Annotated in this window: 53 protein-coding genes (1 of these 53 cut by a window edge); 37 read left to right on the forward strand and 16 right to left on the reverse strand. The window is 65.4% G+C overall.

Going from position 1 to position 49,694, the window contains the following annotated elements:
• The 6 genes from U1739_RS16825 to U1739_RS16850 form a co-directional block, all read left to right on the forward strand.
• Nucleotides 1-589, forward strand: the 3' portion of a protein-coding gene (locus tag U1739_RS16825) for a cytochrome c oxidase subunit 3 (RefSeq protein ID WP_332709728.1). Its footprint begins 335 nt before the window's first position; the window shows 589 of its 924 coding nt (coding positions 336-924); its start codon lies beyond the left edge, outside the window; its stop codon occupies nt 587-589.
• Nucleotides 589-987, forward strand: a complete 399-nt coding sequence (locus tag U1739_RS16830) for a DUF983 domain-containing protein (protein ID WP_332709729.1) — start codon at nt 589-591, stop codon at nt 985-987. The genes U1739_RS16825 and U1739_RS16830 overlap by 1 nt, the downstream gene beginning before the upstream one ends.
• Nucleotides 984-1,637, forward strand: coding sequence for an SURF1 family cytochrome oxidase biogenesis protein (locus tag U1739_RS16835; protein ID WP_332709730.1), 654 nt, complete (start codon nt 984-986; stop codon nt 1,635-1,637). Before U1739_RS16830 ends, U1739_RS16835 begins: the two co-directional genes overlap by 4 nt.
• An 11-nt stretch (nt 1,638-1,648) precedes the next feature.
• A complete protein-coding gene (gene thrC / locus U1739_RS16840; RefSeq protein WP_332709731.1) occupies nt 1,649-3,049 on the forward strand; it encodes a threonine synthase in 1,401 nt (466 codons plus the stop codon).
• Nucleotides 3,050-3,057: 8 nt separating this feature from the next.
• A complete protein-coding gene (locus tag U1739_RS16845; RefSeq protein WP_332709732.1) occupies nt 3,058-3,927 on the forward strand; it encodes a class I SAM-dependent methyltransferase in 870 nt (289 codons plus the stop codon).
• A gap of 66 nt (nt 3,928-3,993) precedes the next feature.
• On the forward strand, nt 3,994-5,190 hold the full coding sequence (locus U1739_RS16850) for an acetyl-CoA C-acyltransferase (RefSeq protein WP_332709733.1): 1,197 nt from the start codon (nt 3,994-3,996) through the stop codon (nt 5,188-5,190).
• A 106-nt stretch (nt 5,191-5,296) separates the two neighbouring features.
• Here the strand turns inward: U1739_RS16850 and U1739_RS16855 are convergent, their stop codons facing one another.
• From U1739_RS16855 to U1739_RS16880, 6 genes are all read right to left on the reverse strand, one after another.
• Entirely contained in the window at nt 5,297-5,818 is a 522-nt protein-coding gene (locus U1739_RS16855) for an SRPBCC family protein (protein ID WP_332709734.1), read from the reverse strand.
• Entirely contained in the window at nt 5,815-6,144 is a 330-nt protein-coding gene (locus tag U1739_RS16860) for an ArsR/SmtB family transcription factor (RefSeq protein ID WP_332709735.1), read from the reverse strand. Before U1739_RS16860 ends, U1739_RS16855 begins: the two co-directional genes overlap by 4 nt.
• 50 nt (nt 6,145-6,194) lie before the next feature.
• Complete coding sequence (locus U1739_RS16865) at nt 6,195-7,568, reverse strand: dihydrolipoamide acetyltransferase family protein (RefSeq protein WP_332709736.1); 1,374 nt, start codon at nt 7,566-7,568, stop codon at nt 6,195-6,197.
• Nucleotides 7,568-8,572: an alpha-ketoacid dehydrogenase subunit beta gene (locus U1739_RS16870; RefSeq protein ID WP_332709794.1), complete on the reverse strand. Its 1,005-nt coding sequence runs from the start codon at nt 8,570-8,572 to the stop codon at nt 7,568-7,570. Before U1739_RS16870 ends, U1739_RS16865 begins: the two co-directional genes overlap by 1 nt.
• A gap of 53 nt (nt 8,573-8,625) precedes the next feature.
• Nucleotides 8,626-9,927: a 3-methyl-2-oxobutanoate dehydrogenase (2-methylpropanoyl-transferring) subunit alpha gene (locus tag U1739_RS16875; protein ID WP_332709737.1), complete on the reverse strand. Its 1,302-nt coding sequence runs from the start codon at nt 9,925-9,927 to the stop codon at nt 8,626-8,628.
• A gap of 209 nt (nt 9,928-10,136) precedes the next feature.
• Nucleotides 10,137-11,141 (reverse strand): fumarylacetoacetate hydrolase family protein, encoded by a 1,005-nt coding sequence (locus tag U1739_RS16880; RefSeq protein ID WP_332709738.1) that lies wholly within the window; start codon nt 11,139-11,141, stop codon nt 10,137-10,139.
• A gap of 132 nt (nt 11,142-11,273) precedes the next feature.
• Between U1739_RS16880 and U1739_RS16885 the strand changes: the two genes are divergently transcribed.
• From U1739_RS16885 to U1739_RS16905, 5 genes are all read left to right on the forward strand, one after another.
• Nucleotides 11,274-12,428, forward strand: coding sequence for an acyl-CoA dehydrogenase family protein (locus U1739_RS16885; RefSeq protein WP_332709739.1), 1,155 nt, complete (start codon nt 11,274-11,276; stop codon nt 12,426-12,428).
• A gap of 256 nt (nt 12,429-12,684) precedes the next feature.
• Nucleotides 12,685-13,524: a CDP-alcohol phosphatidyltransferase family protein gene (locus tag U1739_RS16890; RefSeq protein WP_332709740.1), complete on the forward strand. Its 840-nt coding sequence runs from the start codon at nt 12,685-12,687 to the stop codon at nt 13,522-13,524.
• Nucleotides 13,525-13,584: 60 nt separating this feature from the next.
• Entirely contained in the window at nt 13,585-14,679 is a 1,095-nt protein-coding gene (locus U1739_RS16895; protein WP_332709741.1) for an inositol-3-phosphate synthase, read from the forward strand.
• 7 nt (nt 14,680-14,686) lie between these two features.
• Entirely contained in the window at nt 14,687-15,397 is a 711-nt protein-coding gene (locus U1739_RS16900; RefSeq protein WP_332709742.1) for a phosphocholine cytidylyltransferase family protein, read from the forward strand.
• 99 nt (nt 15,398-15,496) lie between these two features.
• Nucleotides 15,497-17,122, forward strand: coding sequence for an alkaline phosphatase D family protein (locus U1739_RS16905; RefSeq protein WP_332709743.1), 1,626 nt, complete (start codon nt 15,497-15,499; stop codon nt 17,120-17,122).
• A gap of 141 nt (nt 17,123-17,263) precedes the next feature.
• Here U1739_RS16905 and ubiG read toward each other — a convergent pair whose 3' ends face one another.
• Nucleotides 17,264-18,037, reverse strand: a complete 774-nt coding sequence (gene ubiG / locus U1739_RS16910; RefSeq protein ID WP_332709744.1) for a bifunctional 2-polyprenyl-6-hydroxyphenol methylase/3-demethylubiquinol 3-O-methyltransferase UbiG — start codon at nt 18,035-18,037, stop codon at nt 17,264-17,266.
• Between the two features lie 51 nt (nt 18,038-18,088).
• Here ubiG and U1739_RS16915 point away from each other — a divergent pair, with 51 nt between their 5' ends.
• Entirely contained in the window at nt 18,089-19,360 is a 1,272-nt protein-coding gene (locus tag U1739_RS16915; RefSeq protein ID WP_332709745.1) for an aspartate kinase, read from the forward strand.
• A 4-nt stretch (nt 19,361-19,364) separates the two neighbouring features.
• On the opposite strand, the gene U1739_RS16920 is transcribed toward U1739_RS16915, so the two are convergent.
• On the reverse strand, nt 19,365-19,736 hold the full coding sequence (locus tag U1739_RS16920) for a response regulator (RefSeq protein WP_332709746.1): 372 nt from the start codon (nt 19,734-19,736) through the stop codon (nt 19,365-19,367).
• 134 nt (nt 19,737-19,870) lie between these two features.
• Nucleotides 19,871-20,287, reverse strand: coding sequence for a secondary thiamine-phosphate synthase enzyme YjbQ (locus U1739_RS16925; RefSeq protein ID WP_332709747.1), 417 nt, complete (start codon nt 20,285-20,287; stop codon nt 19,871-19,873).
• Between the two features lie 90 nt (nt 20,288-20,377).
• On the opposite strand from U1739_RS16925, the gene U1739_RS16930 reads away from it, so the two are divergent.
• From U1739_RS16930 to U1739_RS16990, 13 genes are all read left to right on the forward strand, one after another.
• Nucleotides 20,378-21,409 carry an NAD(P)H-dependent flavin oxidoreductase gene (locus tag U1739_RS16930; RefSeq protein WP_332709748.1) on the forward strand — a complete coding sequence of 344 codons (1,032 nt, stop codon included), beginning with the start codon at nt 20,378-20,380 and terminating at the stop codon, nt 21,407-21,409.
• 34 nt (nt 21,410-21,443) lie between these two features.
• Entirely contained in the window at nt 21,444-21,671 is a 228-nt protein-coding gene (locus tag U1739_RS16935) for a FitA-like ribbon-helix-helix domain-containing protein (protein WP_332709749.1), read from the forward strand.
• 84 nt (nt 21,672-21,755) lie between these two features.
• A complete protein-coding gene (locus U1739_RS16940; protein ID WP_332709750.1) occupies nt 21,756-22,115 on the forward strand; it encodes a type II toxin-antitoxin system VapC family toxin in 360 nt (119 codons plus the stop codon).
• A 112-nt stretch (nt 22,116-22,227) separates the two neighbouring features.
• Nucleotides 22,228-22,929, forward strand: a complete 702-nt coding sequence (locus tag U1739_RS16945) for a hypothetical protein (RefSeq protein WP_332709751.1) — start codon at nt 22,228-22,230, stop codon at nt 22,927-22,929.
• Between the two features lie 70 nt (nt 22,930-22,999).
• On the forward strand, nt 23,000-23,461 hold the full coding sequence (gene ybgC / locus U1739_RS16950) for a tol-pal system-associated acyl-CoA thioesterase (protein ID WP_332709752.1): 462 nt from the start codon (nt 23,000-23,002) through the stop codon (nt 23,459-23,461).
• On the forward strand, nt 23,461-24,159 hold the full coding sequence (gene tolQ / locus U1739_RS16955; RefSeq protein ID WP_332709753.1) for a protein TolQ: 699 nt from the start codon (nt 23,461-23,463) through the stop codon (nt 24,157-24,159). Before ybgC ends, tolQ begins: the two co-directional genes overlap by 1 nt.
• A gap of 152 nt (nt 24,160-24,311) precedes the next feature.
• Nucleotides 24,312-24,749 (forward strand): protein TolR, encoded by a 438-nt coding sequence (tolR, locus tag U1739_RS16960; protein WP_332709754.1) that lies wholly within the window; start codon nt 24,312-24,314, stop codon nt 24,747-24,749.
• Nucleotides 24,750-24,783: 34 nt separating this feature from the next.
• The gene (tolA, locus tag U1739_RS16965) at nt 24,784-25,725 is read left to right on the forward strand and encodes a cell envelope integrity protein TolA (protein WP_332709755.1); all 942 of its coding nucleotides are present in this window, start codon (nt 24,784-24,786) and stop codon (nt 25,723-25,725) included.
• A gap of 10 nt (nt 25,726-25,735) precedes the next feature.
• Nucleotides 25,736-27,109: a Tol-Pal system beta propeller repeat protein TolB gene (tolB, locus tag U1739_RS16970; RefSeq protein WP_332709756.1), complete on the forward strand. Its 1,374-nt coding sequence runs from the start codon at nt 25,736-25,738 to the stop codon at nt 27,107-27,109.
• Between the two features lie 75 nt (nt 27,110-27,184).
• Nucleotides 27,185-27,697: a peptidoglycan-associated lipoprotein Pal gene (gene pal / locus U1739_RS16975; RefSeq protein ID WP_332709757.1), complete on the forward strand. Its 513-nt coding sequence runs from the start codon at nt 27,185-27,187 to the stop codon at nt 27,695-27,697.
• Between the two features lie 189 nt (nt 27,698-27,886).
• Entirely contained in the window at nt 27,887-28,789 is a 903-nt protein-coding gene (locus U1739_RS16980) for an SPFH domain-containing protein (RefSeq protein ID WP_332709758.1), read from the forward strand.
• A gap of 9 nt (nt 28,790-28,798) precedes the next feature.
• Nucleotides 28,799-29,011, forward strand: coding sequence for a type II toxin-antitoxin system antitoxin (locus tag U1739_RS16985; RefSeq protein ID WP_332709759.1), 213 nt, complete (start codon nt 28,799-28,801; stop codon nt 29,009-29,011).
• Complete coding sequence (locus U1739_RS16990; RefSeq protein ID WP_332709760.1) at nt 29,004-29,243, forward strand: hypothetical protein; 240 nt, start codon at nt 29,004-29,006, stop codon at nt 29,241-29,243. The genes U1739_RS16985 and U1739_RS16990 overlap by 8 nt, the downstream gene beginning before the upstream one ends.
• 4 nt (nt 29,244-29,247) lie before the next feature.
• Here U1739_RS16990 and U1739_RS16995 read toward each other — a convergent pair whose 3' ends face one another.
• The 3 genes from U1739_RS16995 to U1739_RS17005 are packed head-to-tail and all read right to left on the reverse strand — an operon-like array spanning nt 29,248 to nt 32,547.
• Entirely contained in the window at nt 29,248-30,093 is an 846-nt protein-coding gene (locus tag U1739_RS16995; RefSeq protein ID WP_332709761.1) for a S1/P1 nuclease, read from the reverse strand.
• A 43-nt stretch (nt 30,094-30,136) separates the two neighbouring features.
• On the reverse strand, nt 30,137-31,306 hold the full coding sequence (locus U1739_RS17000; protein WP_332709762.1) for an acyltransferase family protein: 1,170 nt from the start codon (nt 31,304-31,306) through the stop codon (nt 30,137-30,139).
• 47 nt (nt 31,307-31,353) lie between these two features.
• Nucleotides 31,354-32,547: an acyltransferase family protein gene (locus U1739_RS17005; protein ID WP_332709763.1), complete on the reverse strand. Its 1,194-nt coding sequence runs from the start codon at nt 32,545-32,547 to the stop codon at nt 31,354-31,356.
• Nucleotides 32,548-32,641: 94 nt separating this feature from the next.
• Here U1739_RS17005 and ispG point away from each other — a divergent pair, with 94 nt between their 5' ends.
• The 5 genes from ispG (at nt 32,642) to U1739_RS17030 (ending at nt 35,906) form a co-directional block, all read left to right on the forward strand.
• Nucleotides 32,642-33,778, forward strand: a complete 1,137-nt coding sequence (ispG, locus tag U1739_RS17010; protein ID WP_332709764.1) for a flavodoxin-dependent (E)-4-hydroxy-3-methylbut-2-enyl-diphosphate synthase — start codon at nt 32,642-32,644, stop codon at nt 33,776-33,778.
• A 36-nt stretch (nt 33,779-33,814) separates the two neighbouring features.
• Nucleotides 33,815-34,060: an AbrB/MazE/SpoVT family DNA-binding domain-containing protein gene (locus tag U1739_RS17015; RefSeq protein WP_332709765.1), complete on the forward strand. Its 246-nt coding sequence runs from the start codon at nt 33,815-33,817 to the stop codon at nt 34,058-34,060.
• A 111-nt stretch (nt 34,061-34,171) separates the two neighbouring features.
• Nucleotides 34,172-35,071: a DMT family transporter gene (locus U1739_RS17020; RefSeq protein WP_332709766.1), complete on the forward strand. Its 900-nt coding sequence runs from the start codon at nt 34,172-34,174 to the stop codon at nt 35,069-35,071.
• Nucleotides 35,068-35,550, forward strand: a complete 483-nt coding sequence (locus U1739_RS17025) for a GNAT family N-acetyltransferase (RefSeq protein WP_332709767.1) — start codon at nt 35,068-35,070, stop codon at nt 35,548-35,550. The genes U1739_RS17020 and U1739_RS17025 overlap by 4 nt, the downstream gene beginning before the upstream one ends.
• Nucleotides 35,550-35,906, forward strand: a complete 357-nt coding sequence (locus U1739_RS17030; protein ID WP_332709768.1) for a TfoX/Sxy family protein — start codon at nt 35,550-35,552, stop codon at nt 35,904-35,906. Before U1739_RS17025 ends, U1739_RS17030 begins: the two co-directional genes overlap by 1 nt.
• Before the next feature lie 47 nt (nt 35,907-35,953).
• Here U1739_RS17030 and ppa read toward each other — a convergent pair whose 3' ends face one another.
• The 3 genes from ppa to U1739_RS17045 all read right to left on the reverse strand — a co-directional run bounded on the left by ppa (nt 35,954) and on the right by U1739_RS17045 (nt 39,270).
• Entirely contained in the window at nt 35,954-36,529 is a 576-nt protein-coding gene (ppa, locus tag U1739_RS17035) for an inorganic diphosphatase (RefSeq protein WP_332709769.1), read from the reverse strand.
• 9 nt (nt 36,530-36,538) lie between these two features.
• Nucleotides 36,539-38,446 (reverse strand): M61 family metallopeptidase, encoded by a 1,908-nt coding sequence (locus tag U1739_RS17040; protein WP_332709770.1) that lies wholly within the window; start codon nt 38,444-38,446, stop codon nt 36,539-36,541.
• A gap of 197 nt (nt 38,447-38,643) precedes the next feature.
• Complete coding sequence (locus U1739_RS17045; RefSeq protein WP_332709771.1) at nt 38,644-39,270, reverse strand: DUF1345 domain-containing protein; 627 nt, start codon at nt 39,268-39,270, stop codon at nt 38,644-38,646.
• Between the two features lie 78 nt (nt 39,271-39,348).
• On the opposite strand from U1739_RS17045, the gene hisS reads away from it, so the two are divergent.
• The 7 genes from hisS to U1739_RS17080 all read left to right on the forward strand — a co-directional run bounded on the left by hisS (nt 39,349) and on the right by U1739_RS17080 (nt 47,895).
• Nucleotides 39,349-40,599 (forward strand): histidine--tRNA ligase, encoded by a 1,251-nt coding sequence (gene hisS / locus U1739_RS17050; protein WP_332709772.1) that lies wholly within the window; start codon nt 39,349-39,351, stop codon nt 40,597-40,599.
• 148 nt (nt 40,600-40,747) lie between these two features.
• Nucleotides 40,748-41,821 (forward strand): peptide chain release factor 1, encoded by a 1,074-nt coding sequence (prfA, locus tag U1739_RS17055; RefSeq protein WP_332709773.1) that lies wholly within the window; start codon nt 40,748-40,750, stop codon nt 41,819-41,821.
• A 69-nt stretch (nt 41,822-41,890) separates the two neighbouring features.
• Nucleotides 41,891-42,742, forward strand: a complete 852-nt coding sequence (gene prmC, locus U1739_RS17060; protein ID WP_332709774.1) for a peptide chain release factor N(5)-glutamine methyltransferase — start codon at nt 41,891-41,893, stop codon at nt 42,740-42,742.
• A gap of 250 nt (nt 42,743-42,992) precedes the next feature.
• Nucleotides 42,993-44,129 (forward strand): DUF4167 domain-containing protein, encoded by a 1,137-nt coding sequence (locus U1739_RS17065; protein WP_332709775.1) that lies wholly within the window; start codon nt 42,993-42,995, stop codon nt 44,127-44,129.
• A gap of 171 nt (nt 44,130-44,300) precedes the next feature.
• Nucleotides 44,301-45,713, forward strand: a complete 1,413-nt coding sequence (locus U1739_RS17070; RefSeq protein WP_443025585.1) for a DUF4139 domain-containing protein — start codon at nt 44,301-44,303, stop codon at nt 45,711-45,713.
• The gene (locus U1739_RS17075) at nt 45,713-47,296 is read left to right on the forward strand and encodes a DUF4139 domain-containing protein (protein ID WP_332709776.1); all 1,584 of its coding nucleotides are present in this window, start codon (nt 45,713-45,715) and stop codon (nt 47,294-47,296) included. The genes U1739_RS17070 and U1739_RS17075 overlap by 1 nt, the downstream gene beginning before the upstream one ends.
• 170 nt (nt 47,297-47,466) lie before the next feature.
• Nucleotides 47,467-47,895 carry a CBS domain-containing protein gene (locus tag U1739_RS17080; RefSeq protein WP_332709777.1) on the forward strand — a complete coding sequence of 143 codons (429 nt, stop codon included), beginning with the start codon at nt 47,467-47,469 and terminating at the stop codon, nt 47,893-47,895.
• Nucleotides 47,896-47,899: 4 nt separating this feature from the next.
• Here U1739_RS17080 and U1739_RS17085 read toward each other — a convergent pair whose 3' ends face one another.
• Nucleotides 47,900-49,381 (reverse strand): lipopolysaccharide biosynthesis protein, encoded by a 1,482-nt coding sequence (locus U1739_RS17085; RefSeq protein ID WP_332709778.1) that lies wholly within the window; start codon nt 49,379-49,381, stop codon nt 47,900-47,902.
• Nucleotides 49,382-49,694: the final 313 nt, after the last annotated feature.

Genomic DNA, 49,694 nt, shown 5'->3' on the forward strand with positions numbered 1-49,694 from the left:
GCTATTCCCCGCGCCGGTCGAGTTGATCGAAGGCGTGCCCGGCCTGATCGCCGATGCCGCCGCCGGCGCGGCGACCTGGCCGCCCAAGGGGCTGGAAGTGATCAACGCGTTCGAGCTGCCGTTGCTCAACACGCTGATCCTGTTGCTCTCGGGCACCACCGTCACCTGGGCGCATCATGCCCTGATCCATGGTCAGCGCGGCGGCGAGAAGACCGGTGCATGGGGCGCGATCGGCGTTGGCAACCGCGACGGCGTGCTCAAGGGCCTGTGGATCACGATCCTGCTCGGCCTGCTGTTCAGCTCGATCCAGGCCTATGAATATGCCCATGCGCCATTCCCGTTCAAGGGGATCAACTATGGCGCGGCGTTCTTCATGGCGACGGGCTTCCACGGCTTCCACGTGCTGATCGGCACGATCTTCCTGATCGTCTGCCTGATCCGCGCCTATAAGGGCGACTTCACCCCGAAGCAGCATTTCGGCTTCGAAGCGGCGGCCTGGTATTGGCATTTCGTCGACGTGGTGTGGCTGTTCCTATTCGTCACCGTCTATGTCTGGGGCGGCTGGGGCGCACCGGTCCACGGCGGTTGATGCCGGCCGAGCCGATGGCGGCGGGCGCACCGACGCCCGTCGCGGTCGCGCTCGGCGGCCTCTGCCCGCGCTGCGGCGCGAAGACGCTGTTCGACGGCTGGGCGAGCTTCGCGCCACGCTGTCGCCAGTGCGGGCTCGATTTCGGCGTCTTTAACGTTGGCGATGGCCCGGCCGCCTTCCTCACGCTGATCCTCGGCGCGATCGTGACGGCAATGGCGATCACGCTCGAGCTGACGCTGCACCCGCCGCTGTGGCTGCACATGCTGATCTGGATTCCGGTCACCGCCATCGGCGTCGTGGTCAGTTTGCGTGCCGCCAAGGGGGCGCTGATCGCAGCGGAATATCGCGGCGCGGCGCGCGAGGGTCGCGCGATCGATCCGCCCGCGGCCCCACAGTGAAGCGCTTGCCGATCCTGTCGACGATCGTCGTCGGCCTGGCCATCGCCGTGATGGTCGCGCTCGGCGTCTGGCAATTGCAGCGCAAGGCCGAGAAGGAGGCGATGATGGCGCAATATGCCGCCAACATCACGCTTCCCGAGATCGCCTTCCCGGCAAAGCCGGTCGATGATGCGTTGCTGTTTCGCAAGGCTGCCGGTTTCTGCCGTGAGCCGATCAGCTGGAGCCAGCGCTCGGGCCGGGATGCCAAGGGCGCGACCGGCTGGCGCCAGATCGCGCACTGCGGCACCGGCGTCGAGGCCCCCGGCCTGATCGTCCAGCTCGGCCTCTCGCGGCAACCCGGGGGCAAGCCGGCCTGGCGGGGCGGCGCGGTGCGTGGTTATATCAGCCATGCGCCGGACAATCAGCCGCTGATCCTGGCCCTGGTCGGCATGGCGCATCCCAAGACGCTGATGCTGGTCGCCGCCACGCCGGTCGCGGCGCTTGCCGCCAATCCGGTGCCCGATCTGTCCTCGGTGCCGAACAATCATCTCGCCTATGCGGTGCAATGGTTCCTGTTCGCGGGGATTGCCGGGATCATTTACGGGCTGGCGCTGCGTCGGCGCATGACGACACCGCCAGCCGAGGTTGCCCCGACGTCGCCCGCCCGCTAGTCGCCAAGGCCATGCGCTACATCTCCACCCGCGGCACCGCCCCCGTCCTCGATTTCGAGGCCGTCACGCTGACCGGCCTGGCCAGCGACGGCGGGCTGTATCTCCCCGATTCCTGGCCCACGCTCTCGCCCGAGCAGATCGCTGCGCTGCGCGGCATGTCGTATGTCGACACCGCGGTGGAAGTGATGGCGCCGTTTGTCGAGGGCACGCTCAGCCGGGACGATCTGCGCACGTTGTGCCAGCAGGCCTATGGCCGCTTCAGCCATGCGGCGGTCACCCCGCTGGTCCAGCTCGACGGGCAGCATTGGTTGCTCGAACTGTTCCACGGCCCTACGCTGGCGTTCAAGGATGTCGCGCTGCAATTGCTTGGGCTGCTGTTCGAGCGCTTTCTGTCGGGCACGGATAAGCAGTTGACCGTGGTCGGCGCAACCTCCGGCGATACCGGCTCGGCGGCGATCGATGCGCTGGCCGGGCGCGCCGGGGTCGATGTGTTCATGCTCCATCCCAAGGGCCGCGTCTCCGATGTGCAGCGCCGGCAGATGACCACCGTGCTCGCGCCCAACATCCACAACATTGCCCTGGAGAACGCCAGCTTCGACGATTGCCAGGCGCTGGTGAAGGCGATGTTCAACTCGCCCGACTTCTCCGGCAAGTTCGCGCTCTCGGCGGTCAATTCGATCAATTGGGCACGGCTGATGGCGCAGATCGTCTATTATTTCTTCGCCGCTGTCCGCCTTGGCGCGCCGGAGCGGCCGGTCGCGTTCTCCGTGCCGACAGGGAATTTCGGCGATGTGTTCGCAGGGTATGTCGCGGCCAAGATGGGGTTGCCCATCGCCAAGCTGATCGTCGCCACCAACGTGAACGACATCCTGCACCGCGCACTGTCGCAGGGCGATTATTCGCAAGGCACGGTCGTGCCGACGCCGTCGCCGTCGATGGATATCCAGGTATCGAGCAATTTCGAGCGCCTGCTGTTCGATCTCGGCGGCCGTGATGGCGGCGCGCTTGCTGCGCAGATGCAGGGTTTCGAAGCCTCGAAGGCGATGCGGCTGACCAACGCGCAGCAGAGCGGCAGCGCCGGGCTGCTGGGCAGCGACCGGGTTGATCTGGACGATATGGCGCTGGCGATGCGCTGGGCCTGCGACGGCGCGGGGCAGGTGATCGACCCGCATACCGCGATCGCGCTGGCCGCGGCGCGTCGCGCCGATCTCGGCGACACGCCGATCGTCACGCTGGCGACGGCGCACCCGGCCAAGTTCGGCGACGCGGTCGAGCGCGCGACCGGCCTGCGGCCCGCGCTGCCGGCGCGGATCGGCGATCTGTTCGACCGCGAAGAACGCTATGCCAGCCTGCCCGGCACGTTCGAGGCAGTGACGGCGTATATCGCCGAGCGCGCCGTCCCCTCCGCCTGAGCAGTCCGATGGAATTGAAGACACTTATCGGCGAACCCTGGCCCGATTACGGGCTGATCGACTCCGGCCATGGCCGCAAGCTCGAGCGCTATGGCCGTTTCCGCTTCATCCGCCCTGAGGCGCAGGCCATGTGGGCGCCGGCCTCGACCGAGTGGAAAGCGCGTGGCGAATTCCTCCCCGGCTCCGACGAGGATGGCGGCGGGCGTTGGGAATTCAACCAGCCGGTGCCGCGTGAAGGCTGGCCGCTAAAGTGGGACGACGTCACCTTCACCGCCAACAACACGCCGTTCCGCCATCTCGGTTTCTTCCCCGACATGGCGCCGGTCTGGTCGTGGATGCGGGCGCAAGTCGCGGACAAGACCGACGCGGAATGCATGAACCTGTTCGGCTATACCGGCGTGGGGACGCTGGCGATGGCCGGGCAGGGCGTGAAAATGGTGCATGTCGACGCGTCCAAGAAGTCGGTCGAGGCGGCGCGCGCCAATGCGCAGCTTTCCGGCATGGCCGACCGGCCGATCCGCTGGATGACCGACGACGCGACCAAGTTCGTCGCGCGCGAAGTGCGCCGCGGGCGGCGCTACGACGGCATCCTGCTCGATCCGCCCAAATATGGCCGCGGTCCCGATGGCGAAGTGTGGAAGCTGGAGGAAGGCCTGCCCGGGCTGATCGCCGATTGCCGGCAATTGCTCGATGCCGAGTCGCGCTTCCTGTTCCTGACGGTCTATGCGGTGCGCATGTCGGCGCTGGCGATCGGCGAATTGTTGCGCCAGACACTCGGCGATCTCGGCGGCACGGTCGAGGCGGGCGAACTCGCGGTGCGCGAGGAAGCGCGGGGGCTGCTGCTGCCGACCGCCATCTGGGCCCGCTGGAGCCGATAACCGTCTTTCCAATCATGATCCTGCGCCCTAGACTATCGCCATACCGATAGCTCGAAAGGCCAGTTCATGCGTGAAGCCGCCATTATTGCCACGGCGCGGACCCCGATCGGCAAGGCCTATCGCGGCGCGTTCAACATTACCGAAGCGCCGGTGCTCGCGGCGCATGTGATGAACGCCGCGGTCGAGCGCGCCGGCATCGATCCCGCGCGGCTCGACGAGATCTTCTGGGGCGTTGGCGGGCAATATGGCACGCAAGGCGGCAATGCCGGGCGCATGGCGGTGTTCGCCGCTGGCCTGCCGGAGAGCGTGCCGGCCTTTACGCTCGATCGCAAATGCGGTTCGGGCCTTACGGCAGTGGCGCTCGCCGCACGCTCGATCATCTGCGATGAAATGGATGTGGCGCTGGCCGGTGGCATGGAATCGATCAGCCTGACCGTCACCAAGGATGCGCCGCGCTTCCTGAACAGTTCGGTCGTCGCCAACGAGCCGGCGGCGTACATTCCGATGATCGAGACGGCGGAAATCGTCGCCGAGCGCTACAATATCTCCCGAGAAGCACAGGATGCGTATGGCGCGCAGAGCCAGCAGCGTGCCGTTGCCGGCCTCGCCGCCGGAGCGTTTGCCGAGGAGATTGCCCCGATCACGGTCGAGAAGGGCCTGTTCGACAAGCAGGGCAACCGCACCGGCAGCGAGACGGTGACGCTGAGCCAAGACGAAGGCATTCGCGACGGTACCACGGCGGAGGGGCTGGCCGGGCTCAAGACGGTCTGGCCCGGCGGCCAGTTCAGCGGCCCCGGCAGCAGCATCACGGCGGGCAATGCCAGCCAATTGTCCGATGGCGCCTCGGCGCAGATCCTGATGGATCGCAAGACGGCAGAGGCCGAGGGCAAGCAGATCCTGGGCATCTATCGCGGCTTCCAGGCGGCGGGCTGCGCGCCGGACGAGATGGGCATCGGCCCGGTCTTCGCGATTCCCAAACTGCTGGACCGTGCCGGCTTGTCGGTGGCCGATATCGGGCTGTGGGAATTGAACGAAGCGTTCGCCTCGCAATGCCTGTATTGCCGCGACACGCTGGGCATCGATCCGGAGAAGTATAACGTCAATGGTGGTGCGATCGCCGTTGGGCACCCTTTCGGCATGACGGGATCGCGGCTGGTCGGGCATGCGCTGATCGAGGGTCGCAAGCGCGGCGTGCGCTATGTCGTGGTGTCGATGTGCACCGCCGGCGGGATGGGCGCGGCGGGGCTGTTCGAGATCGTCTAACTGCCGATCCTGAACCGAGGGAGCAGTTCCCCTGCGAACGCAGGGGCCCAGGGCCGCAAGCGCACCGTGCGTTACCGTGGACCCCTACGTTCGCAGGGGAACAGATCTACCCAAGTGCCGTGGTCACCTGCGCCTCCGACTTTGCATGCAGCGCCCAGAAATCGCGCACGCTGCCGCCGGCCAGGATCGCCTGCAGCACCGCAAGATGCGCATGCCAGCCGCCGCCGAAATTGGCCATCGCCGGCGGCCCGGAAATGCCGTCATGCGTCAGCACCAGTCGGGTCCGGCCGCCTTGGTCGAACAGTTCGAACCGCACCACGCCTTCCTTGCCGCCATCCCAAGTGAACGCGAGCCGGTGCGGCGGCTCGAACAGCACGATGCGCTCCTCGCCCCGCGCGCCTTGGTGTGCACGATACTTTTCCGGATATGGCACCGGATCCGACGAGAGATTATCGTGATCGAACACCAATTCGAGTGCGCCGCCCTCGTGCGGCTCCATCGCGCCGCCGGCGAACCAGCGCGAGCGCAGTTCTGCGTCGAACAGATAATGCCAGACCGTCTCGACCGGCGCGTCGAGCAGCCGTTCGAGCCGAAGCGTATCGGGGGCGGGGGATTGGATATCGATCATGGCATCTGCTCCTGTTCATCGGCGATCATCGCTTCGAGCGCGTCAAGCCGCGCGTTCCAGAAACCTTCCCATTGCTTGAGCCACGCCTCCGCCTCGCGCAGCGGCTCGGCGCGCAGCCGACAGAGCTGCTGCCGACCGGCCTTGCGCCGTTCGACCAGCCCCGCGCGTTCCAATGCCTGCACATGCTTGGCAGCACCGGCGAAGCTCATCGCGTGCGGGGCGGCGAGATCGCCGATACTGCGCTCGCCGCCGCGCAGCTGTGCGAGCATGGCGCGGCGGGTGGGGTCGGCTAGCGCGGCGAAGGTAATGTCGAGTCGCTCAACCATAGGGTTGAATATGCGACTTACCCGCGATTAGTCAACCGTCTGGTTTAACGTTAGTCGGCGAACAGTAGCACCGGTGTTTCGAGATACTTTTTGAGTTCCTGAACGAAGCTCGCCGCGTCCCACCCATCGACGACCCTGTGGTCGCACGAGATCGACAGGTTCATCAGCTTCGCGCGTCGGATCTCGTCGCCGTCGAACACCGGGCGCTCGACGATTTTGTTGGGCCCGATAATCGCCACTTCCGGGCGGTTGATCACCGGTGTGGTGGCGATGCCGCCCAAGGGGCCAAGTGAGGTGATGGTCAGCGTCGAGCCGCTCAATTCCGCGCTGCTTGCCTTGCCACTGCGCGCCGCCTCGGCGAGGCGCCCGATCTCGCTGGCGAGTTGCCAAACGTTGCGGTCCTGCGCGTCGCGGATCACCGGTACCATCAGCCCGGCATCGGTCTGCGTCGCCATGCCGAGATGCACTGCGCCGTGGCGCGTGACCACGCCCGCTTCATCGTCATAGCGTGCGTTGATCATCGGGAAGGCAGGAATGGCCTTGCAGATCGCGACGATCATCAGCGGCAGCATGGTCAGCTTGGGGCGCTGCCCGCGATTGGCGTTGAGATCCGCACGCATGTCTTCGAGCGCGGTGACGTCGATCTCGTCGACATAGGTGAAATGCGGGATCGCACGTTTCGACGCCGCCATGTTCTCGGCAATGCGGCGGCGCATGCCAATCACCTTGATTGGCTGGTCAGGCCGGGCGTTGGCGGCGTGGGGGGGCTGGTAGCCCTGGCCTTGGCCGTAGCGCAGATACGCGTCGAGATCGGCGTGGCGGACGCGATCCGATTCGGTTTTTACATGCGCGAGGTCGATGCCGAGATCGGCCGCGCGGGCGCGCACCGCGGGGGAGGCGAGGGCTTTCCCCTGCTCTACATCTTTCCCCGCCGCAGGCCGGGGCCCAGTCGCGGAGGTGGATGTAACTTCGCGCTGCGCTACGCCATCAGCGTCTCCCGACTGGGTCTCGGCCTGCGCCGGCGAAAGCGCCGATGCGGCAGGGGACGTCTCCTCTACTCCCGGATTCTCCGCCTCATATTGCTCGGCCACTTCAGCCTGCTCGGCACTCGCCGGCGCGACCTTCAACTCGGCCGGCGGATCGATGCGCAACGCCGGGGCTTCCTCCGCCGAAAACTCTTCTTCGCCCGTTTCGATCACCACCAACGCTGCGCCGATCGACACTTGATCGCCGACCTCGCCGGCCAGTTCGACGACGATCCCCGACACCGGCGATTCCATCTCAACCGTTGCCTTGTCGGTCATCATGTCGGCGATCTGCTGGTCTTCCTCGATCCGATCACCCACGGCGACGTGCCAGGCGACGATCTCCGCCTCGGAAATGCCTTCGCCGATATCGGGAAGCTTGAAGGTAAAGCGTGCCATTACGTCCTCATGACTTTCTTGAGCGCTTCGCCGATGCGGACGGGCCCGGGGAAATAGGCCCATTCCAGGCTGTGCGGATAGGGCGTGTCGAAGCCGGTGACGCGTTCGATCGGCGCCTCGAGATGGTAGAAGCAGCGTTCCTGCACGATCGCTGACAGCTCGGCACCGAACCCGCTGGTGCGCGTCGCTTCGTGGATGATCATGCAGCGCCCGGTCTTTTTGACCGAGGCCTCGATGGTTTCGATATCGAGCGGCACGAGCGTGCGCAGGTCGATGATCTCGGCATCCACGCCGGTTTCGGCGATCACCGCGGCGGCGACATGCACCATCGTGCCGTACGCCAGGATGGTCAGCGCTTCGCCGGGGCGGACGATCTTGGCCTTGCCCAGTTCGATCTTGTAATAACCGGTCGGCACGTCGCCTGCGGGATGCTTCGACCAATTCTGCGCCGGCTTGTCCCAATGGCCATCGAACGGGCCGTTATAGATGCGCTTGGGCTCGAAGAAGATCGTCGGATCATTATCCTCGATCGCCGCGATCAGCAGCCCTTTGGCGTCGTACGGCGTTGACGGGATCACCGTCTTGATGCCCGAGATATGCGTGAAGATGCCTTCCGGGCTCTGGCTGTGCGTCTGCCCACCGAAGATGCCGCCGCCGAAGGGCGAGCGTATCGTGATCGGCGAGGTGAATTCGCCGGCCGAGCGATAGCGCAGCCGCGCCGCTTCCGACACGACCTGATCGAGCGCGGGATAGATGTAATCGGCGAACTGGATTTCGGGCACGGGGCGGAGGCCGTAAGCGCCCATGCCGACCGCCACGCCGATAATGCCGATCTCGGTGATCGGCGTGTCGAACACGCGGGTCTTGCCATGCTTGGCCTGCAGCCCCGCCGTGGCGCGGAACACGCCGCCGAAATAGCCGACATCCTCGCCGAACACGATGACGTCGGGATCGCGTTCCAGCATGATATCCATGGCGGAGTTGATTGCCTGGATCATGTTCATGCGGGTGGTGGGTCCGCTGTCCGCGGGCCGAATTTCGCTGTCCATCATCTCGCTCACGCCGTCCGTGCCCAGGGGCGGCCGCTGGCCGTCTCTTCCGCGACCATCTGCGCCTGTTGTTCGCGCAGATGCCACGGCATTTCTTCGAACACACCGTCGAACAACGTATCGAGCGGCTGGTGCAGCCCATGGCCGAGAATGCCGTTCTGTTCGGCTTCCTTCTGCGCGCGCTTCACTTCCTCGGCCAGTTCCTTGTCCTGCGCGGCGTGGCGCTGCTCGTCCCATTCGCCGATCGCGATGAGATGATCCTTCAGCCGCCGAATCGGATCGCCCAGCGGCCAGGCGTTGGGCTCGCCCTCGCTACGATATTGGCCGGGATCGTCGGAGGTCGAATGGCCTTCGGCGCGATAGGTGAAATGCTCGATCAGCGTCGGCCCCTGGTTGGTCCGCGCGCGTTCCGCTGCCCAGGCGGTGGCGGCGTAGACGGCGAGCGCATCGTTGCCGTCGACGCGCAAGCCGGCGAAGCCATAGCCCACCGCGCGCGCCGCAAAGGTGGTCGATTCGGCCCCGGCAAAACCCGAAAAGCTCGAAATCGCCCACTGATTGTTGACCACGTTGAAGATCACCGGTGCGCGGTACACCGACGCGAAGGTGCAGGCGGAATGGAAATCACCCTCCGCCGTGCTGCCGTCGCCGCACCAGGTGGCGGCGATGCGCGTGTCGCCCTTGGCAGCGCTGGCCATCGCCCAGCCCACCGCTTGCGGATATTGCGTGGTGAGATTGCCCGAGATCGAGAAGAAGCCGGCCTCACGCACCGAATACATGATCGGCAGCTGCTTGCCCTGCAGCCGATCCGCGGTGTTGGAATAGATCTGATTCATCATATCGACCATCGACCAGCCGCGCGCGATCAGCAGGCCCTGCTGGCGGTAGGACGGAAAGCACATATCCTCGTAATCGAGCGCATAGGCGGCCGCGACCGCGACCGCCTCCTCGCCCGTACACTTCATGTAGAAGCTGGTCTTGCCCTGGCGCTGGGCGCGGAACATGCGCTCGTCGAACGCGCGCACCAGCGCCATGCTGCGCAGCATGGCGCGCAGCGTGTCGGGCGCGAGTCGCGGGTTCCACGGGCCTACCGCCTGGTGCTCTTCATCGAGCACGCGGACCAGTTCGTAGGCGAGATCGGTAAAGCTGTCGGCCGCATCCGCCGTATCCGGGCGGCGCGCCGCGCCGGCCGCGGGCAGCCGTACCGAGGTAAAATCGACCGCGTCGCCGGGGCGGAACTTGGGTTCCGGCACGTATAGCGACAAAGGCTGCAAATTGGCGCGCCTCGTACCGCGTCCTGGGTCGCTGGACATGAAATCTCCATAAGTGTCCGCTTACTTGAACGCGCGGACTCGGGTGTCGACCCTTGTTATAAAATTTCAACGGCGATAGCGAGGGGGTGTGGGTGCTCTTATTCCTCTCCCAAGGGGGAGGGGTAGCCAGGCAGTGGCACCTCTCGTGGCTACCCCTCCACCACCAGCCTGGAGAAGGCTGCGGTCCCCCTCCCCCGGTGGGGGAGGAGTTAGGAAGTTACCGTCTGCTCGATCACCCCGAAGATCGGGTGGCGCTTGTCGTCCTCGGCCCAGATTCGCACCGTATCGCCCGCTTTGAGGAACGGCGTCACGGCCTGGCCGCCGGTGATCGTTTCCACCGTGCGCAGCTCGGCCAAGCACGAATAGCCCACGCCGCCCGCGGCGATCGGCTTGCCCGGCCCGCCATCGGCATCGCGGTTGGAGACCGTGCCCGAACCGATAATCGTCCCCGCGCCGAGCTTCCGCGTCTTGGCGGCATGGGCGATCAGCGTGCCGAAATCGAACGTCATGTCCTCGCCGGCTTCGGCCCGGCCGAACGGCTGGCCGTTGAGATCGACCATCAGCTTGCGCCGCAACTTGCCGTCGCTCCACCAGTCGCCCAGCGCGTCGGGCGTCACGAACACGGGCGAGAAAGCGCTGGCCGGCTTGGACTGGAAGAAGCCGAAGCCTTTGGCCAGTTCGCCCGGGATCAGGTTGCGCAAGCTGACATCGTTGGTCAGCCCGACCAGCCGCACCGCGGCCAGCGCCGCGTCGCGCGTCGCGCCAAGCGGCACGTCGCCAGTGACTACTACGACTTCCGCCTCGAGATCGCAGCCCCAGCTTTCATCGGCCAGGGGGATTGGATCGCGCGGCCCCAGGAAACCGTCGCTGCCGCCCTGGTACATCAGCGGATCGTGCCAGAACGTGTCGGGCATGTCCGCGCCGCGCGCTTGCCGCACCAAAGCGACATGGTTCACATAGGCCGAGCCGTCGGCCCATTGATAGGCGCGGGGCAGCGGCGCCGCGGCGTCATGCTCGTGGAATCGGCGCATCGGGATCATCTCATGCTCGAGATCCGTCGCCAGATTTTGCAGATCGGGCAGCAGGCGATCCCAATCATCCAGCGCGGCCTGCAACGTGCCGACGATGTGACCGGCATCGGCATACCAGGCGAGATCGTTCGAGACGACGACAAGCTTGCCGTCGCGGCCGTGTTTGAGGCTGGCCAGTTTCATGATGCTCTCCTGTGTTCTTTTGTCATCCTTAGCCCTCCCGCGACCGACGCGGAAGCCGCGTTGAAGGAGATCGCTTGACGCTCGCGGAAGCCTCGCGCACACCCGCCAAAACAAAAGTTATAGGAGAGTCTGATGTCGCTCGACACCGTCGCCGGTCGCTTTGCATATACCGAGGATCACGAGGCCTTCCGCCAGACCGTGCGCAGCTTCCTGCAGAAAGAAGGCGTGCCGCAGGTCAACGCATGGGAAGAAGCGCGGCTCGTGCCCAAGGATTTCTGGATCAAGGCCGGCGAGATCGGCATGCTGTGCCCGACCGTGCCCGAGGCTTATGGCGGGCTCGGGCTCGACTTCGGCTATAACGCGATCGTCGACGAAGAGATGGCGTATAACGGCGTACCCGCCGGCTTTTCGCTGCAATCCGATATCGTCGCCGGCTATATCGAGCATTACGGTTCGGAAGAGCAAAAGGCCGAATGGCTGCCCAAGATGGTCTCCGGGGAGGTGATAACAGCGATCGCCATGACGGAGCCAGGCACCGGATCCGATCTGCAAGCGATCCGCACCACGGCCAAGAAGGACGGCAACCATTACGTCCTCAACGGCTCCAAGACCTATATCACCAACGGCCAAAACACCGATCTGACCCTGGTCGTTGCCAAGACCGATCCGACTGCCGTGCCGGCGTGGAAGGGCATGTCGATCATTCTCGTCGAAAGCGATCGCGACGGTTTCAAGAAAGGCCGCAAGCTCGACAAGATCGGCCAGGACGCCGCGGACACGTCCGAGCTGTTCTTCGAGGATGTGCGCGTGCCGATCACCAACTGCCTGGGCGAGGAAGGCAAGGGCTTCATCTATCTGATGAGCCAGCTGCCGCAGGAACGACTCAGCATCGCGGTCTCGGTGCAAGCCTCGTCGCAAAAGGCGTTCGACGAGACGGTCGAGTTCACCAAGACGCGCAAGGCCTTTGCCGGCATGGTGTTCGATTTCCAGAATACGCGCTTCGTGCTGGCCGACCTCAAGGCGAAATTGCAGGTCGGCTGGGCGCATCTCGATTGGGCGATTGCCCGTCACCTCAAGGGTGAACTGACCAACGAGGAAGGCGCCGCGGCCAAGCTCTGGCACACCGATCTGCAATGGGAAGTGATGGACGCCTGCCTGCAGCTGCATGGCGGGGCTGGTTATATGAACGAATATCCTATCGCCCGCGCCTGGCGCGCGGCGCGCGTGACGCGGATCTTCGGCGGCACCAACGAGATCATGAAGGAGCTGATCGGGCGCTCGCTGTAGGGCGGCGACGCTCGAGGCGACCTGCACGCCACCCGTCATCCCCGCGCAGGCGGGGACCCATATTGGCTGACGTCGCGGCCTAATGCACTACCGTCGAGCATATGGATCCCCGCCTGCGCGGGGATGACGCCACTTATATGTCCGCTCGGTGAGGTATAAGGTGGGGGATGACCTGTCCTGCGGCGATGCGCTTAGTCGCATCCGTCACTATCCCGCTCTTGCGGAAATAGCGCCGAAACGGCATAATGACAGCTCGATGACGATTCCACCGCCCGACGGTTCGCGTGACAGGCGGATAGAGGATTCCACCAATCTCTGGGTGATCCATCCGGCTGCCCGCGTGCTGCTGCCGCTGGCGCTGCGCTTGGGCATATCGGCCAACATGGTCTCGTTCGCCGGACTCGGCCTCGGCATTGCCGCAGCCTATGCCTTTGCCCAGTGGAATGATCCGCGCGCCGTGGTCGCCGGGCTGCTGCTGTCGGTCGGCTGGCTGATCGCCGACGGGCTCGACGGCATGATCGCACGCGCCACCAAGACCGCCTCCGCTTTCGGCCGCCTGCTCGATGGATTGTGCGACCACGGCGTGTTCGCCTTATTCTACCTGACGCTCGCCGCCACGGTCGGTACGCTGGAAGGCTGGCTACTGGCCATTGCCGCCGGGCTGGTCCACGCGCTGCAATCCAATCTGTTCGAAGGGGAGCGCACCCGTTTCCACCGCCGCCTGCGCGGCGACAGCGGCAGCGCGCCGCCTCCGCGCACCGGCAGCCGCCTGGAAAAGCTCTACGACGATGTCTCGCGCAGCGTCGATCGACTGGCCGATCCGTTCGATCGTGCGCTGGCCGCGAGCGGCGATGCGCAACGTTTCGGGCGGGACTATGCCACGCGCGCGGCCGCGCCGATGAAGCTGATGGCGTTCGAAAGCGCCAACATGCGCGTCGCCGCGATCTTCCTTGCCTGCCTGGCCGGCGACCCCAGATTGTTCTGGTGGTTCGAGCTCGTCCCACTCACGCTCTTGCTAGCGGGTACCTTGTTCTGGCATCGGCGCGTGGAAGCGGCGCTGGTGTCTCCCGCCGGCGCTGCACCCGTAAATACCTAAATACCGGCCGCCTCTGCCGCCGAGCCCCCCATTGATAGACTCGAAGGATTTCCTCCAGCCATGAATACCATCAACGTCGCCGTGATCGGCATCGGCAATTGCGCCAGTTCGCTGGTCCAGGGCCTGGCCTTTTACCACCAGGGCCAGAACGACCATGTCGGTCTGATGCATTGGGATCTCGGCGGCTACAAGCCGAGCGACATCAAGGTCGTCGCGGCGTGGGACGTGGACACGCGCAAGGTCGGCGTCGATGTGGCCGAGGCGATCTTCGCCAAGCCCAATTGCACCGCGATCTTCTGCGCCGACGTGCCGGCAAGCGGCGTCAAGGTGCAGATGGGCAACGTGCTGGACGGCGTCGCCGAGCATATGGCCGACTATAAGGATGATCGCACCTTTATTGTCTCGGACGCAGCGCAGCCGAGCAAGGCCGATGTCGTCGCGGCGCTGCGCGCGAGCGGCGCGCATGTGCTGATGAACTATCTGCCGGTGGGCAGCCAGAAGGCGACCGAATTCTACGCCGAATGCGCGATCGAGGCGGGCGTCGCCTTCGTCAACAACATCCCCGTGTTCATCGCCAGCGACGAAGCCTGGGCCAAGAAGTTCACCGATGCCGGCGTGCCGATCGTCGGCGACGACATCAAGGCGCAGCTCGGCGCGACGATCGTCCACCGCGTGCTGACCGATCTGTTCGCCAAGCGCGGCGTGAAGCTGGAGCGCACCTACCAGCTCAACACGGGCGGCAATACCGACTTCCTCAACATGTCGAACCATCGCCGCCTCGAGTCGAAGAAGATCTCCAAGACGGAAGCGGTCCAGTCGGTCGCGGCCGAGCGGCTCGACGACGACAATGTGCATATCGGCCCATCCGATTACGTGCCGTGGCAGAACGACAACAAGGTCTGCTTCCTGCGCATGGAAGGCACGATGTTCGGTGGCGTGCCGATGAACCTGGAAATGCGCCTGTCGGTCGAGGACAGCCCCAACTCGGCGGGTGTGGCGATCGACATGATCCGCTGCGCCAAGATCGCCAGCGATCGGGGCCTGGCAGGTCCGGTCCATCCGGCGTCCGCTTATTTCTGCAAGCACCCGCCGATCCAGATGACCGACGATCTGGCACAGCAGGCGGTCGAAGATTTCATCGCCGCCGCTGCCTGACGGGCACGTGACGATCACGACCTGCGTGGTGCTCGCCGCCGGGGCGGGCACCCGCCTGCGCGACGCGGCCGAATCGAAGCCGTTATGCGACGTCGCCGGCAAGCCGCTGCTTGATCACGCGATCGAGCGGCTGGCCGCCGCCGGCATCACGCGGATCATCGTTACCACCGGCTATCGTGCTGAGGCGATCGAGGCGCATCTCGCGTCGCGCGCTTGGCCGGTGACGGTGGAGACCGCGCGCACGGTCGACTGGCGCCAGCCCAACGGCGTGTCTGCACTGGCCGCCGCGCCGTTGCTGGACGGGGCGGAAACGCTGTTGGTGATGTGCGATCATCTCGTCGATCCGGCGCTCTACGCGCGTATGGCGGCGGCCGGGGCGGGGCAAGGGCTGCGGCTCGGCATCGACCGGCGGCTCGGGCATGACTGGGTCGATCCGCTCGACGTGACCTGCGTCGCGACGGAGGGCGAGCATATCACCGCGATCGGCAAGGAAATGGCGCCGCACGATTGCTACGACACCGGCGTGTTCGCAGTCGGCCCGGCGTTTTTTGTCGCGCTTGCCGCGCTCGATTCGCCGTCGATCACCGAGGCGGTGCGCGCGCTGATCGCCCAGGGCTCCGCGCTGACGGTCGATTGCAGCGATCTCGACTGGATCGACGTGGACGATCCCAAGGCGCTTGCCGCTGCCAATCTCTGGGCGACTACCACGACCGCCTAAAAGTCCGGCCCAGGCTGGTCATTTCTGTGCCACCACGCCCTATTGTCACGCGGACGCCATACAGAAGGCGCAACCGCGACGGCTTGAGGGAGATACGTTGTGGAATTCACTGTCGATCGTCGTTCGCTGTTGCTCACCGGCACGCTGGGGCTGGGGGCATTCGCCGTGCCCGGGTTCGCGCAGAGCCTGACCGTCGCCAGCGCGCGCGGCTTCACCCATTCGGTGGCGAGCGGCGAACCGGCGAGCGATTCGATGCTGCTGTGGACGCGCTATGTGCCGGCGAATGGCGGCGCGGTCGAACTCAAGGTCGAGCTGTCGGAACAGCCCGATTTCGCGAAGGTCGCGGGCGGCGGCGTGCAGATCACCGGACCGTGGCGCGATCACACCGCCAAGATCACCGTCGCTGGCCTCAAGCCCGGCACGTCCTACCATTTCCGCTTCATCGCGCCCGACGGTACGATGTCGCCGGTCGGTCGTACTAAGACGCTGCCCGAGGGGCGCACGGACAAATTCCGCGCCGCGATCTTCTCCTGCTCGAACATGGCGTTCGGCTATTTTAATGCCTATGCCCATGCCGTGGCGCGCGACGATCTCGATCTGGCGATCCATCTCGGCGACTATTTCTACGAATATAAGCCGGGCGGTTATCCCTCGCTGGCCGATACGGTCGGCGGGCGTATTCCGCTGCCGGCCAGCGAATTGTACCATCTGGCTGATTATCGCCTGCGTTATGGCAGCTATCGTGCCGATCCCGATCTGCAGGCGCTGCACGCCAAACTGCCGATGATCGCGCAATGGGACGATCATGAATCCGCCAATGATGCCTGGGAAGGCGGCGCGGAAAATCATCAGGCCGACGAGGGCGATTGGATCGCGCGCAAGGCTGCGGCGATCCAAGCGTTCCGCGAATGGATGCCGGTGTCGGACGAGCCGTGGAAGGCCTATGATATCGGCGGCCTGGCCACCTTGTTCCGCACCGAGACGCGCCTGCTCGCGCGCACCGAACAGCCCGATATCGCGCCCTTGTTCAAGGAAAAGGACCCGATGGCGGCGCTCGCGGCGTTCCGCGACGGTGTCTATATGGATCCGGGCGCGACGATGATGGGGTCGCAACAGGAAGTATGGCTCGATCACGCGCTGCGTGCCTCGGTCAAGGCCGGGCAGAAATGGCAGGTGGTCGGCTTCGGCACGATCATGGGCAAGACCAGCACGCCGGCCGATGCCGCTGGCTGGATCGCCGCCGACGCACCGGCGCGGGTCAAGCGCTATGTCGAGGGCGGGCTGATGGCGTCCAAGGTCGGGCTGCCCAATAATCTCGACGGCTGGGGCGGCTACCCTGCGGCGCGCGCGCGCTTTCTCAAGGGCGCGCAGGCGGCGGATGCCAATCTCGTCGTCATTTCGGGGGATAGCCATAATGCCTGGGCCTACGATCTGGGGCAGGACGGCCGCGCCGCGGGCGTCGAATTCGCTGGGCACGCAGTGACCTCCGGCGGCTATGAAAGCGCGCTCGTTGCGGATCCGAAGGTGGTGGCCGCTGGATTGGTGCGCGCCAATCCGGAGCTCAAATGGTGCGACACATCGCGGCGTGGATATATGGCGCTGACCTTGACGCCGGAGCGGGTGACCAACGACTGGATCATGGTCGATAGCGTGAAGGCGAAGTCGGCGCGGGGGACGATCGGGCACACGGCCACGGTGCAGCGCGGGCGGAATGTGATGGCGTAAATCCTTCCCGGCACGGGGAGGTGGCAGCCGAAGGCTGACGGCGGGGGGTGGCCGGCAACGCAACGGTAGGCGTTCGCGGAGGTCCCCCTCCACCATTCGGCTGAAGAAGCCGAACGGTCCCCCTCCCCGTGCCGGGGAGGATTAATCGCGTACTGCGGTTATGAAATAATCCAGCTTGGTATCGTCGCTCAGGACGAAACCCTTCGAAACCGAAAACCCCAACCCCCGCGTATCGATCACGTGCAAGCCCGCCGCGTCGATCAACGCCGTCAGTTCGGCGGGGGTGAGGAACTTGTCCCAATCGTGGGTGCCCCGGGGAATGCCGCCGAGCCGCTCGCCCACCCCGATCAGCGCCAGCCGCGATAATGCCGTCCGGTTTGGCGTGGAGATCACCAGCAGCCCGCCCGGCGCGATCGCTCCGGCAAGCCCGCGCACGAACCCGCCGGGATCGCTGACATGCTCGATCACTTCGAGCGACGTCACCAGATCGAACGTCTCGCCACCTAAATCCTCGACGCTGCCCACGCGGTAATCGATGTCCAGCCCCGCCTGCGCCGCATGGACCTGCGCGGCAGCAATATTCTCCGGCGCCGCATCCAACCCGGTCACCTGTGCACCAAGCCGCGCTAACGGCTCGCACAGCAGGCCCGCCCCGCAGCCGACATCCAGCACGGTCTTGCCCGCGAGCGGCGTGAACCCGCTTCCGTCGAGCTGCCAATGCGCGTCGATCCGCTCGCGCAGATAGCGCAGCCGCGCCGGGTTCAGCTTGTGCAGCATCGCCGAGGAGCCCTGTGGATCCCACCAATCGGCCGCCATCGTGCCGAAATGCGCCGCCTCACGCGCATCGATCGTGCTGGAAATCGAGCTTGGGCTCGAAGGGACGATTGTCGTTACGGGGTCGCTTGCACTTATCATGCGGCGTTTCTATCAGCACGGCCTCCAAGCCAAAAGGACATAAAGGCTGCCATGGCGCGCATCGTGATGAAATTCGGCGGCACTTCGATGGCGGGGACGGAGCGGATCCGCATCGTCGCCGCGCGCGTGAAGCGTGAAGTCGAGGCCGGCAACCAGGTCGCGGTGGTCGTCTCGGCGATGGCCGGCGAAACCGATCGGCTGGTCAATTTCTGCCGCGAGGCGAGCTCGCTCTATGATCCGCGCGAATATGACGTGGTCGTCTCGGCGGGCGAGCAGATCACCAGCGGGCTGCTGGCGATCGCGTTGCAGGCGGTGGGGCTCAAGGCGCGCAGCTGGATGGGGTGGCAATTGCCGATCCGCACGTCTGACGGCCATGCCTCGGCGCGCATCGGCGAGATCGACACGACCGGGCTGATCGCCTCGCTAGAGCGGGGCGAAGTCGCGGTGATCCCGGGCTTCCAGGGTGTCGCCTCGGGCGAGCGCGTAACCACCTTGGGCCGAGGCGGGTCGGATACCTCGGCGGTGGCGATGGCGGCGGCGATGAAGGCCGATCGCTGCGACATCTATACCGATGTCGACGGGGTCTACACGACCGACCCCAGGATCGTGCCCCGTGCGCGCAAATTGAAGCGCGTGACGTATGAGGAAATGCTGGAACTGGCGAGCGTCGGTGCGAAGGTGCTGCAGACGCGCTCGGTGGGGTTGGCGATGAAGGAAAAGGTCCGAGTGCAAGTGCTGTCGTCGTTCGTCGACGAGCACGCGCCATTGGGCGATGCGGAACCAGGCACGTTGATCGTGAGCGAAGAGGATTTGGGTGACATGGAACGGCAATTGATCACGGGCATCGCGCACGACAAGAATGAGGCGAAGATCACGCTGACCAACGTGCCGGACAAGCCCGGCGCGGTGGCGGCGATCTTCGCGCCGCTGGCTGATGCCAATATCAACGTCGACATGATCATCCAGAATATCGCCCATTTGAAGGGGCAGGCAGCGCCCTCCACGGACGTGACGTTCACCGTGCCGGGCGCCGATCTGGCGCGCTCGCTCGATGTGCTGGGGCATGCGCAAAGCTCGATCGGCTATGCCGATCTGGTCCATGACACGCGCGTGGCGAAGATCTCGGTGGTTGGCGTGGGCATGAAGAGCCATGCCGGCGTGGCCTCCACCATGTTCAAGACGTTGGGCGAACGGGGGATCAATATCCTCGCAATCACCACGTCGGAGATCAAGGTCAGCGTGCTGATCGAGGAGGATTATACCGAACTGGCAGTACGCGTGCTGCACACCGCCTACGGGCTGGACGCCGAGGACGCCGCCTGAGGGATTAGTGGCGCGTCGGCAACGGCGCGCCACCGAAGAAGGCGCTGACCGTCTTGAGCAGCACGTCTGCCGAGACCGGCTTGGTCAGCAGCACGCCGTCGCTGGAATGATTGTCGCAGCGCTCGGGATAGCCGGTGATGAAGATCACCGGGATGTCGCCATGATCCGCCATGATCGTGTCGATCGCCGACACGCCCGAGCCTTGCGGTAGCTTGATATCCGACAGAATCAGCGCTGGTTTTTGCTGCCGCGCGGATTCGACGGCGTCGTCCTGCGTGCTGACCACCGAGATCGATGACGCTCCGGCCAGCGTGGCAATGTCTTTCAGATATTGTTGGAACAGATACATGTCTTCGATAATCAGAACGTGTCGCACCAACGCACCTCGGTTGTTCACGTCCCCCTAACAGCGTTTTTCTGGCAATGTTCCGGAAATTTCCCAGAGCAAACCTAGATCAATATATCTTCGATTAAGTCGAATTTGTTACAATCCAAGTTGATGCAGAGTAATCATTCGCCCAGCAAGTGCATGGCCACTCGACGTTGCATCGGCGCACGGCGATGCTCGAACAAATAGATGCCCTGCCACGTACCGAGCACCGGTCGACCGTGCGCCACGGGGATCGATAGGCTCGTCCCGGTCAGGGCGGCGCGCAGATGCGCTGGCATGTCGTCCGGGCCTTCGTCGTGATGTTCGTAGGTGCTGCTTTCCGGCGCCAGCGTGGCAAAATAGCGCTCGAGATCGCGGCGCGCGGCGGGCGCGGCATTCTCCTGGATCAGCAAGGAGGCCGAGGTGTGGCGCACGAATAGCGTCAATAAGCCCGTGGTCGTGCCGGTATCGGCCACCCACTGCACGACCGGATCGGTGAATTCGATCAAGCCAGGGCCGCGCGTTGCGAGGCTGAGTTCGCTGCTATGTTGTTCCATTTGCCGATGATGGCGACATTCCGCTCACGCCGCCACCCTGCGGGGGAAGCATGTTCCCGTCGCGCCGGAATTGCGTTAGGCGTCGCGGCCATGAGCGAACCAACTTCCATCGGCGCCGAGCGCCTGCAGCGGCGCATGGCGCGTGGCGTCGATTTCCTTGGCTCGGAGGTCGCGATCCTGTGCGGCGCGATGTCCTGGGTATCCGAGCGTAACCTTGTTGCAGCAATGTCCAATGCCGGCGGCTTCGGGCTGATCGCGTGCGGCGCAATGACGCCGGACCTGCTCGACCGCGAGATTGCCGGCACCAAGGCGCTGACGCGCAGGCCGTTCGGGGTCAACCTGATCACCATGCACCCGGCCTTGTTCGAGCTGATCGAGGTCTGCAACAAGCACAATGTCAGCCATGTCGTGCTCGCCGGCGGGCTGCCGCCGACCGGCAGCATCGATGCGATCAAGCAGAATGGCGCCAAACTGATCTGCTTCGCGCCGGCGCTGAGCCTGGCCAAGAAACTGGTCCGCTCGGGCGTCGATGCGCTGGTCGTCGAGGGCATGGAAGCGGGCGGGCACATCGGCCCGGTGTCCACCTCCGTGCTGGCGCAGGAAATTCTCCCCGATATCGCCGACAAGGTGCCGGTGTTCGTCGCCGGCGGGATCGGGCGTGGCGAGGCGATCGCCGGCTATCTCGATATGGGCGCGGCGGGCGTGCAACTCGGCACGCGCTTCGTCTGCGCGACCGAATCGATCGCGCACGCCAATTTCAAGAAGGCGTTCATCCGCGCCTCGGCCCGCGACGCCACCGCCAGCGTGCAGATCGACCCACGCCTGCCGGTGATTCCGGTGCGCGCGCTCAAGAATGCGGGCGGCGAGTTGTTCACCGCCAAGCAGCGCGAGGTCGCGCAGCTACTCGACGAGGGCAAGCTGGCGATGGGTGAGGCGCAATTGCAGATCGAGCATTATTGGGCCGGCGCGCTGCGCCGCGCGGTGATCGATGGCGATGTCGAACATGGCAGCCTGATGGCGGGCCAGTCGGTCGGCATGGTCACCAAGGAAGAACCACTTGCGGATATCCTCGCCACGCTGATGGCGGAAGCGGCGCACGCGTTGGAGAAACGCGCGGCGTGATTGCATAACGCAGGCTATTTGCTATTTTTAGGGAATGGCGACGGTCACTATCAGGGACTTGGATGAGGGCGCTTATGAGCGCTTGCAACGCGATGCCGACGTCAATCAGCGCTCGCTAGAGGCGGAAATCCGTGCACGCCTTGAAGGCATGCACATGCCTCGTTCCGAGGTGATCGAACGATTGCGCGCTACCAGGATCGATCCCGGACCGGACTATGAAGGCAGCGTGGCGCTGATTCGCGCGATTCGCGACGAACAGTAGCGATGCCGAGGACGTGATCGTCCTTGATGCCAGTTTTGCCGTGAAACTCTTGGTCGAGGAGGCCGACAGCGATGCCGCCGACCGATGTATCTCGGCATCGCTCAGGAGGTTGTCGCGCCAGACCTGATCATGGTGGAAGTGGCCCAGGCGATCGTACGGCGCGTGAACACCGGCGAGACGATCGCTGCAGAAGGTCGGGCTGCGCTTCGTTCCTGGCGCGCAATATTGGACGGCGGTGGTATCAGGCTGTTGCGCACGCTGCCGTCGCAGGTTGAGGCGGCGGGCGACCTCGCGATAAGGCTCGGCCATCCGGTAAAGGATTGTATCTATTTGCTGCTTGCGATGGAACGCGACAGCATGCTCATGACATGCGACGTCAAATTCGCGGCCAAAGCGCGCGTCCTTTACCCAGCGATCAGGCTTCTATCGGACTATGACGCTTGATGCGTCGCCGTGCTTCACCCGACTAATGCGGGGAAGCACGCCACATCTCGATAACGCCTTCTTAACCGTCTTTGCGCCATGACAGCTGCGCCGGGGGGCGACGGAGAGTTCGATGACGCGCCTGTCCTGTGCCCTTATCCTGACGCTTACCACCGCGCTCACCGCCTGCGCCTCGCAGCCCAAACCTGTCGCTGTCGTCGTGCCGATCGCACCGCCGCCGGTGGTGGTGGCGATGCCGGCAGGCACCTATCCTGGCATGCCCGTTCCAGCGCTGCTCGCCGACGGGAGTTACGCTACGCCGAATCAAGGCATCTCGGCGGCGGCGAGCGTGTGGCATTTTCGCGCCGGGCTGAACTTCGCCGCGCTCGGCTGTCGCGGTGCGCAGGAAAATACCATCGTCGCCGGGTATAATGCCATGCTGACGGCGCAGAAGCCGGTGCTGGCGCGCGCCGAGGCCATGCTGGCGAGCGAGTTCCGCGCCACCGGCGGCGCGACGTGGCGCGACGCCTATGACGATGCGATGACGCGGCTGTACAATTATTATGCACTGGCCCCGGCGCGCGCCGCCTTGTGCGAGACCGCCAACCGACTGCTGACCGAAGCGCAGGGCGTGACGCCAGAGGCCTTCCCCGCCTTCGCCGCCGCGCAGTTGCCCGAGCTCGATCGCAGCGTCACCGACGTCTATCGCGCCTATGACGCGTGGCGCCAGCAACGTCCGCAGGTCAGCTATGCGCTGGCCGCCAATACGGCGATGACGCAGGCCCCGCGCACGCCGTGGATCGAGGTTGATCCGGCCGTGCTGCGCATGCCCTGATCGCCGCCATCGGGGCAACCCGGTGGTTAACGGGGTTCCTTACCGGGCCGGGCTTCGCTAGGACGCGGTGATGGCATCGTCACACGATTTGCCCGTCGGAGGCCGCTTCGAGGGCACGCAGCACCGTTTTCCGGTACGCGTGTATTTCGAGGATACCGATCTCTCGGGCGTGGTCTATCACGCCAATTACCTGCGCTACATGGAGCGCGCGCGATCCGACATGCTGCGGCTGGCGGGCATCGATCAGCGCGGGTTTCACGATGCGGGCGAGGGGGCTTATGCGGTGAGCGAGATCGCGATCAAGTATCGCCGCCCCGCCAAACTCGACGACGCCCTGGTCGTCGTCACCGAATTGACCGCGATCCGCGCCGCTTCCGTCGATATTCATCAGCGGGTCATGCGCGGTGATGAGATAGTGAGCGATGCTGACGTCACGGCGGCCTTGGTAGCGGCATCGGGCCGCCCGCGCCGCCAACCGCGCGAATGGATCGAGGCGTTCGAACGCCTCCTGGTACCGGGAACGAGCAAGTAATGGACGTCATTCTGAATACCGACGCCGCGACCATGTCGCCGATCGCGCTGTTTCTACAGGCCGATTGGGTGGTCAAGTTCGTCATGATCGGGCTGCTTTTAGCCAGCATCTGGACCTGGGCGATCATCATCGGCTTCGCCACCAAGCTGGGCCGGACGCGTAAGAAGGTCGAGCGGTTCGAGCGCGATTTCTGGAAGGCCGAGGATATCGACGCTTTCTACCGCATCGAGGGCGAGAACGATTTGCCGATCGCGCGCGTCTTCTCCGCCGGCGTGACCGAATGGCGCCGCTCGACCGCCAGCGGCACGGTCGATCGCGACGGTACGCGCGAACGGCTGGCGACCTCGATGGGCGCGGCAGTGGCGGGCGAGATCGACAAATTGTCCGATCGGCTCAACATCCTGGCAACGGTTGGCTCTGTTGCGCCGTTCGTCGGGCTGTTCGGCACGGTATGGGGTATCATGCGCAGCTTCACAGCGATCGCCTCGGCACAGAACACTTCGCTGTCGGTGGTCGCACCCGGCATTGCCGAAGCGTTGTTCGCCACCGCGATCGGCCTGTTTGCGGCCATCCCGGCGGTGATCGCCTACAACCGCTTCAGCCACGGCATCAACCGCATCGAAGCGCGGCTGAACCGCTTCGCCGATGGCTTTCATGCCACGCTTAGCCGCCAGCTCGAGAGTGAGACACGGCGATGAGTGGGGCTCTTCATTCCTCCCCGGAACGAGGAGGGGGACCGCCTGCTTTCTTCAAGCGGGTGGTGGAGGGGGCTCTCCACGAACGGGCGCGCTGCCGGCCCACCCCCTCCGTCACGCTTCGCGTGACACCTCCCCGTGCCGGGGAGGAGTAGATGTCCATGAACCTTCCCTCCCAGCGGGGCCGTGGGCGGCGCGCGCCGATGGCGGACATCAACGTCACGCCGTTGGTCGACGTGATGCTCGTGCTGCTGATCATCTTCATGGTCACCGCGCCGTTGCTCACCGCCGGCGTGCCGGTCAACCTGCCCGACAGCCGCGCCAAGGCGCTCGATCAGGATCAGGCGCCAGTGCAGATCTCGCTCGACGAAGCCGGCAAGATGTATGTCGAGGACCAGGAAGTGACCGACGCGATCCTGCCCGACGTGTTGCAGCAGATCGCGTCCAAGGCCGAAGCGGGCAAGCCGCCGCAGGTGTTCCTGCGCGCCGATCGCAAGCTCGATTATGGCCGCGTGATGCGGGTGATGGGCGAACTCAACCTGGCGGGGCTCAACCGCGTTTCGCTGGTCACGGTGGGCGACGAGCGCAAGTGAGCGCGGCCATCGCCTGGATCGCGAGCTGACGCGGATGGAACGGACCGAAAAGATCGGGCTCGGTGCCGCGCTGGCCGGCCATGCCGTGCTGTTCGGCTTGCTGTCGGCCGGCTTTCTGTCGGGCCCGGAGCCCGACCAGCCCAAGTCGATCCCGGTCGATATCTCGCTGGTCGACAATGTCGCGTTGGAGCAGACCGCGCCGCCTGCGCCCGAGCCGCCGGCCCAATCCACGGCGCCCGAAATCGCGCCGCCCGAAGACGCCGCGCCGCCCGCGCCAGCCGAGGCCGAGCCCGAACCGGCGCCGGCGCCCGCGCCGCCGGTCAAGCAGCCCGCCCCCGCGCCGGCGCCCAAACCCGTTCCCAAGGCGCCGCCCAAGCCGCCGCAGAAACCGGTCGCTGCGCCCGCCAAAACCCCGCCCAAGGCCAAGCCCGCCCCGGCCAAGGTCGCTGCAGCGCCGGCCAAAGCGCCGAGCAAGCCCGCTGCCGCGCCGGCCAAGGTGGCCAGCGCCAAACCTTCTACCGGCACCAAGCCCGGCGCGCCGAAGCGTAAGCCCGGCGGGTTCACCCTGTCCGATTCGACGCTGAAGGGCGTTTCGGCCGCGCCGTCGCCGTCCAAGGCGCCGAACCCGCCCGGCGCGACGATGAGTGCGACCGCGGCCGCCGATATCGGCTCGGCGATCAAGCGCCAGGTTCAGCCGTGCGCGGCGCAACAGAAGGTGTCCGGCCCCGGCGTGTCGCGCATCGTCGTGACGATCCGGCTGCAGCTCAACAAGGACGGGTCGCTGAACGGGCGCCCGACCATCCCCGGCGCGCCGAGTGGGGTCGACGAAGAGAATCGTCGTTATGTCGATGCGGTGCAGCGCAGCGCGATCGCGGCCTTTGTCGGCTGCGCGCCTTTGCGTGGGCTGCCGCTAGAATTGTATGACGTGCCGCGTGGCTGGAAGACGTTCAGCCTGCGTTTCAAGCTGCCGGATTGAGGATTCGATCATGATGCTGACCCACAAATTGCTTGGCTTGGCGGCGCTGCTCGGCAGTACCGCATTGTATGCGCAGGACACGCCGCCTGCGGCCCCGGCGGCTGCCACCCCGGCGCCGGCCGACGAACTGGTCGTCGATGTCGAAGGCGGTATCGCTGCGCCGTTGGGCATCGCTATCCCGCCAATGCCGACGTCTGCGGTCGCCAGCACCGCCGCCGGCCGTACCGACGAGCTCGGCCGGCAGCTTGCGCAGATCGTCACCAACGATCTCAAGAATTCCGGCCTGTTCAAGCCGGTCGGCGGCGGCGCGCTGAAGGACGTGGCGTTCGGCGAAGTCACCGCCCCGGCCTTCGAGCATTGGAACGGCGCACAGGTCTCGGCGCTGGTACAGGGCTTCGTCCGCGCCAATGGCGACGGCACGCTGACCGTCGGTTGCTATCTCTACGACGTCGCCTCGCGCGGTGAACTCGCCCGGCAGGGCTTCGTCGTGCCGCCAGCCGATTGGCGCCGGGCGGGCCATAAATGCGCCGACATGGTCTATGCCAAGCTGACCGGGGAAGGCCCCTATTTCGACAGCCGGGTGGTCTATGTCTCGGAGACCGGCCCTAAGGGCAAGCGTATCAAGCGGCTGGCGATCATGGACCAGGATGGTGCCAGCCATCGTTTCCTGACCAACGGCCAGTCGATCGTGCTGACCCCGCGCTTCGCGCCGAACCAGCAGACCATCGTCTATATGAGCTATGTCGGCGATAAGCCGGCGATCTATGTCTACGACATCGGCAGCGGCAAGCAGCGGCTGCTGGTCAACAATCCCAACCTCACCTTCGCGCCGCGCGTTTCGCCGGATGGCAAATGGGTGCTGTTCTCGATGGCGGTGGCCGGCAATACCGATCTCTACCGCGTATCGATGGCGGGCGGGTCGCCGCAGCGGCTGACCGAATCGCCGGGCATCGACACCGGCGGCAGCTATTCGCCCGACGGCCGCCGCATCGTGTTCGAAAGCGATCGCTCCGGCGGGCAGCAGCTCTACACGATGAACGCCGATGGCTCGAACCAGCAGCGCATCTCCTTCGGTGGTGGGCGCTATGCCACGCCGGTGTGGAGCCCGCGGGGCGATCTGATCGCCTATACCCGCCTGGCGGGCAATTTCCGCATCGGCATCATGAACACCAGCGGCGGCAACGAGAAATTGCTTACCGACGACTGGCAGGACGAGGGCCCGAGCTGGTCGCCCAACGGCCGCGTGCTGACCTTCTATCGCCAGGGCCGCGGCGGCGGCGGCAAGGCCGATCTCTGGTCGGTCGATCTCACCGGGGTCAACGAACGCCGCATCGCGACGCCGCTCGATGGATCCGATCCCGGCTGGGGACCGTTACGCCCCTGACACCTAATCTACCGCGGTGCGCCGGGTGGCGCTTTTCGCTCGAGCACCGCACCCACGACCTGAAGGAGACACCCCATGGCCCGACTGACGACCACGATCCTGCTCGGCACCGCCTTGCTTGCGACCGCCGCCTGTTCGAAGAAGCGTCCCGAAGTGCTGCCGCCGGCCCCCGGCGGCGAAATCGGCTCGGGCTCTGGCACGGGCCAGTCGGGTGACGGCTTCGCGCCCGGCTCGCGCGGCGATTTCGAACGTTCGGTGACCAGCAACACGGTCAACTTCGCGCTCGACAGCTACGATATCGACGCGCGGGCGCGCTCGATTCTCGATACGCAGGCGCAGTGGCTGGCGCGCTATCCCAATGTGCCGATCAGCCTGGAAGGCCATGCCGACGAACGCGGCACGCGCGAATACAATCTTGCGCTCGGCGATCGCCGTGCCAATGCGGCGAAAAACTATCTCGCCGGCCGCGGCATCAATCCGGCGCGCATCTCGACGATCAGCTACGGCAAGGAACGCCCGATCGCGCTGGGTTCGGACGATGCCAGCTGGGCGCAGAACCGCCGCGCGGTGACCATCGTTTTGAACTGACAGTTTCCTCTCTCACCGGGAGGAACTGCCGTACAGCGGCTGGAAGGTGAAGGCGGCGCTGCTTCGGGCAGCGCCGCCTTTTCCATGTCGGCCGCTGCTTGCTCGTTCAATCTGTTGAGCGCACGGATTGCCCTTGCTTACCACCAGGCTCTGATATAAATATGATATCATATTTAACGGAGGGACGGTATGAGCGACGCATTGACTGGGGACCGCGCGATCAATCGATCGGCCGAGCGGCCAGCGCACACCTCGAGCGGTTATGTAATGCTGCTCGTGCTGCTAGTGTTTTTCGCGCTGGGCGTGTTCGGGGGCACGCAGATCGACGGCAATCCGGTGCTCGGCGGCACGCTGATCGTCGGTGCGTCGATCGTCATCCTGTTCGTGGCGTGCGGTTTCTATATGCAGCAGCCCAACCAGGCGACCGCGATCACCCTGTTCGGCGCCTATCAGGGCACCGATCGCCACACCGGCCTGCGCTGGCTGCTGCCATGGCTCGGCCGCAAGAAAGTGTCGCTGCGCGCCAACAACATGATTTCCGAGCGGCTCAAGGTCAACGATCTGCGCGGCAATCCGATCGAGATCGCCGCGCAGGTCGTGTGGCGCGTCACCGATACTGCCCAGGCGCTGTTCGACATCGACGATTACAAGGCGTTCGTCATCGTTCAGATCGAGGCCGCGGTGCGCACGATCGGCGCGCGCTATCCGTATGACGATTACGAGCATCAGGAGATCACGCTGCGCGGCAATCACGATCAGGTCGGCATGGAACTGCGCCAGGAGTTGATCGCGCGGCTGGTGACGGCCGGGCTGACGGTCGACGAATGCGGCTTTACGCATCTGGCCTATGCGCAGGAAATTGCCGGTGCGATGCTGCGGCGGCAGCAGGCGCAGGCGGTGGTCGCGGCGCGCCAGACTTTGGTCGAGGGCGCGGTCGGCATGGTCGAGATGGCGCTGACCCTGCTCAGCGAAAAGAATGTGGTGGAACTCGACGACGAGCGCCGCGCGGCGATGGTCTCGAACCTGATGGTGGTGTTGTGCGGCGATCGCGATGCGCAGCCGGTGGTCAACACGGGCACGCTGTATCAATAGGCGCGATTGGTGAGCGTACCCCCCAAAAAGGCCTTCGCGCTGCGTCTCGATCCGGCTTTGTACGGCGCGATCGAGCGCGCCGCGGCGACCGATCTGCGCAGCGTCAATGCCCAGGTCGAATGCCTGTTGCGCGAGGCGCTGGGACGACGCGGGGTCAAGCTGGATGCGCCGGTCAAGGCCAAGCGTGGCCGGCCGGCCAAGACGGAGACCGACGATGGCTGACGATGACGATGTGTGGTTCGAAGCGAAGCGGTTCGGCTATGGCGCGGGGTTGCCAGTGGCGTGGCAAGGCTGGGTGCTGCTCGGCGCCTATATCGCGCTAGTGATCGGCCTGAGCTTCGTGCTCAAGCCGCCGCATCCCGTGCCTTATTATGCGGTCGTCATAGTAGCGACGCTCGCCCTGATGCTGATTGCCGCGCGCCACACGCGCGGTGGCTGGCGGTGGCGGCCTTAGCCGTTCAGCGCAGCGCCTCGTCCAGCAAGCGCGCCAGGCGCAGCCCGCCGCGCTCAACCTGCAGCTTGGCCACTGGCACGAGCTTCTCGATCGTCGCTTGGTCGAGCATCGCCCGCGTCCCCGCCGGCGCGCACGCATCACCGCCCTGGGCGACCGCGTAAACCGAGTCATGCGCGACCTGCCAGCTCTCCCGGCTCCAATCTTCCACGCTGCCGGCCTGCACCGCGGCCTTTTCCGCCGCCGTGTAAGCCCGCACCGGGGAGGGCGGGGTGGAGATGGCGCGTTCCGCCAGATAGCCGTCCCAGATCGAATGCAGATTGAGCTTGTCCGGCGCATAATCGCCATATGCGGCCAGTGCCTGGTTGCCGCCGAGGTCGCTCCGGTCGCCAGCATGCAGCGGCTGATGCAGATCGCCGACGAAGTGGACCAGGAAGGCCAAGGCGATGACGCGTTCGCGTACCGGCACCTTGGAGTCCTTGAGCAATTTCACGTCGCGTTCGATCTGCGCCGACACGCAATTGCCGTCCTTGCACGCGGGCTTCAGCGCGAACGGGCGGCATACATCGACGTTCTGATAGTGCCACGAATAGGCATAGCTGAAGCGCGGGCCCAATTGCTTGATGCAATCTGCCCATACGCTGGCTTGTTCGATGGTGCGCGCCGGGCAGGTCGGCGTTTCGAGCAGTTTCTGCTGGCGGAGCAACGCGTCGATCTTGCCGCGCGTGGCCGGCGGCACATTGCGATAGGCGATGCTCGCCACCGTTTCGTGGCCATATTCCCAATATGCCCCGGCCGGGCCGGACAAAGCGAGCGTGAACAGTGCGACCAGCGCAGAGAGGAAGCGAATCATGCCTGTGCCTCTAGTCGCTCCGCCGGTCAGTCGTCGCCGGAAATCATGCTTCTTCGCTCGCCAATGTCGCCGTGGCCGGCGGATGCACCGGCCCGCGGCGGCGCAGCCCGATCAACGGTCGCAACCAGCGCACCTCGCGGCCGACCAGATAGAAGGCCCAGCATGCCGCCACCGTGCACACCACCAAGATGGCGAACTCGGCCATCGGATGCAGGCCGTAGGGCAGCAACGCCCCTTCGACGCCGACGATCACCGTCTGATGGATGATGTAGAAGGGAAACACCGCTTCGGTCAGCGTCGCGCGCCATGGATGGTCGTGGTTCCAATGCAGGTCGGCGAACCCGATCAGCGCGACGATCGCGCTCCACCCCTGCACCGCGCGCGCCGCGGAGAAGATATGGCCGTAGGGGAAGGGCGGCACGACGTTTACCGGCCAGGCATATTCGATGCCCACCACCACGGCATAGGCGCCGACGGCAACCACCGCTGCCCAGCGCCATAGCCGCGCCGTCGCGGCAAAGCCGGCGCGCGATCCGGCAAAGCCGAAGCCGAACAGGAAGGCGGGCAGATAGGTCGCATGCGCCACCCAATCGCCCCACACGGCGTGCGTCTCGCGCGCGCCGGGGAACAGCCAGGCGGAAACGGCGACCAGCCACAGCATCGGCAGGATCCACAGCCGGGTCCCCCCAAACAGCGTGTCAAAGCCGCGCTGGAGGCTGCGCCCGCCGAGCGAAGCCGCCGCCAGCAGGAGGATCATCGTGTATAGCCACAGATACAGGACGAACCACAGATGCTGCGTGGCCGGCAGGTAGATGCCGCCCAGCTTCGCGAAGCCGTAATAATGGTAGGCCAGGAAGTGCCAGAAACTAGCCCGATAGCCATGTTGCGTGGTCAGCTCGATCCACGGCTGCACCGGCACGATGAGGATCATGCCGAACAGCAGCGGCACCAGCAGTCGCGCCGAGCGCGATCGGGCGAACGCGCCCAGCCCGCTGCCCTTGCGCAGCAAGGCGCGGCTGGCATAGCCCGAGACGACGAACAGCAAGGCCAGCCGCCACGGATTGATCGCCATCATCGGGATCGCGACCCAGTCGACCGGATCGGCGGTCTGCGCGTGAAAACCCCACGGCACGAACACCATGCCGATATGATAGAAGATCAGCAACGCGAACGCGCCGATGCGAAGCCAGTCGAGACCGTAATGTCGTGCCATGCTGCGCCGCCTTTAGAGCATCGCCGCGCACTGGCCAGCGCCTTGCGTTAGGCCGGTTGCCGCACGTCCGGGGCGACGACGCGTGGCCGGGCGCGCAGCCCGATCAGCGGGCGCAACCAGTTCAGCTCCCGCCCGACGAGATAGAAGACCAGGCACGCGCCCGTCGTGCCGGCCAGGAGCAGGCCGAATTCGCTCCACGGCCCGAGCCCCAGCGGCAGCGTGAACCAGGCGAGCAGCACGATCACCGGATGATGCACCAGATAGAAAGGGAAGACCGCTTCGGCGAGCGTCGCGCGCCATGGATGGTCGCGATTCCAATAGGTTTCGGCGATGTGCAGGAGCAGCACGATCATGCCCCACGCCATTGCCAGCCGCGCCGCGCGGTCGAGCGCCATCACGGCGTGCGGCGGCACGTCACGCCCCTGGTAGAGCAATTCGATCGCCACCACGACGCCACCGGCCAGCACCGCGATGGCTGCCGCCAACGTCCAGGTTCGCCGCACCGCCGGCCATAACAGGCTGGAGCCGCCGAGCGCGAAGCCGAACAGGAAGATCGGCAGATATTCGGCATGGCCCGCCCAGTCGCGGAACAGCCCCTGGCGTTCGGGCACGACGAACATCAGCGCCAGCTTGGCCATGACGAGCACGGCGATCGGCGCCCAGATCAACCGCTGGCCCTCGGCAAGCCAGTCGAACCATCGGCGGATCGCTGCAATGCCGACGCCCCACAGCAGGACGGCGAGCACGATCGTATAGGCCCAGAGATAGACGACGAACCACAGATGCTCCCAGCTGGGAAATTCGACGCCGTAGAAAACTCCGTAGTGCCAATTGTCGCGTAGCCAGAAATGGCCGAGCTCGAAGGGATAGCCATGCGCGCGTACCCGCACCCACATTTCCAGCGGCACCAGCACAAGCATCGCAAACGCCAAGGGAATGCCGAGTCGAAGATTGCGCGATGCGACGAACGCGCGGATATCGCCCGATTTATCGAACAGCTTGGCGGACGCATAGCCGGACACCGCGAACAGCAGCGCCAGGCGCCACGGTGTGAGGATCGCCATCGGCACGATCAATTGCGGATAGGTATGCGCGGATTTCAGCACCCAATCCCACGGCGCGAACACCATGCTGATATGATAGAGGATCAGCAGCGCGAACGCGGCGATGCGCAGCCAATCCAGGCCGGAATGACGCTGGGCGGCGGCGCGTGGCACGCTGGCGGGGGCGAACGACACCATTCTATCTGCCTAATCGTCGTTGGTAAGCGAACCGTGAAGGGGCGGACTCAAGCATCGCTTGGCGCGCCTTTCGCGTAAGGGTATAGGCTGCCTCATGTCCATTCGTCCGTGGCGCGATATCACGCGTCGTCAGAGCCGCCAGATCATGGTCGGCAACGTCCCCGTCGGCGGCGATGCGCCGGTCACCGTGCAAACGATGACCAACACGCCGACCAGCGACCCGCGCGCGACGATCGATCAGATCCGTCGCTGCGAGGATGCCGGTGTCGACATCATCCGCGTCTCTTGCCCCGATGTGGAAAGTACGGCGGCGTTGAAGCAGATCGTGCGCGCGGCCCGCGTGCCGATCGTCGCCGACATCCATTTCCATTATAAGCGCGCGTTGGAAGCGGCGGATGCCGGCGCTGCCTGCCTGCGTATCAATCCCGGCAATATCGGCTCGTCGGATCGCGTGCGTGAAGTGGTCAACGCCGCCAAAGCCAATGGCTGCGCGATCCGCATCGGCGTCAACGCCGGCAGCCTCGAAAAGCATCTGCTCGAGAAATATGGCGAGCCATGCCCCGAGGCTTTGGTTGAGTCGGCGCTCGATCACATCAAGCTGCTGCAGGATCACGACTTCCACGAATTCAAGGTCGCGGTGAAGGCCAGCGACCTGTTCCTCGCCGTCGCCGCCTACCAACAGCTCGCCGAAGTCGTCGATTGCCCGTTGCACCTCGGCATTACCGAGGCCGGCGGGTTCGTCGGCGGCACGGTGAAGAGCGCGATCGGCATGGGCAGCCTGTTATGGTACGGCATCGGTGACACGATCCGCGTGTCGCTCTCGGCCGAGCCGGAAGAGGAAGTCCGCGTCGGCTTCGAAATCCTCAAAGCGCTCGGCATCCGCAACCGCGGCGTCCGCGTCGTCTCCTGCCCGTCTTGCGCGCGCCAGGGTTTCGATGTCATCCGCACCGTCCAGGCGCTCGAAGAACGCCTGCAACACATCCGCACGCCTTTGTCGTTGAGTGTCCTCGGCTGCGTCGTCAACGGCCCAGGCGAAGCGCGCGAAACCGATATCGGCCTGACCGGCGGCGGCAACGGCAAGCACATGGTGTATCTGTCCGGCGTTACCGATCATACGGTCAACAGCGAGGATATGCTCGAACACATCGTCAAGCTGGTCGAGAACAAGGCCGCCGAGATCGAGGCGTTCGAGGCGCAGGCAGCGGTCGCCGAGGCTGTGGCAGCGGAATAGGTCTTGTAGTAGATTTCAGGTCTCGGGAGACCTGATATGACCTATCATGCCAAAGTTATCGCCGGCGGAAAGATCGTTATCCCAGCTAATTTGCGGCGTGAGATGGGCATCAAGGACGGCGATTCGCTGGTTCTGTCACGCCATGAGGACGGCGGCCTCACCGTCAAGACGTTCGCGCAGGTCGTTAGCGACAGCCAGCGTAGAGCACGCGAGATTTTTGGTGCGGATTATACGGTTGATCCGTTTCTGGCCGAAAACCGGGCCGACTGGGGCGCGGAATGACGGTCGTCTTCGATGCTGCGGCATTGATGGCGCTGATGCTCGAGGCGCCGGGTGCCGACATTGCATGGGATCGCTCGAGGGGCGACTCGGCATCGACATCCGCCTGATCCGTTGACCCGCCGCGCCACCACTCCCGCGACCGCGTTTGCGGTCGCTGCGATCGGCATTGCCAGTTATTCGGTGATGGACGCGGTGATGAAAGGCATGTCGATCGCGCATGGCGCGTACAGCGCGGTGCTGTGGCGTTCGGTCGCCGGCGTCGTGCTGCTCGGGCCGCTGTTCCTGGTCACCCGGCGGCCGTGGCCGGGCCGGCCCGCTCTGATCCTCCACGTTTCGCGCGGCGCGGTGGCGGGGGCGTCGGTATTGCTGTTCTTCTGGGGGCTGGTGCGCGTGCCCATGGCGCAAGGGGTGGCACTCACCTTCCTTGCGCCGCTGATCGCCTTGTTCCTGGCGGCCGCCACGCTGGGCGAAACGATCCGGCGCGCCGCGATCGGCGGCTCGCTCGTCGCCAGCCTCGGCGTGCTGGCGATCGCCGCCGGGCAATGGCAGGCGCATGCCTCGGCCGATGTCGTATGGGGCTCGTTGGCGATCGTGCTCGCCTCGATCCTGTATGCCGGCAGCCTGATCCTGCTGCGCCGCCAAGCGCAGATCGCCGATCCGCTGGAAGTCGCCTTGTTCACCAGCATCGTGCTGGCTGGGCTGCTGCTGCTTGGGAGCCCATGGTTCTCGACCATGCCGGCCGTCTCGCTATGGCCCGGCATCCTCGGTGCCGCCGCATTGGGCTCGGTCTCCGCGGTCCTGCTCGCCTGGGCCTATCGTCATGCCGAAGCGCAGGTGCTTGCCCCGGTCGAATATACCGCGTTCCTATGGTCGGCGATTCTGGGCTATCTGGTGTTTGGCGAGCATGTCACCGTGTGGACGGTGGCCGGCGCGCTGCTCATCATCGCGGGATGCCTGGTCGCGGTGCGCGGTAAGCCGGGCCCCGCACCACAGACCGAGGCTGCCGCATGACCATCACGATCCGCCCCGCCACGCCCGCCGATGTCGGCACGATCATGGGCTTCGTGCGCGAACTGGCCGAGTTCGAGCGCGAGCCGGAGGGCGTGACGTCGACCGAGGCGACCATGGATGAGGCGCTGTTCGGCGCGCATCCGGCGGCCGAGGCGATCATCGCCGAACAGGATGGCGTGTCCGTCGGCATGGCGGTGTTCTATCACAATTTTTCGACCTGGACCGGGGTGCGTGGCATCTGGCTCGATGATCTGTACGTCACGCCGGCCGCCCGTGGTTCTGGCGCGGGGCGCGCGCTGCTCGGCCATCTTGCCGGCATCGCCGTGGATCGCGGTTGCGCGCGGTTCGAATGGTGGGTGCTCGACTGGAACGCGCGGGCGATCGAATTCTATCAAAAGGTCGGTGCCGAACCGATGCGCGACTGGACCACGCAGCGCGTCTCCGGCGCGGCGTTGCACAAGCTGGCCGGTCGCGGCTGATGGCGGTGGATCAGGGCCTGATCGACTGGGTCGCCGAGGCGCTCGCGCCGCTCGGCACGGTCTCCAAACGCGCGATGATGGGCGGCGCGACGCTCTATCTCGATGGCACGATCTTCGCGATCGCCGATGACGGCGCTTTGTGGTTCAAGGCCGATGCGGTGAGCGATGCCGCGTGGGATGCGGCGGGATGCGCGCGCTTCACCTACGAGATGGGCGAGGGCCGCACCGGCCAAATGAACTATCGCCGTGCGCCGGACGAGGTCTATGACGATGCGGCGGCGATGCAGCAGTGGGCGGCGCTGGGTGTGGCCGCCGGCCTGCGTGCCCCGGCAAAGAAGCGGACCAAGCGACCCTAGGCTCGCACGGGGTGACTGGTGCGTGGAAACCCACGCACCGGTCGGCCTCAGTCCTGCTGTGCGGTCTCGCCCGGTGCGCTGTCGCCCGCGGCCTTTGCGTCCTCATAGCGCTGGATCGCTTCGATCACGACCTTGCGTGCTTCGTCACGGTCGCCCCATTTGCCGACGCGGACCCACTTCTTCTTTTCCAAATCCTTGTAGTGGGTGAAGAAGTGCTCGATCTGCTCGAACACGATTTCGGGCATGTCGCCACGCTCGTTGACGTTGGAATAATAGGGAAAGGTCGAATCGACCGGCACGCAGACCAGCTTTTCGTCGCCGCCGGCCTCGTCTTCCAGGTTCAGCACGGCGATCGGCCGCGCCCGCACGACACAGCCCGGAATGAACGGCGAGCGCGCGACCACCAGCGCGTCAAGCGGATCGCCATCGGGCGACAAGGTGTGCGGCACGAAGCCGTAATTTGCCGGATAGCGCATCGGCGTGTGCAGGATGCGATCGACGAACAAGGCGCCGCTGGCCTTGTCGAATTCATACTTTACGGGCTCGCCGCCGGTCGGGACTTCGATGATCACGTTGAGGTCGTCCGGCGGGCCTTTGCCGACGGGAATCATGTCGATACGCATTGAGACTTCCTATTTGGCTGCAAGAAGACGGTCGAGGCCGGCCTCTCCAGGGGCAATTTTCTCGAGGCGCGGATAGCGCGGGCCGCCATGATAGTCGATGGCCACGGCGCCGATCTTCTCGCCGTTCTTGACGAGCAGCTGGATCGGCTCCTTCGACGTCTTGGCCGCGACGATCGCGGCCTTGATCACCGTGTCGCTATAGGCCGTGCCGTTGACCGCGACGATCTTCGCGCCGACGTCGAGCGACGAGGCATAGGCCGGGCTGTTCCAGCCGACCCCGGTAACCTCGCCATCCTTGTCGAGCACGATGCCGATCGAATAGGTCAGGTCGACGCGCTTGTTGGTCGTCTCCGAATTCTTGAACGCGGGCGTCGGCTCGGCCGCATAGACGAGCTTGTAGCCATTGGCGACGAAGCCGGCGAGCGGCGCCGGCGCGCCCGTCTCGGTCAGCCTTTTGGTCAGCATGGCGCGCCAGTCATAGGGCTGCACCGCGTTCAGCGTCGCGACGACATCGTCGAACGTGTAGGTCACCTGGCCCCAATCGCCATTGTTGATGCCGAAGAACGCCTTGGCGAAATCGTCGATCGACTTGGTCCCGCCGGATTGTTTGCGCAGGATCGAATCGACCTCCATCCACACCAGCAGGCCTTCGTTGTAATAATCTTCCGAACGCTGATAGCTGGTCCAGCCCTTGGGCTTGCGCGCCGACATCACCGGATCGTTGGTCGTATCGACCATCGCGCGCCAATCGCGCGCCGGGCGATTGTCGAGGCTGGCGAGGATGCTGGCATACATGTCGAGCGTATCCTGCTTGGACACGATGCCCGAGCGCGCCTGCAGCACATAGCCCCAGAATTGCGTCTGGCCTTCATACACCCAGAGCAGCGAGCCGCGCATCGGCGTGCGATAATCCGGCGTCCACAGATCGGCGCCGCGGCGGAACTTGCCGTCCCAGCTATGCGTGTATTCGTGCGGCAGCAGGTTGCGCCCGCCGGGACCGTCCGACCATTTCAGGAAATAGCCCGGCTTCACGCCATTTTCGGACGAGCGATGATGCTCCAGCCCGATCCCGCCCAATTGGTCGCTGATCGACACCAGGAATTCGTACGTGTCGTAATGCTGCGCGCCGAAATTCTTCACGGCCTGATTGACCAGCCGCTTGTGCGCATCGATCTGCTCGGGCGTGGCGGCGAGCTCTTCCGGGCTGTCGGCGAACACGTTGAGGTTCACGCGTGGCGAGAGCGCCCATTTCTTATAGTAGCGCCCGGCCAGCACCGGCGAATCGACCAGCACTTCGTAATTGGTCGCTTCATAGCTGTACGTCGATCCCACCGCCCTGGACGGCAGGCCCGACGCTGCGCTCCAGCCGTCGGGATATTTCACCGTCGCCTTCACCGGGATCTGGCGCGTGAAATAGCCCGCCGGATACAGGCTCATCGAATTGAACTGCAGGCTCAGCATGTCCGGCGTCATCACCACGCGGCCCTGGTCCGCCTTGGTTGCCGAAAGGAATTTGAGATCCACCGTCAGCGTCTTGGCGCCCTTGGGCACGTCGATATGAAAGGCGAACACATCCACCGGATCGCGCGTCCATGCCACCGGCTTGCCGTTCGCGCTGATCACCAGCGCGGCAAGTTTTTCGATCTCGCCCCGCGGGCTATGCGCACCGGGCAGCCACTTCGGGTAGAGCAGAGTCATCGGCCCGGCGGCCGCGACGGGGATCGTCTGCTTCACGGTGAAGATGCCGCGCTTGGTATCGGTCGCGTCCACCGCGATGGTCATCGTGCCGGGATAAGGCAGATCGCGTGCAGCGGGGATCGTATCGACGAACGGCACCGGCTGCGGCTTGGAATTTTCGGCGAAAGCAGGGGTGGCAATGGTAGCGAGCAAGCTCGCGGTCAGGGCAAAGCGGTACATGAAGGCCTTTCGGCGGGAGGAAAGATGTGCGGGGATAACGCGCGGGGCGCAGGAAGGTCCAGTACGGGGTTTGCCAATACCCCCGTCATCCTGAACTCGTTTCAGGTCCAGGTGCGGTCAGCGGCCAAAAGGACGGTGTCATTGAGGGAGCGACCGCGCCTGGATCCTGAAACAAGTTCAGGATGACGTTCAGCGGGTCATCCCCCCAGCACGTTGATCGTAAACGCCAGCACCCCGATGTTGAACACGAACGCCGCCAGGCAATGCCCGATCGTCGTGCGCCGGATATGCCGCGAGGTGATTTCGACGTCGGACGTCTGGAACGTCATTCCCAGCGTGAAGCTGAAATAGACGAAATCCCAATAATCCGGCTCGTTCGTCTCCGGCACGTCGATCCCGCTAGTATCCTTGCCCTTCTCGTCATCGGTGTAGAACAGATGCGCATAATGCAGCGCGTACACCGTATTGGAAAATAGCCAGGCCAGTGCCAGCGTACCGACGATCAGCGCGATGCCCAGCGCATCGCTCTTGCCGCCCATCATCTCGCTCACCACCGAAACCAGGATCACCGCCATCACCGTCGCGGTCAGCCCGAGCAGCAGCACGCGATTGGCGTCGTTATCCTTGGCATGCTGGCGCATCGCCTCGGCCCGGCTCTTCAGCAGCGGCGCGACGATCAGAAGGAACAGCAAGGCGGCGATATCGAACGCCGCCATCGTGCCGCGACCCTTGCCCAGGGCCGGGATCAGGAAGGCAAGTCCGATGGCAAAGCTGACGGCGAACGCGACGAACCGGGGCGGGGCGATTTTCTTGCCGAGTTGCATATGCTTATCCTGCGTTGTCGCCCTGCCTGCGCGAGGGCCTAGCGCTTGCCTGCCCCCTCGCATAGATACGCGGGCATCATGGCCCGTATCGAAACCCCCAAACGCATCCGCGGCACGCAAGATATCTTCGGCGACGAACAGCGGCGCTTCGCCCGCGTGCTCGAAGCCTTTGAGAAGGTGCGGCGGCTCTACTGCTTCCAGCGCGTCGACATCCCGGTGTTCGAAAGCACCGCGGTGTTCGCGCGCTCGCTCGGCGAAACCACCGATGTCGTGTCGAAGGAAATGTACACGTTCGAGGATCGCGGCGGCGATTCGATCACCTTGCGTCCCGAATTCACCGCCGGCATCGCCCGCGCCTATCTCACCGAAGGCTGGCAGCAATACGCCCCGCTGAAGCTCGCCACGCACGGCCCGGTCTTCCGTTACGAACGCCCGCAAAAGGGCCGCTTCCGCCAGTTCCACCAGATCGACGCCGAAGTGATCGGCGCGGCCGAGCCGGCGGCGGACGTCGAACTGCTCGTGCTGGCGGATCAGTTGCTGCACGAACTCGGCATCGCCGACGGCGTGACGCTGCAGCTCAACACGCTGGGTGATGCTGAGACGCGCGACGCCTGGCGCGCGTCGTTGGTGGCGCATTTCGAGGCGCATCGGGGGGAGTTGTCCGAGGACAGCGTGGCGCGACTGGAAAAGAATCCGCTGCGCATCCTCGATTCGAAAGACCCGCGCGACCGCCCGATCGCCGATAGCGCGCCGGATATCGACGCCTATTTGACGCCGGAAGCGCGCGCTTTCTTCGACGCGGTCACCGCCGGCCTCGACGCCGCCGGTGTCGCCTGGACGCGTAACGCGCGATTGGTCCGCGGGCTGGATTATTACCGCCACACCGCGTTCGAGTTCGTCACCGACCGGCTGGGCGCGCAGAGCACGGTTCTGGCGGGCGGACGTTATGACGGGCTGATCGGATCGCTCAGCGGCCCGGAAACGCCGGGCGTGGGCTGGGCAGCAGGCGTCGAGCGCCTGGCGATGTTGATTGACGAGCCGGCGGTGGAGCAACTCGATGTCGCTATCGTCGCCGAGAACGATCTGGCCGGGCCGCACGTCATTGCCGCACTCCGCGCGCTTCGCACGGCCGACTTCAGCTGCGAAAGCATCACCACCGGATCGCCGCGCAAACGCTATGATAAAGCAGTGAAGATGGGCTGCCGCGAGCTCGTCCAACTCACCGGCGAGCCCGATGGCAGCTGCGACATCCACGTGCGGGTGATGGACGGCGGTGTCAGCCGGATAGAAAGCGTTCTGTTCTCGGGCGACTGGACGCCGCCTTTATGATCGTACCCCACCATTGCGCTTCCCCGGCGAAGGCCGGGGCCCAGTCGCGGGACGCTGATTGGCTTATGGCTGCACGTTGTTACTTCGACCTTCGCGACTGGGCCCCGGCCTTCGCCGGGGAAGCGCTACGGGTGAGCGTGCGTACCTCATGACCACCATCTCCCCCGAGCGGATCGCGCAGATCGAGGCGCGGCGCGATGAGTTGCAGGCGCTGATGGCGACCGGCGAGCTGGCGTCCGAGCGCTTCGTCGCCGTGTCCAAGGAATATGCCGAGCTCGAGCCGGTGGCGCGTGCCGCGGGCGAGGTGCGGCGGTTGCGTGCCGAGGGCGTGTCGCTGCAGCATATGACCCACGATGCCGATGACGAGCTGCGCGCCATGGCGAGCGAGGAATTGCACGACAACGAGGCTGCGCTGACCGCCGCGGATCGTGCACTGGCACTGGCGCTGCTGCCACGCGACGCGGCCGACGAACGCGCCGCGATGCTCGAGATCCGCCCCGGCACCGGTGGCGACGAGGCGGCGCTCTTCGCCGGCGATCTGTTCCGCATGTACCAGCGTTATGCCGAGCGCCGCGGCTGGCGCGTCGAACTGATCTCGGCCAGCGCGTCGGAAGCCGGCGGCTATAAGGATATCGTTGCCAGCGTGACCGGATCGGGCGTGTTCGCCCGCCTCAAGTTCGAGGCCGGCGTGCACCGTGTGCAGCGCGTTCCCGCGACCGAGGCGCAGGGCCGCATCCACACCTCCGCCGCCACCGTCGCGGTGCTGCCCGAAGCGGAGGAGGTCGACGTCAAGATCGACGACAAGGATCTGCGCATCGACGTGTACCGCTCGTCCGGCCCCGGCGGCCAATCGGTCAATACGACGGATAGTGCGGTTCGCATCACGCATATCCCCTCCGGCCTGGTGGTGATCCAGCAGGACGAAAAGTCGCAGCACAAGAACAAGGCCAAGGCGCTGAAGGTGTTGCGCACGCGGCTCTACGAAGCGGAGCGCGAGCGGCTGCACAACGAGCGGGCCGGCGCGCGCAAATCGATGGTCGGGTCGGGCGATCGTTCGGAGCGCATCCGCACCTATAATTTCCCGCAGGGGCGGGTGACCGATCACCGCATCAACCTGACGCTGCACCGCCTGCCCGAAATCCTCGAGGGCGACATGGACGAGCTGATCGGTGCGCTGATTGCTGAGGATGAGGCGGAGCGGTTGGCGACGTTGAATGAGTGATGTCCTTCTGTCCCCCTCCCGCTGGCGGGAGGGGCTAGGGGAGGGCCTGTCCTTGCGGGCTGCACTCTCGTGACACGCCCTCCCCCAACCCCTCCCGCCAGCGGGAGGGGAGTAAGAGCGGCACTCAATGAGGCCACCACCGCGCTCGCCGCCACCAGCGAGACCCCGCGCCTCGACGCCGAACTCCTCATGGCCCATGCGCTCGGCCGGACCCGCGAGCAGCTCCTGCTAGGCCAGCTCGACGGCCCAACCCCGCCCGCCTTCGCCGACCTTGTCGCCAGGCGCCTCGCCCACGAGCCGATCGCCTATATCACCGGCACTCGCGCGTTCTGGACGATCGAGCTGCAGGTCGGGCCCGGCGTGCTCATTCCCCGCCCCGATAGCGAGACGCTGATCGAGGCCGCGGTCGCCCATTTCAAACACCGCCCGCCCGCCACGATCCTCGATCTCGGCACCGGGCCTGGCACGTTGCTGCTCGCTGCGCTGGCCGAATGGCCCGCCGCGCACGGCCTCGGTATCGACGCTTCCGAACCGGCGCTTTCTTATGCTAGGCGCAACGCCATTGCCCTTGGCCTGGCCGACCGCGTGCGTTTTCAGCCGGGCGATTGGGCCGCCGGCCTGGCCACCCAGTTCGATCTGATCCTCGCCAACCCGCCCTATATCGGCACCACCGAACCGCTCCCGCGCGACGTCGCCGAGCACGAGCCGGCCGCCGCGCTTTATGCCGGCCCCGACGGGCTCGACGAGTATCGCGCGCTGATCCCGCAACTGCGCCCGCGCCTCACCCGCGGCGGCGCGGCAATCCTTGAGATCGGCTCGACCCAGGCCGTGCCCGTCACCACCTTGCTCGAAGCCCAAGGCTTCACGGTGGCCGTCGCGCACGATCTCGCCGGCCACCCGCGCGCGCTGATCGCCACGTGATCCGCTGACAATTCCACACAATCCGCTTGGCGATTGCCGCATCCGTCGCTATCAAGCGTATAGGGGCACCACGTTTTCATCCTAACCTGCTGAAAACGGGCAGTTGCCCACTCCTTTAGTCATGCCGTCGCTGTCGTCCGGTGACCGTGGCAGGCCTGTTCCACCGATGGTCGGTGGCCACGGGCCGGGGAGCATTGCACCACATCGCTTGCGGAGCACGGTTGGTAACTACGGACAGGGATAGATACAGTTGATCAACAACAATCGTCAGGCCGGCCGCCGTCGCGGCCGCGGCGGGCAGCAACAGCGCCCCCAAGGTAATTCGGGCCGCCAGGATACCGGCAACCGCATCGACAACCGATCGCGTGGCAATGCCGCGCAGTTGCTCGAGAAATACAAGGCGCTCGCGCGCGATTCGCAAATGTCCGGCGACCGCGTGAACACCGAATATTATCTGCAGTTTGCCGACCACTATTTCCGGGTGCTGGCCGAAACGCGCTCGCGGCTCGAGGAAAACAATCGTCCGCCGATCCAGGGTGGCGCGAATACGTTCCAGGACGACGAGCAGGACTATGACGACGAGGGCGAACCCGTCGCCCGCGCCGAGCCGCCGCGCCAGCAACAGGACGGCAATCGTCAAGACGGGCGTCAAGAGGGGCGTCAAGACGGGCGTCAGGAAACGCGCCAGGACGGCCACCGTCCGGAGGGGCGGCAGGATCGCCCCGAGCGGCAGGATCGTCAGGACGGCAACCGTCAGGAGCGGAACGGCCAGCCGAATGGCGGCTATCAGGGCGAGCGCCAGAGCGAAGGCACGCGCGGGTCGCAGAACGATCGTCCCGAGCGCCAGGATCGCCAGGCCAGCGGCGAGCGCGCCGAACGCCAGTATGACGAGCGTCCGCGCCGGCAGAATACCAATCGCGATGGCAATGCCAATGGCAACGCTGCCGCAGCCACGGATGGCACTGGCGCCGCTAGCAACGACCAGGCCGCCGATCGCTACGTCCGCGAGGACCGCGGCAATCGCAACCGCGCCGACCGTCCCGAACGCACCGAGCGCTACCAGGCTGAAGAGCGCGCGACGGTTGAACAGGAAGCCCTGCCGCTGGAGCAAGCCCCGCGCGCCGATACCCCGCAGGACGAGGCCCCACGCGTCGAAGAGCCGCAGGAAGCCCCGCGTCGCCGCGGCCGTCCGCGGCGCGAGCCGGTCGCCGAAGCGGCACCCGCGTTCGAAGCCGATCGCCTGCCACCATCACTCAACATCTCGGCGGTAACGCCGGTCGAGCCGCCCAAGGACGGCCCGGCCAACGACGTCGCCGGCGACGAACCCGAGGAAAAGCCCCGCCGCCGCCGCGGTCGCCCGCCGGCAAGCGAAGTGACCGGCGCGTAAGGGTAATTGATAGGAGGGGCCCGAACCGAAAGGTTCGGGCCCTTTTTCTTTTCCGTTTCGCCCGCATCAAAACCGGTGGCGGCGAGAGTCTGGAGAGGGGGGATCTCAATCCCCATTGTCCTCCCCGCCCACCCATATTACCCTCCCGCCAACGATACGGGGGAGCGACGAATGAAGCGGTTCTTGCTGGCGACAACGCTCGCGCTCACCCCGGCCATGCTCCACGCGCAAACCTCTCCGGCAGCGGACCCCGCCAACCCGGTCGGCCCCAGCGCGCAGGGCGATGTGTCGCTCACCATCTATCAGAACGGCCAGTCGCTAGTGCAGGACGTGCGCCAGCTTAACCTTGCGAACGGTCGTACACGGCAGGATTTCCCTGACGTCTCGGCGCAAATCCGCCCCGAGACCGTCACTTTGTCCGGCCCCGGCATCGGCATCGTCGAGCAGAACTTCGATTTCGATCTGCTCTCGCCCGACAAGTTGATGGAGAAGGCGGTCGGTTCGGTCGTCACGATCGTGCGCACCAATCCCGCCACCGGCGCCGAGACACGCGAACAGGCGCGTGTGCTGGCGGCCAATGGCGGTATCGTGCTGCAGATTGGCAGCCGCATCGAAGTGCTGCGCGACGATGGCCTGCCGGTGCGGGTGATCTTCGACAAGGTGCCCGAAAATCTCCGCGCCCGGCCAACACTCTCCGTCACGCTGCAAACCGCCAGCGCAGGGCGCATTCCCGCCACGCTCACCTATCTCACGCCTGGGCTCGGCTGGACCAGCGATTACGTGCTGCTGTTCGATGCCGCCAAGGGCGCGATCGACGTGCAAGGCTGGGTCACGTTGACCAACGCCACCGGCACCACCTATCGCGACGCCGATATCCTGCTCGTCGCCGGCAATCCTAACGCCAACAATAACAAAGGCTATTTCTCCCGCCTGTCGCGCGCCACGCTGACCGAGGCGGGCACCGAGACGGGCACGCGCGAAAGGCTGGGCGATTATGTCCTGTATCCGCTTCCGGCGCGCACCACCGTTGCCAATGCGCAGCAGAAGCAGGTCAGCTTCCTCGACGTGAAGGGTGCCCCGGCGCGCAATACGTACGAATGGGTCAATGGCTGGCTGGCGACGACCGGCGAGCCCCGCTCGGCCGCCAGCGTGCTTAAATTCTCCACGTCAAAAAGCGGCGGGCTGGGTGATCAGCTCCCGGCGGGTACGATCCGCGTCTATTTGCGCGACGCGCGCGGCGATCCGCAATTTATCGGCGAAAACCGTATTCCGGGCACCCCGATGGGCTCGCAAATGGCGATCCGCACCGGCGACGCGTTCGACGTCAAGGCGATGGCGGTGGTGGTCGAGCGCAAGCGCCTGTCGTCAAGCCGCTGGCGCACCACGATGCGCTACGATCTCAGCAACGCGCGCGCCGAACCGGTCACGGTCGATCTCGCCCAGGATGGATTGTACGGCGACGTGCGGGTGATCGAACAGAGCATCGCCGGCAACCGCGTCTCGGCCGATCGCCTCGAATGGCAGGTGCCGGTCCCTGCCAATGGCAAGGCTTCGCTCAACGTGGTCTTCGATACGCGCTACTGATGCGCTGGCTGCTCCTTCTTCTCGCCTTGGTCGCGGCCCCGCCGGCTGCGGCGCAAAGCGTCATCAAGTCGGATAGGATCGAGGCGATCGCGGTGACGCTGTACCGCGATCCGTACCGCGGCCCACAGCCGATCCCGGCCCAGGGCTGGCCCGGCGGCTATGCCCTGATCACCGAAACACGCACGCTGCCCGTCCCCGCCGGCCCCGTGACGATCCGTTTCGAAGGCGTGTCGGAGGGCATGATGCCCGAAACCGCCATCCTCACCGGCCTGCCGCAGCGTATCGGCGAGAAGAACCGCGATGCGCGGCTGATTTCGCCCGCCGCCCTGATCGACGCGTATCTGAAGCGCCGCGTCTCGATCCGGCGCACCAATCGTGCGACCGGCAAGGTTACCGTCGGCGACGCGATCATCCAGTCCGGCCCGCTGGGCGGCGTGCTGCTGACCACGGGTGATGGCGTCGAAGCCTTGGGCTGTTCCGGCTTGCCCGAAGGGATCCGATACGCCGGCGTGCCCGGCGATCTCGCCGCGAAACCCACGCTGTCGGTGACGACCGATAGCGCGCGCGCCGCCACCGTCACCGTACAACTCTCCTATCTCGCGCAAGGCTTCGACTGGTCGGCCAACTATGTCGCGCGCGTTGCGGCCGATGGCGCGACGCTCGATCTGTTCGCCTGGCTGACGGTCGCCAATGGCGGCAGCCAAGGGTTCGCCAATGCCAGCACGCAAGCGGTGGCCGGCGCGCCGAATAAGGAAGCCAATGCCCGCCTGCCCAAGGGGCCGGAACCACGCCTGGCGCTGCGCTGCTGGCCGATGGATACGACCGCCACGCATCCCAGATGGCAGGTCGAGAAGTCGCCCTGGCCCGAGTGGCGGGCGCAGGAGGAGACCGAAGGCTATGATATCGTCGTTACCGGCAGCAAGCGTCGCGACCGAATGATGATGATGGCGCCAGCGCCGCCGCCCCCGCCGCCGCCGCCTCCGGCGCCAATGATGGCGCAGCAGGAGGAACTGGGTGATCTCAAACTCTATCGCATTCCCGAACGCGTCACTGTCGCGGCGCTCAGCCGCAAACAGGTGGCGATGATCGATCGCAAACAGGTCAAGTTCGAGCGCATTTATTCGGGGGGGCGCTTTGGGTCTCCCGGTTATGATCAGCGCGAGAGCGTCGCCGCGGCGCTGATCCTGCGCCTGCAGAACAAGCAGGCCGATGGTCTCGGCTTGCCGCTTCCCGCCGGCGGCGTCGCGGTATTCGAACCGGGCCGGGGCAGCGATCTGCTGGTCGGCGAAAGCCGCCTGGCCGACCGCGCCATCGATGAAGAGGTCGAATTGGGCGCGGGGCAGAGCGATCACGTGCGCTATGTCGCCACCGCGTTGCCGATATCGAAGAGGAAGTGGCCCTATAAGATACGCGTTACCAACGCGCGCGACACGCCGGCCACCTTCGAAATCGGTTTCCCCGAAAAACCCGCCAAAACCAGCGCGCGGCTGATCGAGCGCAACGGCGTGCAGACCTGGCGGACGATCGTACCGGCGCATGGCGAGACCGTGCTCGACCTCGTGTACAAACCGGCCGGTCGCTAGCGTCCGCCAACCGCGCTATTCTCGCGACAGCGGGGATTCGACGCGGGCAAGACGGGGCCTGCGCTCAAAGGCTTCCCCTCGCTCCCGCCCTTGCGCTTTGCGCGGCAAAGGAGGACCTTTCCGATGCCAGCGGACTCGATCAACCGAGCGGCGGGGCAAGGGAGAGCAATATGACGATCGCGACGATCCTCGGCGGCAATGACCGCCAGCTGATATCCACCACCGCCGACGTCAGCGTGCGCGACGCGGTCGCGTTGCTGGCGGAGAAGCGCATCGGCGCGGTGCCGGTGATGGACGGCGCCGATGTCGTCGGCGTCTTCTCCGAACGCGACGTGATCCATGCGCTTGCCGCGCAGGGGGCGGCCGCGCTGAACGCGACGGTCGGCGAGATCATGACCTCGCCGGCGATTACGGTCAGTCCCAGCGAAGCGGCGATCGGCGCCTTGTCGTTGATGACCCGGCGGCGCATTCGCCATCTGCCAGTGCTCGATCAGGGCCAAGTGGTCGGCATCGTTTCGATCGGCGATCTCGTCAAATACCGTATCGACCGGATCGAGGCGGATGCCGAGGCGATGCGCTCCTATATCCAGCAGGCGTAAGCGGTCAGGCGGGCAGGGGTTGTTTGCGCACGATCGCGATCAGGTCGCGCACCACGCCGCGCGCGAACAGCAGCAACGCGCCGCCATAGAACAGCGCGCCGATCCCCACCAGGATGGCCAGCCGGGGCAGCGGCGCCAGAATCGGCAGCGCGCCGTCGATCCGCCACACGGCCAGCGCCATGCCGGCGGCGCACAGTAAGGCCGGCGCGATCGCCTCGGCCAGCGCCAGCGCCGTCGTGCCGATCACCGGCAGCGCGCGCCACAGGCTGATGCCGAGATAGATCGGATAGGCCAGGATCCAGGCCACAGCGAGCCCGATCAGCCCATATTGTACCCCGATCAGGAACGCTGTGCCCATCACCAGCGCGCCGATCGCACCATTCTGTACGCCGATGCCGGGGCGGCCGCGCGCATCGCAGGCCGGGCTGATCAACACCTGCAAGGTCATGAACGGCATGGCCAGCGCGAGCAGGCGGACAACCGGTACCGCGGCGCGCCATTTGTCGCCCAGCATCGTCAGCACCAGCGGCTCCGCCGTCGCTGCCAGCCCGAAATAGAAGGGCAAAGCGGCGATCATGATGATCCGCACGCTCTGCGCGAACGCCCGTCCCATCGCCGCGGCATCGTGCTGCATGCGGGCATAGGCCGAGAAGGCCACCTCATTAAGCGGGGGCACGAACTTGCTGACGAAGATCTGCGTTAGAAACAGCGCCGTCGTATAGATACCCAGGTCGTAGGCGGAGAAATGCCGCCCGGCGATGAACACGTCCGCCTGGCTCTGCGCGAACCAGAACAATTGGCTCGCCGCCATCACCCCACCATAGCGCGCCAGCCCACCCGCGCCGCGAAAGTCGAAACTCGGCCACACCAATGATTTGGCGGCAATGGTCATGCCGACGGCGCGGACGGCGAACAGCACCATGGGGGCGAACACCAACGTCCACACGCCAAGCCCGGCCAGCGCTCCGGCCAAAGCGGCGCTGGCGCTGGCGATCGCGGCAATGATGTTGACGCGTGCCTGCAAGCGGAAGTCCATGGCCCGAGAGAGCAGGGCGTAGGGAAGCGCGATGAACGGCGTGGCGAGATAGAGCAGCGCTTGCACGCGCAACAGGTCCGCAACCTCCGTGTGCCGATAATAGGCCGCGGCAAACGGCGCGATCAGGAATTGCGCGATACCGAGCGTCCCGTTGAGCAGGAGCAGCATGCCGAACAGCTGGCGTATTTCGCGCGCGGTGATGGTCGGTTTCTGGATCAGCCCGGAGGCCAGTCCATAGCCATTGAGCATGTTGAGAAACACCAGCACCACCCCGGTCATCGCGAACATCCCGTAATCGTGCGGGTCGAGGATGCGGATGACCAGGAACGTGGCGGCCCATTGCACGAGCTGCGCGACGATCTGGCTGCCCGAACGCCAGATAACGGCGCTGCGCACCTGATTCCCCAGTGATTCCGGCGGCTGATTCGGGCTTGGCGGGGAATGGTCCATCCCTCGCTGTATAGCAGCGGGGGTCTGAAGGACCCGTAAACCCGCGCAAATCCGGGGATTTTTGAAAAAGTGTAGGAAAATTGCAAGAATGTGTTTGACCGAATCTGGGAGTGGTCCTAGAGGGGTGTCACCGCAGCGGAGGGCCACACGGTTCGCTTGCTACGGTCACCAAATTCTCGGCGCCGCGCCACTCTCTGAAAAGAGGGTTGGTAGGGCGTCGGTATTTTGCGCTCTTTGACATTGTTGGTTTTAGATGAAGGGACATGTGGGCGGCGGCGCCCGGGTCCAGCGTTTTCAAGGCGCTGAGTACTCG

This window comes from Parasphingomonas puruogangriensis, from assembly GCF_036663635.1.
Taxonomy (GTDB): Bacteria; Pseudomonadota; Alphaproteobacteria; order Sphingomonadales; family Sphingomonadaceae; genus Sphingomonas.

Bases quoted from the DNA above. Each gene is read 5' to 3' on its own strand.
- ispG (WP_332709764.1), top strand. From the start codon at position 32,642: ATGTCCATTCGTCCGTGGCGCGATATCACGCGTCGTCAGAGCCGCCAG.
- U1739_RS17080 (WP_332709777.1), top strand. From the start codon at position 47,467: ATGACGATCGCGACGATCCTCGGCGGCAATGACCGCCAGCTGATATCC.
- U1739_RS17075 (WP_332709776.1), top strand. From the start codon at position 45,713: ATGCGCTGGCTGCTCCTTCTTCTCGCCTTGGTCGCGGCCCCGCCGGCT.
- hisS (WP_332709772.1), top strand. From the start codon at position 39,349: ATGGCCCGTATCGAAACCCCCAAACGCATCCGCGGCACGCAAGATATC.
- U1739_RS16880 (WP_332709738.1), bottom strand. From the start codon at position 11,141: ATGAAACTGGCCAGCCTCAAACACGGCCGCGACGGCAAGCTTGTCGTC.
- U1739_RS17070 (WP_443025585.1), top strand. From the start codon at position 44,301: ATGAAGCGGTTCTTGCTGGCGACAACGCTCGCGCTCACCCCGGCCATG.
- U1739_RS16845 (WP_332709732.1), top strand. From the start codon at position 3,058: ATGGAATTGAAGACACTTATCGGCGAACCCTGGCCCGATTACGGGCTG.
- U1739_RS17030 (WP_332709768.1), top strand. From the start codon at position 35,550: ATGGCGGTGGATCAGGGCCTGATCGACTGGGTCGCCGAGGCGCTCGCG.
- U1739_RS17005 (WP_332709763.1), bottom strand. From the start codon at position 32,547: ATGGTGTCGTTCGCCCCCGCCAGCGTGCCACGCGCCGCCGCCCAGCGT.
- U1739_RS17085 (WP_332709778.1), bottom strand. From the start codon at position 49,381: ATGGACCATTCCCCGCCAAGCCCGAATCAGCCGCCGGAATCACTGGGG.
- ybgC (WP_332709752.1), top strand. From the start codon at position 23,000: ATGGCATCGTCACACGATTTGCCCGTCGGAGGCCGCTTCGAGGGCACG.
- U1739_RS17045 (WP_332709771.1), bottom strand. From the start codon at position 39,270: ATGCAACTCGGCAAGAAAATCGCCCCGCCCCGGTTCGTCGCGTTCGCC.
- U1739_RS16860 (WP_332709735.1), bottom strand. From the start codon at position 6,144: ATGGTTGAGCGACTCGACATTACCTTCGCCGCGCTAGCCGACCCCACC.
- U1739_RS17000 (WP_332709762.1), bottom strand. From the start codon at position 31,306: ATGGCACGACATTACGGTCTCGACTGGCTTCGCATCGGCGCGTTCGCG.
- U1739_RS16870 (WP_332709794.1), bottom strand. From the start codon at position 8,572: ATGAACATGATCCAGGCAATCAACTCCGCCATGGATATCATGCTGGAA.
- U1739_RS16940 (WP_332709750.1), top strand. From the start codon at position 21,756: ATGTATCTCGGCATCGCTCAGGAGGTTGTCGCGCCAGACCTGATCATG.
- ubiG (WP_332709744.1), bottom strand. From the start codon at position 18,037: ATGATAAGTGCAAGCGACCCCGTAACGACAATCGTCCCTTCGAGCCCA.
- U1739_RS16875 (WP_332709737.1), bottom strand. From the start codon at position 9,927: ATGTCCAGCGACCCAGGACGCGGTACGAGGCGCGCCAATTTGCAGCCT.
- U1739_RS16830 (WP_332709729.1), top strand. From the start codon at position 589: ATGCCGGCCGAGCCGATGGCGGCGGGCGCACCGACGCCCGTCGCGGTC.
- U1739_RS16915 (WP_332709745.1), top strand. From the start codon at position 18,089: ATGGCGCGCATCGTGATGAAATTCGGCGGCACTTCGATGGCGGGGACG.
- tolR (WP_332709754.1), top strand. From the start codon at position 24,312: ATGTCCATGAACCTTCCCTCCCAGCGGGGCCGTGGGCGGCGCGCGCCG.
- U1739_RS16850 (WP_332709733.1), top strand. From the start codon at position 3,994: ATGCGTGAAGCCGCCATTATTGCCACGGCGCGGACCCCGATCGGCAAG.
- prfA (WP_332709773.1), top strand. From the start codon at position 40,748: ATGACCACCATCTCCCCCGAGCGGATCGCGCAGATCGAGGCGCGGCGC.
- U1739_RS16865 (WP_332709736.1), bottom strand. From the start codon at position 7,568: ATGGCACGCTTTACCTTCAAGCTTCCCGATATCGGCGAAGGCATTTCC.
- U1739_RS16945 (WP_332709751.1), top strand. From the start codon at position 22,228: ATGACGCGCCTGTCCTGTGCCCTTATCCTGACGCTTACCACCGCGCTC.
- U1739_RS16890 (WP_332709740.1), top strand. From the start codon at position 12,685: ATGACGATTCCACCGCCCGACGGTTCGCGTGACAGGCGGATAGAGGAT.
- U1739_RS16885 (WP_332709739.1), top strand. From the start codon at position 11,274: ATGTCGCTCGACACCGTCGCCGGTCGCTTTGCATATACCGAGGATCAC.
- pal (WP_332709757.1), top strand. From the start codon at position 27,185: ATGGCCCGACTGACGACCACGATCCTGCTCGGCACCGCCTTGCTTGCG.
- U1739_RS16855 (WP_332709734.1), bottom strand. From the start codon at position 5,818: ATGATCGATATCCAATCCCCCGCCCCCGATACGCTTCGGCTCGAACGG.
- U1739_RS17025 (WP_332709767.1), top strand. From the start codon at position 35,068: ATGACCATCACGATCCGCCCCGCCACGCCCGCCGATGTCGGCACGATC.
- U1739_RS16930 (WP_332709748.1), top strand. From the start codon at position 20,378: ATGAGCGAACCAACTTCCATCGGCGCCGAGCGCCTGCAGCGGCGCATG.
- U1739_RS17015 (WP_332709765.1), top strand. From the start codon at position 33,815: ATGACCTATCATGCCAAAGTTATCGCCGGCGGAAAGATCGTTATCCCA.
- U1739_RS16980 (WP_332709758.1), top strand. From the start codon at position 27,887: ATGAGCGACGCATTGACTGGGGACCGCGCGATCAATCGATCGGCCGAG.
- tolA (WP_332709755.1), top strand. From the start codon at position 24,784: ATGGAACGGACCGAAAAGATCGGGCTCGGTGCCGCGCTGGCCGGCCAT.
- U1739_RS16895 (WP_332709741.1), top strand. From the start codon at position 13,585: ATGAATACCATCAACGTCGCCGTGATCGGCATCGGCAATTGCGCCAGT.
- tolQ (WP_332709753.1), top strand. From the start codon at position 23,461: ATGGACGTCATTCTGAATACCGACGCCGCGACCATGTCGCCGATCGCG.
- U1739_RS16990 (WP_332709760.1), top strand. From the start codon at position 29,004: ATGGCTGACGATGACGATGTGTGGTTCGAAGCGAAGCGGTTCGGCTAT.
- ppa (WP_332709769.1), bottom strand. From the start codon at position 36,529: ATGCGTATCGACATGATTCCCGTCGGCAAAGGCCCGCCGGACGACCTC.
- U1739_RS16995 (WP_332709761.1), bottom strand. From the start codon at position 30,093: ATGATTCGCTTCCTCTCTGCGCTGGTCGCACTGTTCACGCTCGCTTTG.
- tolB (WP_332709756.1), top strand. From the start codon at position 25,736: ATGATGCTGACCCACAAATTGCTTGGCTTGGCGGCGCTGCTCGGCAGT.
- U1739_RS17040 (WP_332709770.1), bottom strand. From the start codon at position 38,446: ATGTACCGCTTTGCCCTGACCGCGAGCTTGCTCGCTACCATTGCCACC.
- U1739_RS16925 (WP_332709747.1), bottom strand. From the start codon at position 20,287: ATGGAACAACATAGCAGCGAACTCAGCCTCGCAACGCGCGGCCCTGGC.
- thrC (WP_332709731.1), top strand. From the start codon at position 1,649: ATGCGCTACATCTCCACCCGCGGCACCGCCCCCGTCCTCGATTTCGAG.
- U1739_RS16935 (WP_332709749.1), top strand. From the start codon at position 21,444: ATGGCGACGGTCACTATCAGGGACTTGGATGAGGGCGCTTATGAGCGC.